This window comes from Streptomyces peucetius, assembly GCF_025854275.1.
In the GTDB taxonomy this organism is placed as follows: domain Bacteria; phylum Actinomycetota; class Actinomycetes; order Streptomycetales; family Streptomycetaceae; genus Streptomyces; species Streptomyces peucetius_A.
Map to the genome: position 1 here is coordinate 1,875,734 of NZ_CP107567.1, position 57,383 is coordinate 1,933,116.

46 protein-coding genes, 1 tRNA gene and 2 pseudogenes (2 of these 49 running past the window's edge) are annotated in these 57,383 nt (G+C 71.2%); 17 read left to right on the forward strand and 32 right to left on the reverse strand.

Annotation, left to right across the window (positions count from 1 at the left end):
• Window positions 1-1,789, forward strand: the 3' portion of a protein-coding gene (locus OGH68_RS08645) for an FdhF/YdeP family oxidoreductase (protein ID WP_264242750.1). It extends 491 nt beyond the left edge of the window; only the last 1,789 of its 2,280 coding nucleotides appear in the window; its start codon lies off the left edge, out of view; it ends in the stop codon at window positions 1,787-1,789.
• A gap of 71 nt (window positions 1,790-1,860) precedes the next feature.
• On the forward strand, window positions 1,861-2,322 hold the full coding sequence (locus tag OGH68_RS08650) for a PaaI family thioesterase (protein ID WP_264242751.1): 462 nt from the start codon (window positions 1,861-1,863) through the stop codon (window positions 2,320-2,322).
• Between the two features lie 69 nt (window positions 2,323-2,391).
• Here the strand turns inward: OGH68_RS08650 and OGH68_RS08655 are convergent, their stop codons facing one another.
• From OGH68_RS08655 to OGH68_RS08680, 6 genes are all read right to left on the reverse strand, one after another.
• Window positions 2,392-3,099, reverse strand: coding sequence for an ABC transporter ATP-binding protein (locus OGH68_RS08655; RefSeq protein ID WP_413471092.1), 708 nt, complete (start codon window positions 3,097-3,099; stop codon window positions 2,392-2,394).
• A 56-nt stretch (window positions 3,100-3,155) separates the two neighbouring features.
• Entirely contained in the window at window positions 3,156-4,202 is a 1,047-nt protein-coding gene (locus tag OGH68_RS08660; protein WP_264242753.1) for an ABC transporter ATP-binding protein, read from the reverse strand.
• Window positions 4,199-5,557, reverse strand: coding sequence for a branched-chain amino acid ABC transporter permease (locus tag OGH68_RS08665; protein ID WP_264242754.1), 1,359 nt, complete (start codon window positions 5,555-5,557; stop codon window positions 4,199-4,201). Before OGH68_RS08665 ends, OGH68_RS08660 begins: the two co-directional genes overlap by 4 nt.
• On the reverse strand, window positions 5,554-6,477 hold the full coding sequence (locus OGH68_RS08670; RefSeq protein ID WP_264242755.1) for a branched-chain amino acid ABC transporter permease: 924 nt from the start codon (window positions 6,475-6,477) through the stop codon (window positions 5,554-5,556). The genes OGH68_RS08665 and OGH68_RS08670 overlap by 4 nt, the downstream gene beginning before the upstream one ends.
• A 134-nt stretch (window positions 6,478-6,611) precedes the next feature.
• Window positions 6,612-7,769 carry a branched-chain amino acid ABC transporter substrate-binding protein gene (locus OGH68_RS08675; protein ID WP_264242756.1) on the reverse strand — a complete coding sequence of 386 codons (1,158 nt, stop codon included), beginning with the start codon at window positions 7,767-7,769 and terminating at the stop codon, window positions 6,612-6,614.
• Between the two features lie 528 nt (window positions 7,770-8,297).
• The gene (locus OGH68_RS08680; RefSeq protein ID WP_264242757.1) at window positions 8,298-8,963 is read right to left on the reverse strand and encodes an ANTAR domain-containing response regulator; all 666 of its coding nucleotides are present in this window, start codon (window positions 8,961-8,963) and stop codon (window positions 8,298-8,300) included.
• Between the two features lie 97 nt (window positions 8,964-9,060).
• On the opposite strand from OGH68_RS08680, the gene OGH68_RS08685 reads away from it, so the two are divergent.
• Both OGH68_RS08685 and OGH68_RS08690 read left to right on the forward strand, forming a co-directional pair.
• Window positions 9,061-9,135, forward strand: a tRNA-Leu gene (locus OGH68_RS08685).
• A gap of 99 nt (window positions 9,136-9,234) precedes the next feature.
• A pseudogene (locus OGH68_RS08690) lies at window positions 9,235-10,004 on the forward strand (transcriptional regulator).
• A gap of 10 nt (window positions 10,005-10,014) precedes the next feature.
• Here OGH68_RS08690 and pyk read toward each other — a convergent pair.
• On the reverse strand, window positions 10,015-11,442 hold the full coding sequence (gene pyk / locus OGH68_RS08695) for a pyruvate kinase (RefSeq protein ID WP_264242758.1): 1,428 nt from the start codon (window positions 11,440-11,442) through the stop codon (window positions 10,015-10,017).
• 134 nt (window positions 11,443-11,576) lie between these two features.
• On the reverse strand, window positions 11,577-12,299 hold the full coding sequence (locus OGH68_RS08700; RefSeq protein WP_264242759.1) for an SIMPL domain-containing protein: 723 nt from the start codon (window positions 12,297-12,299) through the stop codon (window positions 11,577-11,579).
• Window positions 12,300-12,453: 154 nt separating this feature from the next.
• Between OGH68_RS08700 and OGH68_RS08705 the strand changes: the two genes are divergently transcribed.
• Window positions 12,454-14,265, forward strand: a complete 1,812-nt coding sequence (locus OGH68_RS08705; protein ID WP_264249977.1) for a bifunctional metallophosphatase/5'-nucleotidase — start codon at window positions 12,454-12,456, stop codon at window positions 14,263-14,265.
• A gap of 81 nt (window positions 14,266-14,346) precedes the next feature.
• Here OGH68_RS08705 and OGH68_RS08710 read toward each other — a convergent pair whose 3' ends face one another.
• The 5 genes from OGH68_RS08710 to OGH68_RS08730 form a co-directional block, all read right to left on the reverse strand.
• A complete protein-coding gene (locus OGH68_RS08710) occupies window positions 14,347-15,762 on the reverse strand; it encodes a lysine N(6)-hydroxylase/L-ornithine N(5)-oxygenase family protein (RefSeq protein ID WP_264242760.1) in 1,416 nt (471 codons plus the stop codon).
• On the reverse strand, window positions 15,759-17,126 hold the full coding sequence (locus OGH68_RS08715; protein ID WP_264242761.1) for a pyridoxal phosphate-dependent decarboxylase family protein: 1,368 nt from the start codon (window positions 17,124-17,126) through the stop codon (window positions 15,759-15,761). The genes OGH68_RS08710 and OGH68_RS08715 overlap by 4 nt, the downstream gene beginning before the upstream one ends.
• A 717-nt stretch (window positions 17,127-17,843) precedes the next feature.
• Window positions 17,844-20,336 (reverse strand): aminopeptidase N, encoded by a 2,493-nt coding sequence (pepN, locus tag OGH68_RS08720; protein ID WP_264242762.1) that lies wholly within the window; start codon window positions 20,334-20,336, stop codon window positions 17,844-17,846.
• Between the two features lie 54 nt (window positions 20,337-20,390).
• Window positions 20,391-20,741 (reverse strand): chorismate mutase, encoded by a 351-nt coding sequence (locus OGH68_RS08725; RefSeq protein WP_264242763.1) that lies wholly within the window; start codon window positions 20,739-20,741, stop codon window positions 20,391-20,393.
• Window positions 20,742-20,752: 11 nt separating this feature from the next.
• Window positions 20,753-21,640: a helix-turn-helix domain-containing protein gene (locus tag OGH68_RS08730; RefSeq protein ID WP_264242764.1), complete on the reverse strand. Its 888-nt coding sequence runs from the start codon at window positions 21,638-21,640 to the stop codon at window positions 20,753-20,755.
• Between the two features lie 124 nt (window positions 21,641-21,764).
• On the opposite strand from OGH68_RS08730, the gene OGH68_RS08735 reads away from it, so the two are divergent.
• Window positions 21,765-23,513 (forward strand): glycoside hydrolase family 35 protein, encoded by a 1,749-nt coding sequence (locus OGH68_RS08735; RefSeq protein WP_264242765.1) that lies wholly within the window; start codon window positions 21,765-21,767, stop codon window positions 23,511-23,513.
• A gap of 113 nt (window positions 23,514-23,626) precedes the next feature.
• Here OGH68_RS08735 and OGH68_RS08740 read toward each other — a convergent pair whose 3' ends face one another.
• The gene (locus OGH68_RS08740; protein ID WP_264242766.1) at window positions 23,627-24,394 is read right to left on the reverse strand and encodes a S1 family peptidase; all 768 of its coding nucleotides are present in this window, start codon (window positions 24,392-24,394) and stop codon (window positions 23,627-23,629) included.
• Window positions 24,395-24,679: 285 nt separating this feature from the next.
• Here OGH68_RS08740 and OGH68_RS08745 point away from each other — a divergent pair, with 285 nt between their 5' ends.
• The 3 genes and pseudogenes from OGH68_RS08745 (at window position 24,680) to OGH68_RS08755 (ending at window position 27,121) form a co-directional block, all read left to right on the forward strand.
• Window positions 24,680-25,573: a hypothetical protein gene (locus OGH68_RS08745; RefSeq protein WP_264242767.1), complete on the forward strand. Its 894-nt coding sequence runs from the start codon at window positions 24,680-24,682 to the stop codon at window positions 25,571-25,573.
• Window positions 25,574-25,596: 23 nt separating this feature from the next.
• A pseudogene (locus OGH68_RS08750) lies at window positions 25,597-26,037 on the forward strand (ankyrin repeat domain-containing protein); the annotation flags it as partial.
• A gap of 109 nt (window positions 26,038-26,146) precedes the next feature.
• Window positions 26,147-27,121 carry a HEAT repeat domain-containing protein gene (locus OGH68_RS08755; RefSeq protein WP_264242768.1) on the forward strand — a complete coding sequence of 325 codons (975 nt, stop codon included), beginning with the start codon at window positions 26,147-26,149 and terminating at the stop codon, window positions 27,119-27,121.
• Window positions 27,122-27,313: 192 nt separating this feature from the next.
• Here OGH68_RS08755 and OGH68_RS08760 read toward each other — a convergent pair whose 3' ends face one another.
• The 3 genes from OGH68_RS08760 to OGH68_RS08770 all read right to left on the reverse strand — a co-directional run bounded on the left by OGH68_RS08760 (window position 27,314) and on the right by OGH68_RS08770 (window position 29,974).
• Window positions 27,314-28,933 carry a DEAD/DEAH box helicase gene (locus OGH68_RS08760; protein WP_264242769.1) on the reverse strand — a complete coding sequence of 540 codons (1,620 nt, stop codon included), beginning with the start codon at window positions 28,931-28,933 and terminating at the stop codon, window positions 27,314-27,316.
• Window positions 28,934-29,036: 103 nt separating this feature from the next.
• Window positions 29,037-29,240, reverse strand: a complete 204-nt coding sequence (locus tag OGH68_RS08765; RefSeq protein WP_005318814.1) for a cold-shock protein — start codon at window positions 29,238-29,240, stop codon at window positions 29,037-29,039.
• A gap of 260 nt (window positions 29,241-29,500) precedes the next feature.
• Entirely contained in the window at window positions 29,501-29,974 is a 474-nt protein-coding gene (locus tag OGH68_RS08770) for a pyridoxamine 5'-phosphate oxidase family protein (protein WP_264242770.1), read from the reverse strand.
• A 180-nt stretch (window positions 29,975-30,154) separates the two neighbouring features.
• Here OGH68_RS08770 and OGH68_RS08775 point away from each other — a divergent pair, with 180 nt between their 5' ends.
• Window positions 30,155-30,436 (forward strand): hypothetical protein, encoded by a 282-nt coding sequence (locus OGH68_RS08775; RefSeq protein ID WP_264242771.1) that lies wholly within the window; start codon window positions 30,155-30,157, stop codon window positions 30,434-30,436.
• Here OGH68_RS08775 and OGH68_RS08780 read toward each other — a convergent pair.
• The 4 genes from OGH68_RS08780 to OGH68_RS08795 all read right to left on the reverse strand — a co-directional run bounded on the left by OGH68_RS08780 (window position 30,429) and on the right by OGH68_RS08795 (window position 38,814).
• Window positions 30,429-31,145, reverse strand: a complete 717-nt coding sequence (locus tag OGH68_RS08780) for a vWA domain-containing protein (protein ID WP_264242772.1) — start codon at window positions 31,143-31,145, stop codon at window positions 30,429-30,431. The two genes, OGH68_RS08775 and OGH68_RS08780, sit on opposite strands and share 8 nt — an antisense overlap.
• A gap of 507 nt (window positions 31,146-31,652) precedes the next feature.
• A complete protein-coding gene (locus OGH68_RS08785; RefSeq protein ID WP_264242773.1) occupies window positions 31,653-33,113 on the reverse strand; it encodes a glutamate synthase subunit beta in 1,461 nt (486 codons plus the stop codon).
• Window positions 33,106-37,677, reverse strand: a complete 4,572-nt coding sequence (gltB, locus tag OGH68_RS08790) for a glutamate synthase large subunit (RefSeq protein WP_264242774.1) — start codon at window positions 37,675-37,677, stop codon at window positions 33,106-33,108. Before gltB ends, OGH68_RS08785 begins: the two co-directional genes overlap by 8 nt.
• A gap of 408 nt (window positions 37,678-38,085) precedes the next feature.
• Window positions 38,086-38,814: a VIT1/CCC1 transporter family protein gene (locus tag OGH68_RS08795; protein ID WP_264242775.1), complete on the reverse strand. Its 729-nt coding sequence runs from the start codon at window positions 38,812-38,814 to the stop codon at window positions 38,086-38,088.
• A 217-nt stretch (window positions 38,815-39,031) separates the two neighbouring features.
• Between OGH68_RS08795 and OGH68_RS08800 the strand changes: the two genes are divergently transcribed.
• The 7 genes from OGH68_RS08800 to OGH68_RS08830 all read left to right on the forward strand — a co-directional run bounded on the left by OGH68_RS08800 (window position 39,032) and on the right by OGH68_RS08830 (window position 47,629).
• A complete protein-coding gene (locus tag OGH68_RS08800) occupies window positions 39,032-40,057 on the forward strand; it encodes an ADP-ribosylglycohydrolase family protein (RefSeq protein ID WP_264242776.1) in 1,026 nt (341 codons plus the stop codon).
• Between the two features lie 668 nt (window positions 40,058-40,725).
• Window positions 40,726-42,006: an ADP-ribosylglycohydrolase family protein gene (locus tag OGH68_RS08805; RefSeq protein WP_413471093.1), complete on the forward strand. Its 1,281-nt coding sequence runs from the start codon at window positions 40,726-40,728 to the stop codon at window positions 42,004-42,006.
• Window positions 42,007-42,062: 56 nt separating this feature from the next.
• A complete protein-coding gene (locus OGH68_RS08810; RefSeq protein ID WP_264242778.1) occupies window positions 42,063-43,265 on the forward strand; it encodes an ADP-ribosylglycohydrolase family protein in 1,203 nt (400 codons plus the stop codon).
• Window positions 43,262-44,743 (forward strand): ADP-ribosylglycohydrolase family protein, encoded by a 1,482-nt coding sequence (locus OGH68_RS08815; RefSeq protein ID WP_264242779.1) that lies wholly within the window; start codon window positions 43,262-43,264, stop codon window positions 44,741-44,743. Before OGH68_RS08810 ends, OGH68_RS08815 begins: the two co-directional genes overlap by 4 nt.
• Entirely contained in the window at window positions 44,740-45,627 is an 888-nt protein-coding gene (gene rbsK, locus OGH68_RS08820) for a ribokinase (protein WP_264242780.1), read from the forward strand. The genes OGH68_RS08815 and rbsK overlap by 4 nt, the downstream gene beginning before the upstream one ends.
• The gene (locus OGH68_RS08825; protein ID WP_264242781.1) at window positions 45,624-46,829 is read left to right on the forward strand and encodes a CaiB/BaiF CoA transferase family protein; all 1,206 of its coding nucleotides are present in this window, start codon (window positions 45,624-45,626) and stop codon (window positions 46,827-46,829) included. Before rbsK ends, OGH68_RS08825 begins: the two co-directional genes overlap by 4 nt.
• Complete coding sequence (locus tag OGH68_RS08830; protein ID WP_264242782.1) at window positions 46,826-47,629, forward strand: HpcH/HpaI aldolase/citrate lyase family protein; 804 nt, start codon at window positions 46,826-46,828, stop codon at window positions 47,627-47,629. Before OGH68_RS08825 ends, OGH68_RS08830 begins: the two co-directional genes overlap by 4 nt.
• Window positions 47,630-47,771: 142 nt before the next feature.
• On the opposite strand, the gene lgt is transcribed toward OGH68_RS08830, so the two are convergent.
• From lgt to hisI, 11 genes are all read right to left on the reverse strand, one after another.
• Window positions 47,772-48,770, reverse strand: a complete 999-nt coding sequence (gene lgt / locus OGH68_RS08835) for a prolipoprotein diacylglyceryl transferase (protein ID WP_264242783.1) — start codon at window positions 48,768-48,770, stop codon at window positions 47,772-47,774.
• 119 nt (window positions 48,771-48,889) lie between these two features.
• On the reverse strand, window positions 48,890-49,747 hold the full coding sequence (locus tag OGH68_RS08840; RefSeq protein ID WP_264242784.1) for a DsbA family protein: 858 nt from the start codon (window positions 49,745-49,747) through the stop codon (window positions 48,890-48,892).
• Window positions 49,748-49,810: 63 nt separating this feature from the next.
• Window positions 49,811-50,626, reverse strand: coding sequence for a tryptophan synthase subunit alpha (gene trpA, locus OGH68_RS08845; RefSeq protein ID WP_264242785.1), 816 nt, complete (start codon window positions 50,624-50,626; stop codon window positions 49,811-49,813).
• Window positions 50,623-51,915: a tryptophan synthase subunit beta gene (gene trpB, locus OGH68_RS08850; protein WP_264242786.1), complete on the reverse strand. Its 1,293-nt coding sequence runs from the start codon at window positions 51,913-51,915 to the stop codon at window positions 50,623-50,625. Before trpB ends, trpA begins: the two co-directional genes overlap by 4 nt.
• A gap of 595 nt (window positions 51,916-52,510) precedes the next feature.
• Complete coding sequence (trpM, locus tag OGH68_RS36140; protein ID WP_413470953.1) at window positions 52,511-52,807, reverse strand: tryptophan biosynthesis modulator TrpM; 297 nt, start codon at window positions 52,805-52,807, stop codon at window positions 52,511-52,513.
• A gap of 7 nt (window positions 52,808-52,814) precedes the next feature.
• Complete coding sequence (gene trpC / locus OGH68_RS08855) at window positions 52,815-53,624, reverse strand: indole-3-glycerol phosphate synthase TrpC (RefSeq protein ID WP_264242788.1); 810 nt, start codon at window positions 53,622-53,624, stop codon at window positions 52,815-52,817.
• A gap of 115 nt (window positions 53,625-53,739) precedes the next feature.
• Window positions 53,740-54,420, reverse strand: a complete 681-nt coding sequence (locus OGH68_RS36380; RefSeq protein ID WP_413470954.1) for a DUF2752 domain-containing protein — start codon at window positions 54,418-54,420, stop codon at window positions 53,740-53,742.
• Window positions 54,421-54,503: 83 nt separating this feature from the next.
• The gene (locus tag OGH68_RS08865) at window positions 54,504-54,758 is read right to left on the reverse strand and encodes an HGxxPAAW family protein (protein WP_264242789.1); all 255 of its coding nucleotides are present in this window, start codon (window positions 54,756-54,758) and stop codon (window positions 54,504-54,506) included.
• A 149-nt stretch (window positions 54,759-54,907) separates the two neighbouring features.
• Entirely contained in the window at window positions 54,908-55,555 is a 648-nt protein-coding gene (locus tag OGH68_RS08870) for a TIGR02234 family membrane protein (protein ID WP_264242790.1), read from the reverse strand.
• Window positions 55,555-57,057 carry an anthranilate synthase component I gene (locus OGH68_RS08875; RefSeq protein WP_264242791.1) on the reverse strand — a complete coding sequence of 501 codons (1,503 nt, stop codon included), beginning with the start codon at window positions 57,055-57,057 and terminating at the stop codon, window positions 55,555-55,557. Before OGH68_RS08875 ends, OGH68_RS08870 begins: the two co-directional genes overlap by 1 nt.
• 11 nt (window positions 57,058-57,068) lie before the next feature.
• Window positions 57,069-57,383, reverse strand: the 3' portion of a protein-coding gene (gene hisI / locus OGH68_RS08880) for a phosphoribosyl-AMP cyclohydrolase (RefSeq protein ID WP_264242792.1). It continues 48 nt past the right edge of the window; the window shows 315 of its 363 coding nt (coding positions 49-363); its start codon lies beyond the right edge, outside the window; its stop codon occupies window positions 57,069-57,071.

The window sequence follows — 57,383 nt, forward strand, 5'->3', positions numbered from 1 at the left end:
CGGCCGCACCAGCAACGAAGCGGCGTTCCTGCTCCAGCTCTTCGCCCGCGAATTCGGTACGAACAATCTGCCCGATTGCTCCAACATGTGCCACGAGTCCTCCGGCTCCGCGCTCACCGAGACCATCGGCATCGGCAAGGGCAGCGTCTCGCTGGAGGACCTGCACCAGGCGGACCTGATCATCGTCGCCGGACAGAACCCGGGCACCAACCACCCCCGCATGCTCAACGCCCTGGAGAAGGCCAAGGCCGCCGGCGCACGGATCATCTCGGTGAACCCGCTGCCCGAGGCGGGCATGGAGCGGTTCAAGAACCCGCAGACCGCCCGCGGCATGCTCAAGGGCGCCGCGCTGAACGACCTGTTCCTCCAGATCCGCATCGGCGGCGACCAGGCACTCTTCCGGCTCCTGGGCAAGCTGATCCTCGAGACCGAAGGCGCCGTCGACGAGGAGTTCGTCCGCGAACACACCCACGGCTTCGAGGACTTCGCCGCAGCCGCACGGGCCGCCGACTGGGACACCACCCTCGCGGCGACCGGCCTCGGCCAGGACGAGATCGAGCAGGCCCTGCGGATGGTGCTGGCCTCGCGCCGCACCATCGTCTGCTGGGCAATGGGCCTCACCCAGCACAAGCACTCCGTCGCCACCATCTGCGAGGTGGTCAACTTCCTCCTGCTCCGCGGCGACATCGGCCGCCCCGGCTCCGGGGTCTGCCCCGTACGCGGCCACTCCAACGTCCAGGGCGACCGCACCATGGGCATCTTCGAGCGGCCCTCCCCCGCCTTCCTCGACGCCCTGGAGAAGGAGTTCGGCTTCGCCCCGCCCCGCCACCACGGCCTGGACGTCGTCCGGTCCATCGAGGCACTGCGTGACGGGAAGGCGAAGGTGTTCTTCGCGATGGGCGGCAACTTCGTGTCGGCGAGCCCCGACACCGCCGTCACCGAGGCCGCGATGCGCCGCGCCCGGCTGACCGTGCACGTGTCCACCAAACTGAACCGCTCGCACACCGTCACCGGCCGGCGGGCGCTCATCCTGCCCACCCTCGGCCGCACCGACAAGGACATCCAGGCCGGCGGCCGGCAGGTGGTGACCGTCGAGGACTCCATGGGCATGGTCCACGCCTCCCGTGGCAACCTCCCGCCCGCGAGCCCCCATCTGCTGTCGGAGCCCGCCATCGTCGCGCGGATGGCCCGCGCCGTGCTCGGCCCCGCCTCCACCACACCCTGGGAGGACTTCGAGCAGGACTACGGCACGATCCGCGACCGCATCGCGCGCGTGGTGCCCGGCTTCGAGGACTTCAACGCGAAGATCGCCCGCCCCGGCGGGTTCACCCTGCCGCACGCCCCGCGCGACGAGCGCCGCTTCCCCACCGCCACCGGCAAGGCCAACTTCACCGCCGCACCCGTCGAGTACCCCGAGATCCCCGAGGGCCGGCTGCTGCTGCAGACACTCCGCTCGCACGACCAGTACAACACCACGATCTACGGCCTCGACGACCGCTACCGCGGCATCAAGGGCGGCCGCAGGGTCGTCCTCGTCAACCCCGAGGACGCCCGTGCGCTCGGCCTCGCCGACGGCTCCTACGCCGACCTCGTCGGCGAGTGGAAGGACGGCGTCGAGCGCCGCGCCCCCGGCTTCCGCGTCGTCCACTACCCCACGGCCCGCGGCTGCGCCGCCGCCTACTACCCGGAGACCAATGTGCTGGTGCCGCTGGACTCCACGGCGGACACCAGCAACACCCCCGCCAGCAAGTCCGTGATCGTACGTCTGGAACAATCACCGACCGTCTAAGCGTTCGCTCAGGCAGTAGGACGAGCAGACCAACACCAGGACCAGACGGTACGACGATCGGAGCCGGCCCCATGGGCGAGCAGACCACCGTGAAGTTCCCGCAAGGAGTCATCGACGAGTACGCCGAGCTCGGCGTGGACCTTCCCGCACTGTTCTCCGCGGGCCACCTCGGCGCCCGCATGGGCGTACAGATCGTCGAGGCCTCCGCGGACCGCGTCGTCGGCACCATGCCCGTCGAGGGCAACACCCAGCCGTACGGCCTGCTGCACGGCGGCGCATCCGCCGTCCTCGCCGAGACCCTCGGCTCCATCGGCTCCATGCTGCACGGCGGCCCCTCCAAGATCGCCGTCGGAGTGGACCTCAACTGCACCCACCACCGCGGCGTCCGCTCCGGCCTCGTCACCGGCGTCGCCACACCCGTCCACCGCGGCCGCTCCACGGCGACCTACGAGATCGTGATCACCGACGAGCACGACAAGCGGGTCTGCTCGGCACGCCTCACCTGCCTGCTGCGCGACGTCCCCCAGGACTGAACCACCCGGTACAACGACACAGGGCCGGGAAGCCCGAAGGCTTCCCGGCCCCGCCCGGCTCATGGACCGTCAGGCCGCACCCTCACCGAGGTACGCCTCCCGGATCCTGGAGTCCGCCAGCAGCTCCGCCGACGGACCCGACATGGCGACCGCCCCCGTCTCCAGGACATAGCCGCGGTTCGCCAGCGCCAGAGCCTGAGTGGCGTTCTGCTCGACGAGCAGCACCGTCGTGCCCTGCTTGTTGATCTCCTCGACGATGTCGAAGATTTGCTGCACGATCAACGGCGCCAGACCCATCGACGGCTCGTCCAGCAGCAGCAGCTCCGGCTTGCCCATCAGGGCACGGCCGATCGCCAGCATCTGCTGTTCACCGCCCGACAAGGTGCCGGCGAGCTGGGAGCGCCGTTCGGCCAGACGCGGGAAGAGAGTGAACACCCGGTCCATCTCGGCCGCGTCGGGCGACCTGAAGCGGTAGGCGCCCATCTCCAGGTTCTCTCGCACCGTCATCCGCGAGAAGACCCGGCGACCCTCCGGCACATGGTTGATGCCGAACCGCACCAGCTCGTGCGACTTGATGCCGTCGATGCGCTCGTCGTGCAGCCGCACCTCGCCGTGGCGAGGCTGGAGCATGCCGGAGATCGTGCGCAGCGTCGTCGTCTTCCCGGCGCCGTTGCCGCCGAGCAGGGCGACGATCTCACCCTTGCGGACCGTCAGGTCGATGCCCTTGATCGCCTCGACGGCGCCGTAGAACACCCGGACGCCGCGGAGTTCGAGCAGCGTGTCCTGCGAAGCACCGGCACCGCCGGCGCCCTTCTCGAGTTCGGTCGTCGTGCTCACTTGCCGCTCTCCTCGTCCGGCGCGGAACCATCCGGCGCCGTCTCGTCCGACGACTCACCGTCCGACGACGCCTCGTCCGACGACTCACCGTCCGACGACGCCTCGTTCGCACCGGAATCGCCGTCATTCGCTCCGGACTCGTCCACCGGGCCAGGCTGCTCGGCGATCACGACCTGACCCGCTCCCGCCGCCACCTCCTCCTCCGGAGCCGACGCACCCAGGTACGCCTCGATCACCGCCGGATGCTGCTGCACCTCGCTCGGCGTCCCTTCGGCGATCTTCCGGCCGAAGTTGAGGACCATGACCCGGTCCGCCACCGACATCACCAGACGCATGTCGTGCTCGATCAGCAGCACACTGACGCCCAGCTCCGAGTTGATCCGACGGATCAGCTGCTCGAGCTCCAGCTTCTCCGTCGGGTTCGTGCCGGCCGCCGGTTCGTCGAGCAGCAGCACCTGCGGATCCGTCGCAAGCGCCCTCGCGATCTCCAGGCTGCGCTGGTCACCGTAGGAAAGGCTGCCCGCGATCTCGTTGAGCTTGCTCTCCAAGCCGACGAACTTCAGCAGCCGGTGCGCCCGCTCGTCGCTCTCCCGCTCCGCTCTGCGGGCATTCGGCAGACCCAGCATGATCGACACCGGTCCGGCCTTCAGCCGGGTCTCCGCCGCGATCTTCACGTTCTCCAGCGCCGTCAGCGCCGAGAACAACCGGATGTTCTGGAACGTACGCGCCAGCCCCAGCCGGTTCACGATGTGCGGCTTGGCGCCCAGCAGCTCCTTGTTGTCGCCGTCCTTGGGAAGGAACGTGATCCGTCCCTCCTGCGGCTTGTACACACCCGTCAACGAGTTGAACAGCGAGGTCTTACCCGCACCGTTCGGGCCGATCACGGCGAGCACCTCACCACGGCGCATCCCCAGATCGACACTGTCCAAGGAGGTCAGACCACCAAACCGCAGCGTCACACCGGACGCCTCGAGAACATTGTCCACACCGGCCCCCGAACCACCGGCCGGAGCGACCGCCCCCTTTGTGACATCCGTCGTCATCGGACCGCACCTCCCGCCGGCTCCGTCATCGCATCGGCATCACCGACACCTTCCTGCGCCAACTTGAACTCGCGTTGCCGCCGACGGGAAGGCCACACACCCTGCGGCCGGTAGATCATCATGATCACCAGCAGCGCACCCAGGTACATATAGCGGTCGGCCGGCTCCACCCACTCGCGGAGTACCTCCGGCAGCCACACCAGGATCGCCGCACCCAGCAGCACACCGGGGATCGACCCCATGCCACCGAAGATGACATAGGCCAGCACCAGGATGGAGTTGAGGATGATGAAGTTCTCCGGGTTGAAGTACCCGACCTTGCTCGCGTAGAAGACACCGGCGATGCCCGAGGTCGACGCACCGATCGCGAACGCCATCAGCTTGAAGCGCACCGTGTCGACACCGTTCGCCGCCGCGGCCACCTCGTCCTCACGGATCGCCGTCCAGGCACGGCCCACCCGGGAGTGCTCCAGCCGCGCGAACAAGATGATCAGAACCACGATGATGGCAACCAGCAGATACCAGTACGGCATCCGTTCCAGCGACCACTCATACCCGAAAGCGGAGAACTTCGGCACCTGCCGCGCACCGGCCGGACCGTTCGTGATCCCGTCGGCGTTCTTCGCGACCAGATACACGATCTCGTGGAAGCCCAGCGTCACGATCGCCAGATAGTCACCGCGCAGCCGCAGAGTCGGCGCCCCAAGCAGCACACCCGCGATCAGACAGGTGACCACCGCCACCGGAATGATCAGGAAGTTGTTCAGCACCACCGGCGGCTCCACCGGAAGACTGCCCGTCCAGAACGCCGCGCTGTACGCGCCGACCGCGAAGAAGGCCACAAACCCCAGGTCCAGCAGGCCGGCCCAGCCGATCACCACGTTCAGACCGATCGCCAGGAGCGCGTAAGTGGCGATCTGGTCGATCAGCACCGTCTGCCAGAAGCCGGTCAGCTGACCGGGAACGAACACCACCGCCAGCAGCAGCGCGGTCATCACCGCCCACTTGACCTTCGGCTGGACACGCATCGCGTCCCGCGCCTGAAGCAGCGGAGCCCACTTCGTCGTCGACCTGGCACCCTCCACTGCCTTCGACACGTGTTGGGAACCGAACTCCCGTACCAGCCAGACCACCACAGCGAGACCCAGGCAGACCCACAGTTTCACCCCAGTGAAACTGGTCCTCACGGAGTAGAACAGATCACGCGTATTGCCCTGCTCGCCGATCACTATCGTGACCAGCACGGCCAGCGCCACCAGGGCACCCAGCCGCTTGAAACGAGGCTGCTGATACCACGCGGTCCTGCGCAGCTTCGCCGCCGCGGACGGCGACTTCACCGACGTGTTCGCACTCATGCCGTCCTCCCCACACGCTCACCGAGGATGCCGGTCGGCCGGAACATCAGAACGGCGATCAGCACGACGAACGCACCGACATGGCGCCATTCACCGCCGAAGATCGGCACCGTCAGAGTCTCCACGACGCCCAGCATCAGACCACCGAGCATGGCACCGCGGATGTTGCCGATACCGCCGACAACCGCCGCCGCGAACGCGGTGATGCCGGGAATGAAGCCCATGTCGAACTTGACCTGCGTGAACGTGCCGTACAGGAAACCCGCCGCGCCACCGAGCAGACCGCCGATGACGAACGTACGCGAGACGACCTTGTCGATGTCCACACCCATCAGACCGGCGACCTCGGCATCCTGCGACACCGCCCGGATACCCGAACCGAGCTTGGTGCGGTTCACCACCATGTCGAGACCGACCATCATGACCACGGCCGACGCCAGCAGCAGCAGCTGCGTCACATTCAGATCGGCGCCGAAGACCGAGAGAACCTTCTTGTTCTCGTACGCCGAGGGCATCGGCAGCGGATCACGGCCGAACAGCTTGCCCGCGAGGTTGTAGAGGAAGAACGAGGCACCGATCGCGGTGATCAGGAAGATGAGCCGTGGAGCACCTCTGCGGCGCAACGGCCGATAGGCGACCTTCTCCAGGCCGTACGCCGTAAGAGCACCGAACGCCGCGCCGGCCACCAGACCGAGCACCACGAATCCGGCCGAGGCGAGACCCGAGGGAGAATCCCCCGGCGCCACCACGGTGAGAGCGATGAGACCGCCGTAGGCACCCAGCATGAACACCTCGCTGTGCGCGAAGTTGATCAGCTGGAGCACACCGTAGACGAGGGTGTAACCAATGGCGATGACGGCATAGATGGAGCCGAGCACCACCCCTAGGACCAGATAGTCCCAGAATTCAACAAGGGACATCGAACGTACTTCCTTGTGGGAGCTGTGCGGGCGGGCCGGCGGTGCGATCGGCACACGACTGGGACCCGCGCCATGTGTGCGGGGACGGCACCGGGCCGCGTCCTACGGAGACTGGACGCGGCCCGGCACCCGGATCAGCTACCGGCCAGCTCCTGGATCGACCCCTGGTACTCGATCTTGCCGCTCTTGACCTGGTACAGGTAGATGTTCGAGATCTTCAGCTCGCCCTTGTCGTCGAAGGAGAACTCCTTCGTCAGACCCTTGTACGAACCCTTCGACAGCGCGTCGTAGACACTCGCGCGGTCCGCCTTGTCACCCAGCTTCTTCAGCTCCTGGATGACGTAGTTCGTCAGGTCGTACGACTCGGCCGAGTACGTACCCGGGTCGACCTTGAACTTCTTCTTGTAGTCCGCGCTGAACTGCTTGGTGCTCGCCTCGACCGTGGCATCCGTGCACGGGCAGGTGAGGAACCAGTTGTTCGCCGCGTCGCCGGCCAGCTCGACGAACTTCATGTCGTTCGTACCGTCACCGGAGATCGCCGCGCCCTTGTAGCCGGCCTCGGCCAGCTTCACCGCGAACGGAGCAGCATCCTGGTAGTAGCCCGCGTAAATCAGCGCGTCGGCCTTGGAGTTGACGACATCCTTGGCCGCGGCACTGTAGTCCGGAGTCTTGGCCGGAACGGACTTCTTGACGACCTCGATACCGGCCGCCGTCAGCTTCTCGTTCGCCACCTTGGCCAGACCCACGCCGTAGTCCGACTTGTCATCGACCAGGTAGACCTTCTTGGCCTTCAGCTTCTTCGCGTAGTAGTCCGCCATGCCGGCGCCCTGAGCGCTGTCATTCGGCACACCGCGCAGGAACGTCTTGAAACCCTGCTCGGTCAGACCCGGGTTGGTCGCCGACGGGGAAATGGCGGTCAGACCCGCGTCACCCAGCAGCGGAGCCGCCGAGTTCGTGGGACCGGAGAACGCCGGACCCACCAGCGCGATGACATCCGGGTCGTCGATCGCCAGCTGCGCCGCACCCGTCGCCTTCTCCGGCAGACCCTGGTCGTCGACCGGGAAGTACTCCAGCTTGACCGGGAGGTCACCCTTGGCGTTGGCCTGGTCGATCGCGAGCTGGATGCCGCGCTCCATGTTCTGGCCCAGCGCGACGTTGTCACCGGAGAGCGGACCCTGGAACGCAATCTTCAGCGTGTCGCCGCTACTGCCGGAGTCACTGGCGCACCCCGTGAGCGCCAGAGCACCCACTGCCAGCGGTATGGCCAGCCTGACGATGTTCTTGTTCAGCACTACGAACCCCTTGGAGCCGCCCGAACGATCTTGTCTGCGGAGGAAGTTGACGTCCTCGCGCAGGACACCGCCAATCGGTGCGGTGTGCGGGGAATGTAATCGCGCGTTCGGGCACACGGATAGGTGACCGAACGATGTGTGATCGCCCTGTGACCTGAGTCATGCGCCGGAAACAGAACACTCCTTACCGGCGACCGGACATCTCAGCAATGATCCAGAACTTCCCGACATACCCCGGCGTGATCTTCCCGACCACATACCTCCACCCGCCACCAAGCCCCTGAACAGGCACTCTCCCATCCCCACCGCCCGCACGAACCGGCCGGAGCATGCCCACGCCCACCCCGCCCCACACATCCGGAACAGCACCACCGTCTCACCGGACAAGCCTTCCCCTGCCGGGACGCGACACCGTAGCGCGCACCCCCCGCCGCGCGGCCGAATCGAAAACGACCTTCACAACATCCCCCGGAACATCACAAGGCCCCCGGTCACCATGTGACCGAGGGCCCCCACACCACGCGCCGCCTACTGCCCCGACTGTCCCTTGGCCGCCTTCTTCTCCTCGGCGTCCTCGATGACCGCCTCCGCGACCTGCTGCATCGACAGCCGCCGGTCCATCGACGTCTTCTGGATCCACCGGAACGCCGCCGGCTCCGTCAGCCCGTACTGCGTCTGCAGAATGCTCTTCGCCCGGTCCACCAGCTTGCGCGTCTCCAGCCGCTGCGAAAGATCAGCGACCTCCTTCTCCAGCGCCTTCAGCTCCGTGAACCGCGACACGGCCATCTCGATCGCCGGCACGACATCGCTCTTGCTGAACGGCTTCACCAGATACGCCATCGCCCCGGCGTCCCGCGCCCGCTCCACGAGATCGCGCTGCGAGAAGGCGGTGAGCATCAGGACCGGCGCGATCGACTCCTCGGCGATCTTCTCCGCCGCGGAGATGCCGTCGAGCACGGGCATCTTCACATCCAGAATGACGAGGTCCGGCCGGTGCTCCCGCGCCAGCTCGACCGCCCGCTGCCCGTCGCCCGCCTCACCGACGACGGAGTAGCCCTCCTCCTCGAGCATCTCTTTGAGATCGAGCCTGATCAGGGCCTCGTCCTCGGCGATGACGACACGCGTCGTCAGCGGCGGAACATGCGACTGGTCGTCGTCATCGGCGATGGGCTGGGGCGACTCGGGGGCGGTCACGGTGCTCCTTGTTCCAGACAGGTACTGCTCCCCACGAGCCTACCTAGCTGCGGTAAGGTGATGGCCAGCGGGATTCGCCATCCCCAACCTTTCCAAGGCCCCAGTACTCCAACTGGTTAGAGAGGCCGCTCTCAAACAGCGGACAGTGTGGGTTCGAATCCCACCTGGGGCACATTTCCTTAGATTGCAAGGTCGCCTGTTTCTTCACTCGATCGCGGGATCTACCATAGAAACCGCCCCTGGTGACCCATCCCAAGGCATTGTCGGCCGCGTGTACGACATCCACACGCGCAAGCGTGTCCTGGCACTCGTCGGCCAAGGTCGCAGCCTGAACTCAGTGAGCCGGGAGACCGGCGTCTCTCGAGCAGCAATACGCTCCTGGCAATCACGACTGGAGCCCCTGAGCAGAAGCACTCCTTGCCCACGCTGCGAGGCCGCCCCACGTCTACCGGACGGCCCCGCTGCGTACAGCTACCTCCTCAGCCTCTACCTGGGCGACGGCTGCATCAGCCCCTCGCGCCGCGGCGTCTACGTCCTGCGCGTCGCCTGCGCCGACAACTGGCCGGGGCTTATCGAGGCCTGCGCCGAGGCGATGCGAATCGTCAGACCCCACAACAAGGTGTTCCGCGTCCGCAGCGGAGGCTGCCAGTACGTGACAGCAGCCAGCAAGCACTGGCCCTGTCTGTTCCCTCAACACGGGACGGGCAGAAAGCACGAACGCAAGATCGCTCTGGAGCCCTGGCAACAGGCAATCGTGGACTCCCAGCCATGGGACTTTGTCCGCGGGCTGATCCACTCCGACGGCTGCCGGATCACCAACTGGACAACACGGCTGGTCGGCGGTGTCCAGAAGCGTTACGAGTACCCCCGGTACTTCTTCACCAATGTGTCCCTCGACATCACTGGTCTGTTCACCAGTGCGCTCGACCTCGTGGGCGTGAGTGGAAAACCACCAGCCGCCCAGGCGGCGGCGCCAACATCTCCGTCGCCCGCCGCGCGTCCGTCGCGTTGATGGACGCGCACGTCGGGCCGAAGTACTGAAGGGCGTCCGCTACTTCAGGCTTTCGCCGATGTGGTGGACGCGGACCAGGTTGGTCGAGCCGGGGACGCCCGGGGGTGAGCCGGCGGTGATGATCACGATGTCGCCGCGGCGGCAGCGGCCGATCCGGAGGAGTTCCTCGTCGACCTGGGCGACCATCGCGTCCGTCGACTCGACGTGCGGGCCGAGGAAGGTCTCGACGCCCCAGGTGAGGTTGAGCTGGGAGCGGGTGGCGGGGTCGGGGGTGAAGGCGAGGAGGGGGATCGGGGAGCGGTAGCGCGAGAGGCGTTTGACGGTGTCGCCGGACTGGGTGAAGGCGACGAGGAACTTCGCGCCGAGGAAGTCGCCGATCTCGGCGGCGGCGCGGGCGACGGCGCCGCCCTGGGTGCGGGGCTTGTTGCGTTCGGTGAGCGGGGGGAGGCCCTTGGCCAGGACGTCTTCTTCGGCGGCGGTGACGATGCGGGCCATGGTGCGGACGGTTTCGACCGGGTATTTGCCGACGCTGGTCTCGCCGGAGAGCATGACGGCGTCGGTGCCGTCGATGACGGCGTTGGCGACGTCGGATGCCTCTGCGCGGGTGGGGCGGGAGTTGTCGATCATCGAGTCGAGCATCTGGGTGGCGACGATGACCGGTTTGGCGTTGCGCTTGGCGAGTTTGATGGCGCGCTTCTGGACAATGGGGACCTGTTCGAGGGGCATTTCGACGCCGAGGTCGCCGCGGGCGACCATGATTCCGTCGAATGCGGCGACGATGTCGTCGATGTTGTCGACGGCCTGGGGTTTTTCGACTTTGGCGATCACGGGCAGGCGGCGGCCTTCTTCGTCCATGACGCGGTGGACGTCGTCAATGTCGCGGCCGCTTCGGACGAAGGAGAGGGCGATGATGTCGGCGCCGAGGCCGAGGGCCCAGCGGAGGTCTTCGATGTCCTTGTCGGAGAGGGCGGGGACGGAGACGGAGACGCCGGGGAGGTTGAGTCCCTTGTGGTCGGAGATCATGCCGCCTTCGACGACGGTGGTGTGGACGCGGGGTCCGTCGACGGCGTTGACTTCGAGGGCGACTTTGCCGTCGTCGACGAGGATGCGCTCTCCTCGTGTGACGTCGGCGGCGAGGCCCTGGTAGGTGGTGCCGCAAGTGTGGCGGTCGCCCTGGGTGTTCTCGGTGGTGATGGTGAAGGTGTCGCCGCGTTCAAGGAGTACGGGCCCTTCGCGGAAGCGGCCGAGGCGGATCTTCGGGCCCTGAAGGTCGGCGAGGATGCCGACGCTGCGGCCTGTTTCGTCCGAGGCTTTGCGGACGTGCCGGTAGCGCTCCTCGTGGTCGGCGTAGGTGCCGTGGCTGAGGTTGAAGCGGGCGATGTCCATTCCGGCTTCGACGAGTGCCTTGATCTGGTCGTATGTGTCGGTGGCGGGGCCCAGGGTGCAGACGATTTTCGCTCGGCGCATGTTTCGAGCCTATGTCTTACCGGCCGGTAGAGAATTAGTCGGGCGTGACTACTCAACAACCTTTGCGTGAAGGGCTATTGACAAGTGTTGAATTGTGCGCGGGGGTGCTCCGATGAGCATGTGACGGGTCGGGGTCAGAGTTTCGGTGGGGTCATGGTGAAGCGGGCGTTGACCTGGGCGTAGACGGTCTGGCGTTGTGGTTCGAGGTCGAGGGCGGGGGCCGTTTCGGTGGCGGCGGCGCCGAAGCCGCGCATGGCGCCGGGTTGGGCCGGCATCGGGTAGGCGGGGGTGGGTGCTTCTGCTCCGATGTCGGCGAGTTCGATGAGGGCGGAGAGTCGTCCGCCGATGGCGTCGGCGTATTCGCGGGCGCGTTGGACGGCTTCGCGTACGGCTTGGCGGCGGGCTTCGCCGTGGGCGGGTGAGTCGGGGCGCAGTGACCACCAGGGGCCGGTGACGTGGGTGAGTTCGAGGTCGGCGAGGCGGGTGGTGAGTTCGCCGAGGGCGGTGAAGTCGCCGAGTACGGCGGTGATGTGGACGCGGCCGTGGTAGGCGTGGATGCGTTCGCCGCGGCCGTGCTGGGTCAGTTGGGGTGTGACGGAGAAGGCGCCGGTTTCGAGTTTTTCGACTGCCTGGCCGTAGGACTTGACGAGGTCGAGGGCGGCGGAGTTGCGGCGGGTGAGGTCTTCGAGGGCGGTGCGGCGGTCTTTGCCGCGGGCGCTGATGGTGATGCCGATGCGGGCGATTTCGGGGTCGAATTCGATGCGTGCCTCGCCGCGTACGGCGACGCGTGGTTGTTCGGGGGTGGCGTACGGGGTGGTGGGGGTGGGTGGTGCGGCGTCGGTGTCGGTGTCGGGCATGGGTGGCTCCCTTGTGTGCCGGCTGGTCGGTCCACTCTTGCATCCGGGGGTGACAGTGGGGTCGGTCATCGGATCGAAACCTGCCCGGGGTGTTGCGGGGGTGGCGCGTGGGCCAGAATCTACGCGCGTTGTGCATGTGATCGAGGGAGACGAAATGGCGTTGAACCGTAGGACGTTCCTGGAGCGGACGGCCGCCGCCGGTGCCGGTGTCGCTGTCGCGGGTGCTGGTGCCGGGCCGGCGGTGGCCGGGGAGCGGGGCGAGGACCATGGGCCGGGGCGTTCGCGGAAGCGGTACTCGTTCACGGTTCTGGGGACGACCGATCTGCACGGGAATGTCTTCAACTGGGACTATTTCACCGACCGGGAGTTCGACGACAAGGCGCACAACGACGTGGGTCTGGCGAAGATATCGACGCTGGTGAACCAGGTGCGCCAGGAGAAGGGCCGGGGCAACACGCTGCTGATCGATGCCGGTGACACGATCCAGGGCACCCAGTTGTCGTACTACTACGCCAAGGTCGATCCGATCACGGCGGTGAGCGGGCCGGTGCATCCGATGGCGCAGGCGATGAACGCGATCGGCTATGACGCCGCGGCGCTGGGCAACCATGAGTTCAACTACGGCATTCCGGTGCTGCGGAAGTTCGAGGAGCAGTGCGACTTCCCGCTGCTGGGTGCGAACGCGCTGGACGCGAAGACGCTGCGTCCGGCGTTCGCGCCGTACAGCATGCACCGGCTGCGGACGCCGCACGGGCGGGATGTGCGGGTGGCGGTCCTGGGTCTGACGAATCCGGGGATCGCGATCTGGGACAAGCTGAATGTCAGCGGGAAGATGGTGTTCCCGGGGCTGGAGGAGCAGGCGGCGAAGTGGGTGCCGAAGCTGCGGTCGATGGGCGCAGATGTGGTGATCGTGTCGGCGCATTCGGGGTCCAGCGGTACGTCGTCGTACGGTGACCAGCTTCCGTACGTGGAGAACGCGGCGGGTCTGGTGGCGGAGCAGGTGCCGGGTATCGACGCGATTCTGGTGGGCCATGCACACACCGAGATCCCGGAGCACTTCGTCACGAACAAGGAGACCGGCAAGCAGGTGGTGCTGTCGGAGCCGCTGAAGTGGGGGCAGCGGTTGACGCTGTTCGACTTCTCTCTGGTGTGGGAGAAGGGCCGCTGGACGGTCGAGAGGGTCGGGGCGAAGGTCCTGAATTCGAACACGGTGGCGGAGGATCCGCGGATCACGGGTCTGCTGGGTGACGAGCACCGGAAGGTCGTCGCGTACGTCAATGAGGTCATCGGTACGTCGGCCGTGGCGATGTCGACGGCCGAGGCGCCGTGGAAGGACGAGCCGATCATCGACCTGATCAACCATGTGCAGGTGGAGACGGTGAGGGCGGCGCTGGCGGGCGGTGAGTACGCGGCGCTGCCGGTGCTGTCGCAGGCGTCGTGCTTCTCGCGTTCGGCGGTGATCCCGGCGGGTGAGGTGACGATCAAGGATGCTGCGGGGCTGTATCCGTTCGAGAACACTCTTGAGGCGCGGCTGATGACGGGTGCGCAGCTGAGGGAGTACCTGGAGTTCTCGGCACGGTATTACGTGCGGACTCCGGCCGGCGGCCCGGTCGACACGTCGAAGCTGACGAACGCGGACGGGACGCCGGACTACAACTACGACGCGGTGTCCGGGGTGACGTATGACATCGACATCGCGAAGCCGGTGGGTTCGCGGATCGTGAATCTGTCGTTCGAGGGTGCGCCGGTCGATCCGGCGGCGCGGTTCGTGCTGGCCGTCAACAACTACCGGGCAAGCGGGGGCGGGAACTTTCCGCATGTGGCCGCGGCCCAGCAGTTGTGGGCGAATTCGGAGGAGATCCGGAACACGATCATCGCCTGGGTGCAGGCGGAGGGGGCGGTGGATCCGGCGGAGTTCGCGTCGGCGGGGTGGAAGCTGACGCGGGACGGTGTGCCTGTTTTCTGAGGGCCGGCCGGGGTTCGGTGACCGGTCGGCGCTCCCTGACCGGTCGGCGCTCCCTGACCGGTCGGCGTTTGCTGGGACCGGTCAGCGTTCCGATTCGAGGGGGACGAGTGCGGGCGCCTGGCAGGGAATGCCGGGCGCCTCGCGCCGTTCGAGGCCGAAGCTGGTGAAGGCGGTGCGGCGCGGCAGCGGGTAGGGCTCTTTGCCGGTGAGCGAGTTGAGGATGCTCGCGCTGCGCCATGCGGCGAGTCCGAGGTCGGGGGTGCCGACGCCGTGGGTGTGTCGTTCGGCGTTCTGCACGTACACGGATCCGGTGACGGCCGGGTCGAGTTTCAGCCGGAACTCGGCGTCGATGAGGTGTCGTCCGCTGTTGTCGTGGCGCATGTACGGGTCGAGGCCGGCGAGGAGGGGGCCGAGCGGGCGTTCGCGGTAGCCGGTGGCGAGGACGACGGCGTCGGTGGTGAGCCGGGAGCGGGTGCCCTGCTGGGTGTGTTCGAGGTGGAGTTCGACCTTGGTGGTGGCGACCCGGCCGGCGGTGCGGACGGTGACGCAGGGGGTGAGGACGGCGTCGGGCCAGCCGCCGTGGAGGCTGCGGCGGTAGAGCTCGTCGTGGATGGCGGTGATGGTGTCGGTGTCGATGCCTTTGTGGAGCTGCCATTGTCGGGGGACGAGGTCGTCGCGGACCCGTTCGGGCAGGGCGTGGAAGTAGTGGGTGTAGTCGGGGGTGAAGTGCTCGAGGCCGAGCTTGGAGTACTCCATGGGGGCGAAGGCTTCGGTGCGGGCCAGCCAGTGGAGTTTCTCGGCTCCGGCGGGCCGGGTGCGCAGCAGGTCGAGGAAGACTTCGGCGCCGGACTGGCCCGAGCCGATGACGGTGACGTGTTCGGCGGCGAGGAGCCGGTCGCGGTGCTCGAGGTAGTCGGCGGAGTGGATGACGGGCACGGCGGGGGCGTCGGCGAGGGGGCGCAGCGGTTCGGGGACGTAGGGCTCTGTGCCGACGCCGAGGGCGATGTTGCGGGTGTAGGAGCGGCCGAGGGCTTCTGCTTCGCCGTCTGCGTCGAGCTGGGTGTAGTCGACTTCGAACAGGCCGCGTTCGGCGTTCCATCGGACGGCGTCGACCTGGTGGCCGAAGTGGAGGCCGGGGAGGTTGTCGGCGACCCAGCGGCAGTAGGTGTCGTAGTCGGCTCGCTGGATGTGGAACCGCTCGGCGAAGTAGAAGGGGAAGAGCCGGTCGCGGGAGCGCAGGTGGTTGAGGAACGTCCAGGGGCTGGCGGGGTCGGCGAGTGTGACGAGGTCGGCGAGGAAGGGAACCTGGAGGGTGGTGCCCTCGATGAGGAGGCCGGGGTGCCATCGGAAGGCGGGCCGCTGTTCGTAGAAGGTGGTGGCGAGGCCGCCGGGGACGCCGTGGGCGAGTGCGGCGAGGGAGAGGTTGAACGGGCCGATGCCGATGCCCACGAGGTCGTGGGGCCGGTCGAGTTGTTCGTTCGGGGGCGTGCCGGTCATCGGGGTGTGCTGCCTTCCACGAGTCGGGTCAGGGTTTCGAGGGCCTCGGTGGTGGTGTGGGGGTTGAGCAGGGTCGCCTTGAGCCAGAGCCGGCCGTCGGCGCGGGCGCGGCCGAGGACGGCGCGGCCCTGGGTGAGGAGGGTGCGGCGGATCCGGGTGGTCTCGTCGTCGGTGGCGCCGGCGGGGCGGAACAGGACGGTGGAGAGGGTGGGCCGCTCGTACAGTTCCAGCCGTGGGTGTTTCTCGACGAGGTCGGCGAGGTCGTGGGCGGCGGCGCAGGTGCGGTCGACGAGGGCGCCGAGTCCGGTGCGGCCGAGGGCTCTGAGGGTGACGGCGACCTTGAGGATGTCGGGGCGGCGGGTGGTGCGCAGGGAGCGGCCGAGGAGGTCGGGCAGGCCGGCGTGGGTGTCGTCCTCGGCGTTGAGGTACTCGGCGTTGTGGTCCAGCGGTGCGAGGCGGGCCGTGTCGGGTACGGCGAGCAGTCCGGCGGCGACCGGCTGCCAGCCGAGTTTGTGCAGGTCGAGGCTTACGGAGTGGGCGCGTTCCAGGCCGGCGAGGAGGTGGCGGCGGTCGGCGCTGAAGAGCAGTGGGCCGCCGTAGGAGGCGTCGACGTGGAGTTCGGCACGGTGCCGTGCCGCGGTGTCGGCGATCGCGGGGAGGGGGTCGATCCGGCCGGTGTCGGTGGTGCCGGCGGTGGCGACGACGAGGAGCGGGCGGCCGTGGTGGGCGGCGAGCGCGGCGTCGAGCGCGGCGGGGTCGTGAACGGGTGCGGTGACCGGTTCGGGGAGGCCGAGAAGCCAGGCGGCGCGGCGTACCGAGTGGTGGGCGGTGTCGCCGCAGACGGTCTGGACGGGTCCGTGGTGTTCTCTGGCGAGCAGCAGGGCGAGCTGGTTGGACTCGGTGCCGCCGGTGGTGACGAGGGCGTCGGGGGCGGTGCCGCCCGGGTACACCTCGCGGGCGAGGGCCCGGGTGACCTGTGCCTCGAGTTCGGAGGCGGCGGGAGCCTGGTCCCAGGAGTCCATGGACGGGTTGAGCGCGGAGGCGGCGAGGTCGGCGGCGACGGCGAGCGCGAGCGGCGGGGTGTGGAGGTGCGCCGCGCAGAGGGGGTCGGCGGGGTCGGCGGCGCCGTGGGCGACGGCGCGGACGAGGGTGCGCAGGGCGTGGGTGGCGCCGTCGCCGTGCTCGGGCAGTACGTCGCCGGCGGCGTGCCGTACCCGCGCGGCGACGGCGTCCGGCCCGCCGGCCGGCACCGGGCCGCCGCGTGCGACGGCGCCCTCGCCGAGGGCGTCGAGGACGAGGGCGAGGAGGGGGCGCAGGGCGTCGGGGCCGGTGATTCCTCCCGCGAGGGGCGGGGTGTGCGGCATGAGGCGGGTCCTTGGGCGAGGCGCGGGTGTCACACGGGATGTCGGTCAACGGTGACGAGGGGCCCGGTGGGGCGCCCGCAGATCTCAACGATCGGGACCCGAAAGTGGTATTGGCTTGCGGGGTGGGGTGGTTGTGGGGGGTGGGTGCGGTAAAGGGGCGGCGGCGGGTGGGTGCTGCGGGGGCGGGGTCCGCGCGGTACGGGCCGCCGGGCCGGGGCCGGGCCGGTGCGCAAGCGGGTCCGCTGACCGGGCCGCTGCGCGGGGCCACTCCCCCACCCCGCCCCTTCCGGAAACCGGAGCTCCGCCCCGGACCCCGCTTTACGGGGGCTCCTCCGCCTAGGCCTGGCGGCCTGGGGGGACCCCCACCGGGCCCCCGCGCCTCGAACTCCCCCTACGGCCTGGCGGCCGGGTGGGGGTACCTCCCACGCCGCCAGTAGTAGGGGGAGTACCCCCAGCGGGGCTGGGCGTATCCCGGCGGGCTGGGTGCGCCCCTGACAGGACCGGGTGTACCCGACAGGACGGGGTGTGCCCCCGGGGGTGGAGAGGCGGGCTGGGTTTCGCGGAGCGAAATCCAGCCCGGCCGGCGTTTGAGGCCACCGCGCGCAGCGCGGTACCGGGGCCGGGGCGGAGCCCCGGCCCCGGCGCGGAGGGCGGACCGGACGTCGGGGCCCGTGGCTTGCCCCGCTTCGGGAAGGGGTGGGGTGGGGTGGGGGAAGGTCAGGGCCGGCGGACGCGGAGCGCCCTGCGGAGGTCGTCGATCTGGTCGGTGAGTTTGCGGCGCAGGGCCGGGAGGATGTCCGGCTGGGTGAGGGACGCCTCGCCCAGGCGCAGCGCCTCCGCGTCGACCGCGTGGACGGGGAAGGCGTAGCGGCCGCAGGCTTCGGCGATGGCCGTGCCGCGGCGGGCGGCGAGGGCGACCGCGTCGGGGTAGAAGCGGGGCACGTACTCGCCTACGAGGTCGGCCTGTTCGGGCTGCCAGAAGCCTTGCGCGGTCGCGGCGAACAGGTAGTTGGACAGGTCGTCGCCGGTGAAGAGCCGGGCCCAGGCCGCGGCCTTGGCCTCGGGGGTGGGGAGGGCGGCGCGACAGCGGGCGGCGCCTTCCTGGCCGGTGGCGCTCGGGTCGCGTTCCAGTTCGGCGGCGATGGTGGCCTCGTCGGTGGCACCGAGGACGGCGAGGCGCGTCAGGATGCGCCAGCGCAGTTCGGGGTCGAGTTCGGGGCCGCCGGGCACGCTGCCTTCGGTGAGCCATTCCTGGATCGGTTCGGGCTGGCAGGCGGCGTCGATGTAGTGGCGTACGGCGGTCAGGCGCAGTCCGGGGTCGCTGCCGTCCTCGGTGCGGCGCAGCAGGTCGCGGCAGATGCGGGTGAGGGTGGCGAGCGCGGCGGGGCGCTGCTGCGCAGGCAGGTAGCAGTCGGCGATCTGGCCTGCTGCGAAGGCGAGGACGCCTTGGACGACGGCGAGGTCGTTCTCGTGCGGCAGGTGGTCGCGGGCGGCGTCGAGGTAGGCGGTGGGGCCGAGTTCGCCGTCGCGGACCATGTCGCGTGCGGCGTTCCAGACGACGGCGCGGGTGAGGGCGTCGGGGATGCCGGCGAGGCTGGTGAGGGCGGTGCGCCAGGAGGTGTCGTCGAGGCGGACCTTTGCGTAGGTGGTGTCGCCGTCGTTGAGGACGACGAGCGCGGGGCGGCGCCCGGGGTGAGGCGTCGTCTCGTCGTCGTTCGGTACGTCGGTCTCGAAGCGGTTGCGCAGTACGAGCGTGCCGGGGTCGATGGGGTCGGTGTCGTACACGCCGACGGCGATGCGGTGGGGGCGGCTGCCGTCGCGTGCGATGTCGAGTGTCCAGCCGCCGGGTGTGTCGGTGACGGTGGGGGTGAGGGTGTCGACGCCGGTGGTGCGCAGCCATGATTCGGCCCAGGCGTGGACGTCCCGGTCGGTGGCGCCGGCGAGGGAGTCGATGAAGTCGGCGAGGGTGGCGTTGGAGAACTTGTGCCGGGCGAAGTGGGTGTTGATGCCGGCGAGGAAGTCCTTCTCGCCGAGCCAGGTGACGAGCTGGCGCAGGGCGGAGGCGCCCTTGGCGTAGGAGATGCCGTCGAAGTTGAGCATCGCGGAGGCGGTGTCGGGGACGGCGTCGGGGTCGGGGGCGACGGGGTGGGTGGAGGGCCGCTGGTCGGCGTCGTAGCCCCAGGCCTTGCGGGCGATGGCGAAGTCGGTCCAGGTGTCGGTGAAGCGGGTGGCTTCGGTGAGGGTCTGGTAGCCCATGTACTCGGCGAACGATTCGTTCAGCCAGATGTCGTCCCACCATTTGAGGGTGACGAGGTCGCCGAACCACATGTGGGCCATTTCGTGGGCGATGACCATGGCGCGGGTCTGGCGCTGGGTGTCGGTGACGGCGGAGCGGTAGACGAATTCGTCGCGGAAGGTGACGAGGCCGGGGTTCTCCATGGCGCCGGCGTTGAACTCGGGGACGAAGGCCTGGTCGTAGGAGTCGAAGGGGTAGGGCTCCTCGAACTTCTCGTGGTACCGGTCGTAGCACTGCCGGGTGATGTCGAGGAGTTCGTCGGCGTCGGCGTCGAGGTGGGGCGCCAGCGAACGGCGGCAGTGGATGCCGAAGGGCAGTCCGGCGTGTTCGGTGCGTACGGAGTGCCAGGGGCCGGCGGCGACGGCGACGAGGTAGGTGGAGAGCAGCGGGGTGGGTGCGCAGGTCCAGCGGCCTTCGCCGTGGTGGGTGGCGATGCCGTTGCCGAGGACGGTCCAGTTGCCGGGTGCGGTGACGGTGAGGTCGAAGACGGCCTTGAGGTCGGGCTGGTCGAAGGCGGCGAAGACGCGTTGGACGTCTTCCATGAAGAGCTGGGTGTAGACGTATGTCTCGCCGTCGCTGGGGTCGGTGAAGCGGTGCATGCCTTCGCCGGTGCGGGAGTAGCTCATCCGGGCGTCGACGCGCAGTTCGTGTTCGCCGGCGGTCAGTGCGGTGAGCGGGAGGCGGTTCTCGTGGAGGCCGGCGGGGTCGAGGGGCTGTCCGTCGAGCGTGACGAAGCGCAGTTCGGCGGGCTTGATCTCGACGAAGGTGTCACCGGCCGCTTTCGCGGTGAAGTGGATGACGGTTCGTGAGTCGAAGTTCTCGTCGCCGGTGGTGAGATCGAGGTCGATCGTGTACCGGTGTACGTCGAGTTGCCGGGCTCGGGTCTGCGCTTCGTCGCGCGTCAGTACGGACATGGGCCCATGCTGCCTGATGGGCCCGGTCCGGCACACGGGGTGGTGATTGCGCTGTCAGCGCACAGCGGGATCGCCGGGGCGGCGCGGATCACCGGGGGTGGGCTGGTCGGCGATCTGCTCGTGGTGGCGGATCACCTCGGCGATGATGAAGTTCAGCAGTTTCTCCGCGAACGCCGGGTCGAGTTTCGCGCTCTCCGCGAGGTGCCGCAGCCGTGCGATCTGGCGGGCTTCGCGGGCGGGGTCGGCGGGCGGCAGCTGGTGTTCCGCCTTGAGGTGGCCGACCTGCTGGGTGCACTTGAAACGCTCGGCGAGCATGTGGACGACGGCCGCGTCGATGTTGTCGATGCTCTCGCGCAGGCGGTCGAGCTCGGCGCGGACGTTGTCGTCGATGTCCCTCGTGGTCATGGTCAGGGAGCTTACGTCGAGGTGGGGCGGAGGGTCGGGGGGTGTTCAGGGTCCGGGACGCGGGTGCTCCAGCCGCCGGGGACGGTCCTGCTCTGCTGTTCTCTGAAGCGGATGGGGGCGAGGCCGACGCGGCGGGTGAACAGGCGGGAGAAGTACGCGGGGTCCTCGTATCCGACGCGGCGTGCGACGGCGGCGACGGGCAGGTCGCTGCCGGCGAGCAGTTCCTTGGCCCGGCCCAGGCGGATGCCGAGGAGGTAGTCCTTGGGGCTGCAGGCGGCGGCGCGGCGTACGGCGGTGCGCAGTTCCGCGGGTGTCATGCCGTGCCGGGCGGCGTGTTCGGCGACGGACAGCGGCTGGAAGGCGTCGCGGGCCAGTGCGGTGAGGACGGGGTCTCCGTCGGGTCCGAGGTCGGCGCGGGCGCGGCGCAGTGCGACGAGGAGTTCGTGGACGGCGGCGCCGGTCTCGACCTCGAGGAGGGGGTTGTCGCGGCGGGCTGCGCGGGCGATGCGGCTGATGGCGGCGCGGGCGCCGGTGGCGTCGGAGAGGGGGACGACGGGCCGGTCGGGTTCGAGGTAGCCGAGTTCGGTGTAGGTGGTGGTGGCGGGGCCGGTGAAGTCGACGAAGCTTTCGTCCCAGCCCGTGGCGGGGTCGGGTCCGTAGTGGTGGGGGACGCCGGGGGTGAGCCGGATCAGGGCGGGTGCGGTGACGGTGGTGCGCCGCCCGTCGGCGGCGCGGTACCAGCCGCTGCCGGCGCTGATGACGACGGCGACGTGGTGGTCGAGGGTGCGGGGTCCGACGGTGGGGAGGGTGCCGTGCTGGAGGCCGACGCCGAGGCACACCAGGCCGAGCCGGTGGTGCACGGGGCTCGGGGTGAAATAGCGCATCCAGGTGTGGTACATGCCGTTCTGTCGCTCCCTTCCGGGTTCCCCGGTCAGTCCAAGGAGAGCTGATCTTTGTCCATGGACCGGCGGCGCGCCAGGGGGTGAGGTGGTGGTGGCGGGTGAGCGAGAGAGGGACGGGCCGGTGGCTGACTTCACCGTGGGTGAGAACGATTTTCTGCTGGACGGGCGTCCGGTGCGACTCCTGTCGGGTGCTTTGCACTATTTCCGGGTGCACGAGGGGCAGTGGGGGCACCGGCTGGCGATGCTGCGGGCGATGGGGCTCAACTGTGTGGAGACGTACGTCCCGTGGAATCTCCACGAGCCGGAGCCGGGCCGGTATGTGGACGACGCGGCGCTGGGGCGGTTCCTGGACGCGGTGCACGCGGCGGGGATGTGGGCCCTCGTGCGGCCGGGTCCGTACATCTGCGCCGAGTGGGAGAACGGCGGGCTTCCGTACTGGCTGACCCACCGGGCCGGGCGGCGGGTCCGGACGGAGGATCCGGAGTATCTGGGGCATGTGGAGCGCTGGTTCACCAGGTTGCTGCCGCAGGTCGTGGAGCGTGAGATCACCCGCGGCGGTCCGGTGGTGATGGTGCAGGTGGAGAACGAGTACGGCAGCTACGGCTGTGACGGCGAGTATCTGCGGCAGTTGGTGGAGCTGCTGAGGGGCTGCGGTGTGGGTGTGCCGCTGTTCACCTCCGACGGGCCGGAGGACCACATGCTGACCGGTGGTTCGGTGCCGGATGTGCTGGCCACGGTGAACTTCGGCTCGGGCGCGCGGGAGGCGTTCGACGTGCTGCGCCGTCACCGGCCGTCGGGGCCGCTGATGTGTATGGAGTTCTGGTGCGGCTGGTTCGAGCACTGGGGTGCGGAGCCGACGCGGCGCGACGCCGGGGAGGCGGCGGAGGCGCTGCGGGAGATCCTCGAGGCGGGGGCGTCGGTGAATGTGTACATGGCGCACGGGGGGACGAGTTTCGGCGGCTGGGCCGGCGCGAACCGTGGGGGCGTGCTGCACGACGGTGTGCTGGAGCCGACGGTGACGTCGTACGACTACGACGCGCCGGTGGACGAGTGGGGCCGGCCGACGGAGAAGTTCTGGCGGTTCCGTGAGGTGCTGGCCGAGTATCAGGAGGGGCCGCTGCCGGAGCCGCCGCCGGAGCCGGCGGTGCTGTCGGCGCCGGTGGAGGTGGAGCTCGGCGAGTGGGCGCCGCCGCAGGCGGTGCTGGAGCTGCTCGGCGGCAAGGAGTGCGAGGCTCCGATGCCGTCGACGTTCGAGGAGCTGGGTGTCGAGCGGGGTCTGGTCCGCTACCGGGTGGAGGTTCCCGGGCCCCGCGTGCCCTATCCGCTGACGGTGACCGGGCTGCACGACCGGGCGGTGGTGGCGGTCGACGGGGTGCGGGCGGGGGTGCTGGAGGGCGGTACGTCGGCGCTGGACGTGCCGGTCGCGGGGCCGGCGTCGGTGGAGCTGTGGGTGGAGTCGCTGGGGCGGGTCAACTACGGGCCGCGGACGGGTGAGCGGAAGGGCATCACGGGCGGGGTGCTGCATGAGCGGCAGTTCCTGCACCGGGTGCGGGCGCGGGGCCTGCGGCTGGAGGCGTTCGAGGAGCCGGGGGCGCTGGCGGGGATGGAGTGGCGCGCTCCGCTGCCGGGGGCGGCGGGTCTGTACCGGGGGGCGTTCGAGGTGGCGGCCCCGGCCGACGCGGGGCTGGAGCTGCCGGGCTGGACGCGGGGGTTCGTGTGGGTGAACGGCTTCAATCTGGGCCGCTACTGGTCGGCCGGGCCGGTCCGGCCGCTGTATGTGCCGGGGCCGGTGCTGCGGGCGGGCGGCAACGAGGTGTGGGTGCTGGAGCTGGAGGGTGCCGCTGCGGGGTGCGCGGTGCGGTTGCGGTGACGGGGCCGCAGTGACCGTGGGGAGGGGCAGGCCGCCGGGCCTGCCCCTCCCCTGTGTCCGTGGCGCTGCGGGCTGGCGGCACCGCGGGTTCGCGGCGCTACAGCTGCGTGGCGCTACAGGTTCGCGGCGGCGGACCTGATCGCGGAGGCGAAGGTGGACACCTCGGTGTAGACGCCGGGGTAGCCGGCCCGGGCGCAGCCGTAGCCCCAGCTGACGATGCCGACCTGGATCCAGGCGCCGGCGTTGTCCCTGCGGAACATGGGGCCGCCGGAGTCGCCCTGGCAGGTGTCGACGCCGCCCTCGTTGTAGCCGGCGCAGATCTCCTCGCCGGCGACGAGATCGTCGTACGCCTGCCCGCAGGTGGCGTCGGAGACGAACGGGACCTGGGCCTTGAGGAGGTAGCGCTGCTGTGCGCCGCCCTCGCGGGCCGCGCCCCAGCCGGCGACGGTGAAGGTGCCGTTGTTGTAGGCCGTGGTGTCGGCGATGTTCAGGGTGGGCAGGTCGATGGGCCGTTCGAGCTTGATCAGGGCCCAGTCCTTGCCGGTGCCGTTGTAGCCGGGCGCCTGCAGGACCTTGGTGGAGCGGACCTTGATGGCGCTGGAGCTGCGGAGGTCGACGACGCCGGCGGTGGCGGTGATGCCGGTGTTGTTGCCGGAGCCGCTGACGCAGTGGGCGGCGGTGAGCACGATGTCCTTGGCGTAGAGGGAGCCGCCGCAGCCCATGGAGAGCCGGACCATGAACGGGAACTCGCCCTGCGCGGCTCGGGTGCCGCCGACGACGGGCGGGGTGGCGGCGGAGGCGGTGGTGGGCTGGAGGCTGACGGCGGCGAGGATGACGACGCCGGCGGCGAGACATCGTTTGAGCGTGCTCAGAAGCTTCAACGGAGTGCCTCTCGTGGGGGGTTGAGGGGGACGCCCGGCAGACACCGGCCGGCATGGCACGCACGCATGACATGTGCCCGACAAGGCGCTGTCCGGAGTATGGGACCCGATTAGCGGACACCACAAGAAGCACCTTTCGGCCAATCCCCCGGTGCCGCGGACGCCTCCCCGCCCCGTCCCGGCCGTAGAGTTGCCGAGCCGTGGAGTTCACGTCCGTTCGGGCCGAGAGGGCCGTTCGGGCCGAGCAGGCGCAGCAACCGCCGGGCGTGCATGGGGGTACGGGACATGGCGAACCGCAGCGAGGTCGTGCACGGCTTCCCGCATCTGGACACCGTGCGGTCGGCGATCACCGCGCTGTACCGGCGGCTCTCCCCCGAGGGCGTGCTCTCGTACGCGCCGAGCGTGCTCCCCGCCGACGTCGCCTTCGGGGACGACGACGATCTTCATCTGGGCGCGCAGCGGGTGGCCCACGCCCTCGTGCACCATCTGCGGCTGCCGGAGGCGCGGGTGATCGTCAGTTTCCGCGAGATGGAGCACGCGGCGAGCGTCGAACTCACCGCGGGGCCCGAGTACTTCATCGAACTGAACGACCGGTTCCGCGCCCATCGGCGGGACATCGGCGCCGCGCTCGCGCACGAGATCACGCATGTGCTGCTGCACCGGCTCGGTCTGTCGTTCCCCGGCACCCGCGACAACGAGATCCTCACCGACACCGTGACCACGTACCTGGGCGCGGGCTGGCTGCTGCTGGACGCCTTCCGGGAGGACGCCGTCTCCAGCCAGAAGCTCGGCTATCTGACCCCGGAGGAGTTCGGCTACGTCCTCGCCGGGCGGGCACTGGCCTTCGACGAGGACCCGCGGACCTGGTTCACCAGCCCGCAGGCGTACCAGGCGTACACCAGGGGCCGCGCCCGGGCGCTGTTCGACGCGCAGCAGCCCCCGCTGACCACCGCCGGCCGGCTGGGCCGCCTCCGGTACGCCAAGGACCGCCGCCGCGCCCGGGAGCACCAGGACGACCGGAGTGCGGGACCGTTCGCGTACGCCTTCGAGCAGGGGCCCGGCGGGCTGCGGGTCTCCTTCCCCTGCACCACCTGCCACCAGCGCATCCGGGTGCCCGTGCGGGGACGGGTACGGGTCCGCTGCGGTCTGTGCCGCACCATTCTCGAATGCGACACCTGACCCCGTTTCCGTAGGGTCGGACCATGACGAACCGACCGGCGGCGGACGAACCGGCAGCACGGACGCAGGAGCTGTTCGAGGCCGTGCACGACGGTGACGACGACGCCGTCGTACGGCTGCTGCGCGCGGGCGTCCGCGCGGAGGGCACCGACGAGGAGGGGCGGACCGCTCTGTACGTGGCCGCCGTCGGCGACGAGGCGGGAATCGTACGGCTCCTGCTCGCTGCCGGCGCCGACCCCGACCGGGCCTGCGGCCCCGGGAGCGACGACCTGCCGCTGTGCGGCGCCGCGGTCTGGGGCCACACACGGACCGTGCGGGCGCTGCTCGCGGCGGGCGCCACGCCCGACCGGCGCGAGCTGCTCGGCTTCACCGCGATGACCTGGGCGGTGGGTCAGGGGCGTACGGAGACGGTCGAGGCGCTGCTGGAGTACGGCGCCGACCCCGACCTGCCCGGCCCGGGCGGTGAGCCGCCGCTGGTGCTCGCCACTCGCCGCGGCTCGCCGTCGACGGTACGGGCCCTGCGGTTCACGGGCCGAGACGCTGGAACAGGCGCTGGAGGAGGCCCGCAGATGGATGACGCTCGACCTGGAGGAGGAGCTGCGTGCGGGGCTGATCGCCTTCGACCCGGGGGCCGAGACGGTGTCGCGGCACGTCGAGGAGGACGGCGGGACGACCATCGTCGTCGAGGTCCTGCGCGACGGCGTCCCGGCGGCCGGCAACGAACGGCAGACCGGCCACGGCGCCGTCGCCACGATCCTCGAGGAGCGGCTCGGTATCCGCACGCCCTACCGGAGCCTCGAGGAGCGCGCCCTGAGCCACGGCAGACCGGAACGTGACGAGTGGATCGAGGCGGTGACCGCGCTGTGGCGGCGGGGTGACGAGGAGACCTTCCAGGCGGCGGCCGCCGGATGCGCGAGCGGCGAGCCCCTGCGCCAGGCCTTCGCCGTGGACGTCCTGGGCCGCCTCGGCTTCACGGCCAAGACCCGTGGGCAGGTCGTCCAGCCGTTCGCCGCGCGGGCACTGCCGCTGCTGCGGGAGCTGTCCCGGGAGGCCACGGACCCCGAACTGCTCCAGGCGGCCGTCCTCGGCCTCGGACACCACGGCGATCCGGCCGCGCTCCCCGAGATCCTGCGGCACGCCGGTCATCCGGACGCCGGAGTGCGCCACCGGGTGGCGCTGGCCCTGTGCGGGCTGGTGCCCGGCGACCACACGGAAGGGGTCCGGACCCTGATCGCGCTGACCCGGGACAGCGAACCCGCGGTCCGGGACTGGGCGACCACGGCACTGGCCGGGGTGGACGCCGACACCCCCGAGATCCGGGAGGCGCTCGCGGCGCGTGTGAGCGACCACGATGCGGAGACGGTGGCGGAGGCCGCCAGGGGCCTGGCGATGCGGCAGGACCCGCGCGCGGAACAGGTCCTCGCGCGGCTGCTCGCCGACGAGGACCCGGAGGGCTACGCGCACGACACGGCGGCGAACGCGGTACGGCACCTCAGGGACGAACGGCTGCGGAGGCGGCTCGACGGCACGCTTCCGCGGCGGCCCTGACAGGGGCGGCGGGGCCGGGTGGTCCGCTGCGCGGGGCCTTTTCCCTCCCCGCCCCTTCCCGAACCGGGTGCTCCTCCCCCAAGGCCTGGCGGCCTGGGGGGACCCCCACCGGACCGCGCGCCTCAATCGCCGGCGAGGATTGAAATGCCGCTGCGCGGCATTTCAGCCCGGCCGGCGTTTGAGGCCACCGCGTCAGTTCGACGCGCCCCGCCCGGCCCCGCGGCTCCGGCCGCCGCCGCGGCCACGGCGCACACCACCACCCGCCGTCTCGCCCTGCGCGGCGGTTCGGCGCGAGGGCCGGGACTGAGCGTCCCCCGACGCGCCTCGCGCCGAGGAGCGGGACGGCGCCTCCGCCGTGCCCTCGGTCCGCCGGCGGGCCGGCCTGCGGCGCCGTGACGGCGACGCGCCGCTCTTCGCGGCGGGCGCGACGGCCGGCTGCGGGACCTCTATCGTCACCGCCACGCCCGACGGCTCACGCGCGCCGGTCAGCCGGCTGAGTTCCTCGTCGCCGGACTTGACGCGCGCCGTGCGCGGGCTGATGCCGGCGTTCGACATGAGACGCGTCATCTCGCGGCGCTGCTCGGGCAGGACCAGCGTCACGACGCTGCCGGACTCGCCCGCGCGCGCGGTGCGGCCGCCGCGGTGCAGGTAGTCCTTGTGGTCGACGGGCGGGTCGACGTTGACGACCAGGTCCAGGTCGTCGACGTGGATGCCGCGCGCCGCGACGTTCGTCGCGACCAGCGCGGTGACCTGCCCGTTCTTGAACTGGTCCAGAGTCCGGTTCCGCTGCGGCTGCGACCGGCCGCCGTGCAGGGCGGCCGCCCGTACACCGCTTGCCAGCAGCCGCTTCGCGAACCGGTCGGCGGTGCGCTTGGTGTCCACGAAGAGGATCACCCGGCCGTCACGGGCGGCGATGCGCGTGGCGACGGCCTTCTTGTCGGTCTCGTCCAGCACGTGCAGCACGTGGTGCTCCATCGTGGTGACGGCGCCCGCGGACGGGTCGACCGAGTGCACGACCGGGTCCGTGAGGAACATCCGCACCAGCCGGTCGATGTTCGCGTCGAGGGTGGCGGAGAAGAGCATCCGCTGCCCGTCCGGCTCGACCTGCTTCAGCAGCGCGGTGACCTGCGGCATGAAGCCCATGTCGGCCATCTGGTCGGCCTCGTCCAGCACCGTGATCGCGACGGCGTCGAGGGCGCAGTCGCCGCGCTCTATGAGGTCCTTGAGCCGTCCGGGCGTGGCCACGAGCACCTCGGCCCCGCGCCGCAGCGTACCGGCCTGCTTGGTGATCGACATGCCGCCGACGACGGTCGCGAGCCGCAGCTGCAGCGACGTCGCGTAGGGGGCGAGGGCGTCGGTGACCTGCTGCGCGAGTTCCCGGGTCGGTACGAGCACGAGCGCCAGGGGCGTCCGCGCGGCGGCCCGGCGTCCGGCGGTACGGGCGAGGAGCGCGAGCCCGAAGGCGAGCGTCTTGCCCGAGCCGGTGCGGCCGCGGCCGAGGATGTCCCGGCCGGCGAGGGAGTTGGGGAGGGTGGCGGCCTGGATGGGGAAGGGCTCGGTGACGCCCTGGGCCGCGAGGGTCTTCAGCAGGGCGGCGGGCATGTCCAGCTCGTCGAACGCCGCGACGGCGGGCAGCGCGGGGGTGACGGTCTCCGGCAGGGTGAATTCCTGCGGGGCCGCCACGCTGCGGGTGCCCGCCTTTCCGGAGCCGGATTTCCTGCCCGAGCCGTGTCGGTTTCCGGCACCGGGCCGATTACCACCGCTGTTGCGGCTTCTGGCGGCGGATCGGTCCGGTCGTTCGGAGCGGTTCATGCTCAATGTGCCTTCCTGGGGCCTGTGGACAGCAAGAGCCGGGGCCCGCACCGACGAAGGTGCGGGCCCCGGCTGCAGGAGCTGCGAGATACGCGCCCGGCAATCAGGCCGGGAGGATGTTCTCCGCCTGCGGGCCCTTCTGGCCCTGCGTGACGTCGAACGTCACCTTCTGGCCTTCCTGGAGCTCGCGGAAGCCCGAGGTGGCAATGTTGGAGTAGTGGGCGAAGACGTCGGCGCCGCCGCCGTCCTGCTCGATGAAGCCGAAGCCCTTTTCCGAGTTGAACCACTTCACGGTTCCAGTAGCCATGTCATTCTCCTAAAACAGGGGCAAGCCGGAAATCCACACCTCGTGAATTCCCCGTCGCGCCTTGACCCCCATCCGGAGAAGCCGGAAACAATAATGTGCGCCTGAGGAAGCATTCCCGTCAGGCGCACACAAAGTTCATGGGTACCAAAACTGCAACGACATCACCGTAGCACGCCGGGGCCCGAGAAGCGCGATTCTGACACGCCGGATGATCGACGCATTCTCCTGGCGGGCCGCACCGGAGCCGGGCGGGCGGCAGCTCACCGGCGCCGCCGGGTACGGACCGGGCCTTCCGGGTTCCAGGACCGTACGACCAACTCGTCGCCCTCGACCGATGTCCTGACGACCTCGTCGAGCTCGACGCGGAACAGATGGAACGGCTCCGGCGGCTGCGCATCCTCGACGAAGCGGGCCTTCTCCGCCGGCTCGGCGACCTCGTACGCCCGGCCGGAGATCCGTACGTCCCCGCCGTCCATCGAGTCGTCGGCGCCCGGGTTCGTGTGCAGGGCGAACCGCGGGTCGCGCACGAGGTCCCTGGCCTTGAACGACCCCGGCATCATGCCGAGCCACAGCTCACCGGCGCTGAAGTTCACCTCCAGTCCGGTCAGACGCGGAGAACCGTCCTTGCGGAGGGTGGCCAGGACGTGATGCCGGTACCGCTCGAAGCGGCTCTGGACGGATTCGGCGAACGCGGGCTCGGCCGCCCGGAAGGCGGCCCATGTGGAAGTCGTCATGGCTCCATGGAACCGCGGAATCCGGACACCTTCTGTCGAGTCCTGGTGCGGCGTGCCGGTGGGGTCGGGACGTGATGTGCTGGAGGGGTACAGGCCGCCGGCCGGGCGACGGGGAGGCACGGGGACCCTCGCACCGAGGAGAACGACGATGGCCGTCTTCATGTGGCCACACTTCCCGACGTGACGATCGAGCAGTACGAGGAACTCAACGCGAAGCTGCGCGCGGAACCGGGCGACACGTTCGCCGGGTGTCCGGTCCATGTGTGCGTCCCGAAGGACTCGGGTCTGGAGATCTGCGACCTGTGGGAGTCCGAGGAGGCGATGAACAAGTTCGCCACGGTGATGATGCCCGTCGCGGAACGCATGGGACTCACGGCGACGTCCGCACCCCGAGATCATGCCGGTGCACCGGTACGGCTTCCCGTCGCGGTAGCCCGCTGCGGCGGCCCCGGTCTCAGGTGACGATGCCCTGGGCGCGGGCCGCCGCCAGCCACTGCGGGAACTCGCCGACCAGCCGGTCGTACAGTTCCGCGTCCGGGACCTGCCGCGGGTCGAGGCCGGCGTGGAAGTAGCCCGTGTTGTCGACGGGGCGCTTGGCGGGGACGGGGAGGTCGTCGAGTCTGCGCAGGAAGTCGAACTGCGAGCTGCGCTTGTTGCCGAAGCCGACGAACTGCCAGAAGAGCGGGAGCCTGGCCGCCTTGCAGAGGTAACGCTCCGCGGCAAGCTTGTTGATCGGCCCGCCGTCGGTCTGGAAGACGACGAGCGCGGGCGCGGTGGCGCCGCTGTCCAGGTAGTGGTCGATGACGGCGTCCATCGCGAGGTGGTAGCTGGTCTTCCCCATGTGCCCGAGGCCGGAGACGATCTCGTCGATCCGGCCGTGGTGGTTCTCCAGCGCGATGTCGGTGACGGCGTCGACGTCGGTCGAGAAGAACACGACGGGCACGGTGCCGTCGTCGTCGAGGTTGGCCGAGAGTCCGAGGACACGGTCGGCGAGGGCCTGGACGTTGCCGTCCTTGTAGTACTCCTTCATCGACCCGGAGTAGTCGACCACGAGATAGACAGCGGCGCGTTGCCCGTGCAGTCCGTGCTTCTGGAGCGAGATGCCGGCGGTCTTGTAGAGGCTGACGAGCGCGGGGGCGCTCTGCTCGAGCTTCTCGAGGCTGACGGGCATGCGGGGCTCCGTTCGTCGGACCGTGCGACAGGTCCGACGATATCCCGCCGTGCCGCCCCAACGCCCCGCCACCCGGCGCCCGTTCCCCGTCCCGCCCCTTCCGGACCCCGTCGGGGCTCCGCCCCGAACCCAGCGCCTCAAACGCCGGCGAGGCTGGCTTTCCCCGGAGCGAAATCAGCCCGGCTGGAAATACTCCCCCTACGGCCTGGCGGCGTGGGAGGCACCCCCACCCACGGCCGCCAAGCCGTAGGGGGAGATTGAGGCCACCCGCGCGAAGCGCGGTACGGGTCGTACGGGTCCCCCCACGCCGCAGGCGTAGGGGGAGGGGCCCGGTTCGGGAAGGGGCGGCGGGGAGCAGAACAAGCCCGCCGCAGGCGCCACGCGCCCGCCGGCCGCCCGCACCCCCGCGCACGCCACGGCGCCTGCCGGTCCGGTCGGGGACATGGCAGGCGCCGTGTTCAGTTCCGCACGCCGTTGTACGGGACGTTCAATAGGGGCGGTGAACGGTCAGACCGTCAGCGCCCGGTCCGTCGGCCGGATCGGTGCCGGCAGGGCGCTCGCGCCCGTCAGGTAGCGGTCGACGCCCCGCGCCGCCGAGCGGCCCTCGGCGATCGCCCACACGATCAGCGACTGGCCGCGGCCCGCGTCACCGGCGACGAAGACGCCGTCGACGTTCGTCGCGAAGTCCGCGTCACGCGCGACGTTGCCCCGCTCGTCGAGGTCGAGGCCGAACTGCTCGACCAGGCCGTTGGAGCGGTCGATACCGGTGAAGCCCATCGCCAGGGTGACCAGCTGCGCCGGAATACGCCGCTCCGTGCCCGGCTTCTGGACCAGCTTGCCGTCCTCGAAGGCGACCTCGACCAGGTGCAGGGCCTGGACGTTGCCGTCCTCGTCGCCCTCGAAGTGGGTGGTGGAGACGGAGTAGACCCGCTCGCCACCCTCCTCGTGCGCGGAGGTGACCTTGTACAGCATGGGGAACGTCGGCCACGGCTGGTTGGCGTTCCGCTCCTCACCCGGCCGCGGCATGATCTCGAGCTGGGTGACGGACGCCGCGCCCTGCCGGTGCGCGGTGCCGACGCAGTCCGCGCCGGTGTCGCCGCCGCCGATGACGACGACGTGCTTGCCCGCGGCGGTGATCGGCGGGGCGACGAAGTCGCCTTCCTGCACCTTGTTGGCGAGCGGCAGGTACTCCATGGCGAAGTGGATGCCGTTCAGCTCGCGGCCCGGGACGGGCAGGTCGCGGGAGACCGTGGCGCCGGCGGCGACGACGACCGCGTCGTAACGGCGACGCAGTGCGTCGGCCGGCATGTCGCGGCCGATCTCGACCTCGGTGCGGAACTTGGTGCCTTCCGCGCGCATCTGCTCGATGCGCCGGTTGATGTGCACCTTCTCCATCTTGAACTCGGGGATGCCGTACCGGAGCAGTCCGCCGATGCGGTCGGCGCGCTCGTACACGACGACGGTGTGACCGGCCCGGGTGAGCTGCTGGGCGGCGGCGAGACCGGCCGGGCCGGAGCCGATGACGGCGACGGTCTTGCCGGAGAGGCGCTCCGGCGGCTGCGGGGTGACGTCGCCGGTGTCCCACGCCTTGTCGATGATGGAGACTTCGACGTTCTTGATGGTGACGGCCGGCTGGTTGATGCCGAGCACGCACGCGGCCTCGCACGGAGCGGGGCACAGACGGCCGGTGAACTCCGGGAAGTTGTTCGTGGCGTGCAGCCGCTCGGAGGCGGCGGCCCAGTCCTCACGGTAGGCGTAGTCGTTCCACTCGGGGATCAGGTTCCCGAGCGGGCAGCCGTCGTGGCAGAACGGGATGCCGCAGTCCATGCAGCGGCCGGCCTGCTTGCTGATGATCGGCAGCAGGGAGCCGGGAACGTAGACCTCGTTCCAGTCCTTGACGCGCTCTTCGACGGGGCGGGTCTCGGCGACCTCGCGCCCGGTGGTCAGGAAGCCCTTGGGGTCAGCCATTGGTCGCCGCCTCCATCATCTTCTCGGTGGTCTCCTGCTCTGAGAGACCGGCGAGCTCAGCGGCGTCCTTGGCGGCGAGCACTGCCTTGTACGTGGTCGGGATGATCTTGCTGAACCGGTCCGCGTTCGCGTCCCAGTCGGCCAGCAGCTTCTCTGCGACGGTCGAGCCGGTCTCCTCGAAGTGGCGGCGCACGACGTCGTGCAGCCACTGCTTGTCGGTGTCCGACAGGGCCTCGACGGCTTCCAGGTTGCCGGGGTTGACGTTGTCCTTGTCGAGGTCGATCACATAGGCGATGCCGCCGGACATGCCTGCCGCGAAGTTGCGGCCGGTCTCGCCGAGGACGACCGCGTGACCGCCGGTCATGTACTCGCAGCCGTGGTCGCCGACGCCCTCGGAGACGACGAGCGCACCGGAGTTGCGGACGCAGAAGCGTTCGCCGGTGCGGCCGCGCAGGAACAGTTCGCCGCCGGTGGCGCCGTAGGCGATGGTGTTGCCCGCGATGGTCGAGTACTCGGCCAGGTGGTCGGCGCCCCGGTCGGGGCGGACGACGACCCGGCCGCCGGAGAGGCCCTTGCCGACGTAGTCGTTGGCGTCGCCCTCGAGGCGCAGCGTGATGCCGCGCGGCACGAACGCGCCGAAGGACTGGCCGGCGGAGCCGGTGAAGGTGATGTCGATGGTGTCGTCGGGCAGGCCCGCGCCGCCGAACTTCTTCGTCACCTCGTGCCCGAGCATGGTGCCGACGGTCCGGTTGATGTTCCGGATGGCGACCTGGCCGCGCACGGGCTGGGCGTCCTCGGCGGTGGCGGCGTTCAGCGCCTCCGCGGCGAGCTCGATCAGCTCGTTGTCGAGGGCCTTCTCCAGGCCGTGGTCCTGCTCGGCGACCTGGTGGCGCACCGCGCCGTCGGGCAGCTCGGGCACGTGGAAGAGGGGCTCGAGGTCGAGGCCCTGGGCCTTCCAGTGGTCGACGGCCCGCCCGGTGTCGAGGAGTTCGGCGTGGCCGACGGCCTCCTCGACGCTGCGGAAGCCCAGTTCGGCGAGGATCTCGCGGACCTCTTCGGCGACGAACCGGAAGAAGTTGACGACGAACTCGGCCTGGCCGGAGAACCGCTCACGCAGCACCGGGTTCTGGGTGGCGATGCCGACCGGGCAGGTGTCCAGGTGGCAGACGCGCATCATGACGCAGCCGGAGACGACGAGCGGCGCGGTCGCGAAACCGAACTCCTCGGCGCCGAGCAGCGCGGCGATGACGACGTCGCGGCCGGTCTTCAGCTGGCCGTCGGTCTGGACGACGATCCGGTCGCGCAGGCCGTTGAGCAGCAGGGTCTGCTGGGTCTCGGCGAGACCGAGCTCCCAGGGTCCGCCCGCGTGCTTGAGCGACGTGAGCGGAGAGGCGCCCGTACCGCCGTCGTGGCCTGAGATGAGGACGACGTCCGCGTGGGCCTTCGAGACGCCGGCGGCGACCGTGCCGACGCCGACCTCGGACACCAGCTTCACGTGGATGCGGGCGGCCGGGTTGGCGTTCTTGAGGTCGTGGATCAGCTGGGCCAGATCCTCGATGGAGTAGATGTCGTGGTGCGGCGGCGGGGAGATCAGGCCGACACCCGGGGTGGAGTGCCGGGTCTTGGCGACCCACGGGTACACCTTGTGGCCGGGCAGCTGGCCGCCCTCGCCGGGCTTGGCGCCCTGGGCCATCTTGATCTGGATGTCGTCCGCGTTGACCAGGTACTCGCTGGTGACGCCGAAGCGGCCGGAGGCGACCTGCTTGATGGACGAACGCCGCGCCGGGTCGTACAGGCGCTCCGGGTCCTCGCCGCCTTCACCGGTGTTGGACTTGCCGCCCAGCTGGTTCATGGCGATGGCGAGCGTCTCGTGCGCCTCCTTGGAGATGGAGCCGTACGACATGGCGCCGGTGGAGAAGCGCTTGACGATCTCGGAGACGGGCTCGACCTCGTCGATGGAGATCGGCTCGCGGTCCGACTTGAAGCCGAACAGGCCGCGCAGCGTCATCAGCCGCTCGGACTGCTCGTTCACCCGGTCCGTGTACTTCTTGAAGATGTCGTACCGCTTGTTGCGCGTGGCGTGCTGCAGACGGAAGACGGTCTCCGGGTCGAACAGGTGCGGCTCGCCCTCGCGGCGCCACTGGTACTCGCCGCCGATCTCCAGCGCGCGGTGCGTGGCGGCGATGCCGGAGGCCGGGTACGCCTTGGCGTGGCGGGCGGCGACCTCCTTGGCGACGACGTCGAGACCCGCGCCGCCGATCTTGGTGGCGGTGCCGTTGAAGTACTTGTCGACGAACGCGTCGTCGAGGCCGACGGCTTCGAAGACCTGCGCGCCGCGGTAGGAGGCGACCGTGGAGATGCCCATCTTGGACATGACCTTCAGGACGCCCTTGCCGAGGGCGTAGATCAGGTTGCGGATGGCCTTTTCGGGCTCGAGGCCCTCGATGAAGGTGCCGGCGCGGACCAGGTCCTCGACCGACTCCATCGCCAGGTACGGGTTGACCGCGGCCGCGCCGTAGCCGATGAGCAGCGCGACGTGGTGGACCTCGCGGACGTCGCCGGCCTCGACCAGCAGGCCCACCTGGGTGCGCTGCTTGGTGCGGATGAGGTGGTGGTGCACGGCGGAGGTGAGCAGCAGCGACGGGATCGGCGCGTGCTCGGCGTCCGAGTGGCGGTCGGAGAGGACGATCAGCCGGGCGCCGCCCTCGATGGCGGTGTCGACCTCGCCGCAGATCGCCTCGATACGGGCGGCCAGGGCGTCGCCGCCGCCGGAGACCCGGTAGAGGCCGGACAGGGTGGCGGCCTTCATGCCGGGCATGTCGCCGTCGGCGTTGATGTGGATGAGCTTGGCCAGCTCGTCGTTGTCGATCACCGGGAAGGGCAGCGTGACACTGCGGCAGGACGCGGCGGTCGGCTCCAACAGGTTGCCCTGGGGGCCGAGCGAGGAGTGCAGCGAGGTGACGAGCTCCTCGCGGATGGCGTCCAGCGGCGGGTTGGTGACCTGCGCGAACAGCTGGGTGAAGTAGTCGAACAGCAGCCGGGGGCGCTCGGAGAGGGCCGCGATCGGCGAGTCGGTGCCCATGGAGCCGAGCGGCTCGCCGCCGGTGCGGGCCATCGGAGCGAGGATGACGCGCAGCTCTTCCTCGGTGTAGCCGAAGGTCTGCTGGCGGCGGGTGACGGAGGCGTGGGTGTGGACGATGTGCTCGCGCTCGGGGAGGTCCTCGAGTTCGATCTCACCGGCCTCCAGCCACTCCTGGTAGGGGTGCTCGGCGGCGAGGGCGGACTTGATCTCGTCGTCCTCGATGATGCGGTGCTCGGCGGTGTCGACGAGGAACATCCTGCCGGGCTGCAGCCGGCCCTTGCGGACGACCTTGGCGGGGTCGATGTCGAGGACGCCGACCTCGGAGGAGAGGACGACCAGGCCGTCGTCGGTGACCCAGTAGCGGCCGGGGCGCAGGCCGTTGCGGTCGAGGACCGCGCCGACCTGGACGCCGTCGGTGAAGGTGACACAGGCCGGGCCGTCCCAGGGCTCCATCATCGTGGAGTGGTACTGGTAGAACGCTCGCCGGGCGGGGTCCATCGAGTCGTGGTTCTCCCACGCCTCGGGAACCATCATCAGCACGGAGTGCGGCAGCGAACGGCCGCCGAGGTGCAGCAGCTCCAGGACCTCGTCGAAGGAGGCGGAGTCGGAGGCGTCGGGCGTGCAGACCGGGAAGATCCGGTCGATCTTGCCGGCGCCGGAGTTGAACAGCTTGGAGGCGAGCTGCGACTCACGGGCCCGCATCCAGTTGCGGTTGCCCTTGACCGTGTTGATCTCACCGTTGTGCGCGACGAAGCGGTACGGATGGGCCAGCGGCCAGCTCGGGAAGGTGTTCGTGGAGAACCGCGAGTGGACGAGCGCCACGGCGGTGGCGAAGCGCCGGTCCGAGAGGTCGGGGAAGAAGGGCTCGAGCTGGCCGGTGGTCAGCATGCCCTTGTAGACGATGGTGCGCGCGGAGAGCGACGGGAAGTAGACACCGGCCTCGCGCTCGGCGCGCTTGCGCAGGACGAACGCCTTGCGGTCCAGCGCGATGCCCTCGCTGGCGCCGTCGGCGACGAACAGCTGGCGGAAGGCGGGCATGGTGGCGCGGGCGCCGTTGCCGAGCAGGTCGGGGGTGACGGGAACGTCGCGCCAGCCGAGGACGGTCAGGCCCTCTTCGTCGGCGATCGACCCGATCTTCGAGACGGCGGTCTCGTTGTCCTCGGCGCCGGACGGGAGGAAGGCGATACCGACGGCGTAGGAGCCGGCCTCGGGCAGCTCGAAGTCGGTGACCTCGCGCAGGAAGGCGTCCGGGACCTGGAGCAGGATGCCCGCGCCGTCGCCGGAGTCGGGCTCGGAGCCGGTGGCGCCGCGGTGCTCGAGGTTCCGCAGTACGGTCAGCGCCTGCTCGACCAGCTCATGGCCGGCAACACCGGTGAGGGTGGCCACGAACCCGACACCGCAGGCGTCGTGTTCGTTACGGGGGTCGTACATCCCCTGGGGGGCGGGGCGACCGTCCATGGGCGACCAGGCGTCGGAACGCATCGGCTCTCCCGTCGTCGTCGTGGCATGTTCAGTGCCGAGGGACGACGTTGGCCCTCCGCGAAATTTCGTGCAGGTTACATGATGGAGTGCTTCTCGGAAAGCGGATAGCTCATTCCAGCATGCGGACACCGCTCCAGGCGGTGAAGGTGGGCCGCAACGGACAGATCGACGTCCGGAGGACCTTTGCAGAGCAGGCCTCATTGCCCGCAGCGCTTACGGCTGATGCCCCGGGATTGCGGAATCGAAACCACCGAGTAACGGCTAATTATGTTGCGCCTTGCATAGGGTCTCACTCTGGGGCACCTTCGCGGCAGGACGTACATCACAGCGTCCGCGACGGAGCCCGAAAACGCGAGCGCACCGGCTCACGGCGAGCCGGTGCGGGGCGGTACCGCAGAACGCGGTGGCTCACACGGCGGCGCCGATGAGCGTACCCAGGCCGTAGGTGACCGCGGCGGCCGTACCACCGAGGGCCAGCTGACGCAGACCACTGAACCACCAGCTGCGGGCCGTGACCTTCGCCACCAGGGCGCCGCAGCCGAACAGCCCGGCCAGCGCCAGCAGCACCGCGGGCCACAGCGCGCTCGCGCCGAGCAGGTACGGCAGCACCGGCAGCAGCGCGCCGAGCGCGAACGCCCCGAAGGAGGAGAAGGCGGCGACGAGCGGCGACGGCAGGTCGTCGGGGTCGATCCCGAGCTCCTCGCGGGCGTGGATCTCCAGCGCCTGCTCCGGATCCCTCGACAGCTGCATCGCCACCTCACGGGCGAGTGCGGGCTCCACGCCCCGGGCGGTGTACAGCGCCGCCAGCTCCTCCATCTCGTCGACCGGATGCTTACGCAACTCGCGGCGTTCCACCGCCAGTTCGGCCTCGACCAGCTCGCGCTGGGAGGCGACCGAGGTGTATTCGCCGGCCGCCATCGAGAACGCGCCCGCCGCGAGACCGGCGAGACCCGTGATGACGATCGTCTGCTGGGAGACGGCACCGCCCGCGACACCGGTCATCAGAGCGAGGTTGGAGACCAGCCCGTCCATCGCCCCGAACACCGCCGGCCGCAGCCAGCCGCCGTTGACGTCACGGTGCGTGTGGTTGTCACGGTGCGCCTCGTGAAGTGCGGCTTCGGTTTCGATGATGGACACAATTCTCCCCTTCTCCGGCGGCTGCCCGGTCGGCCCCGCTCCCCCTCGACGCTCCCGAAGATACGCCGGACGTAAGGGGCGTACCAGCAAGGCAGGCTTTACTTACTTGGGTGCGGAGCATGGGCGAAGCGGGTGACAGAAACGTTTCTGCGACTCATGGCGGGCAGCTCGTGGCAAAGATCCCGGAACAAGGCTCGCGCGCGCGAAGGGGACCTTCATGGAAGTGCTGACAGCGTCCGGCTCCGGTCCCGTCGCCACCCTGCTCGACCGGGCCCGCGGCGCGCTCCTCGGCCTCGCCGTCGGCGACGCGCTCGGCGCGCCCGCGGAGAACATGCGGCCCTCGGAGATCCGCCGCCGCTGGGGCCGCATCGAGGACTTCGTGAGCGACGACCCCGCAGGCACCGACGACACCGAGTACGCGATCTTCTCCGGCCTGCTGCTCGCCAGACACGGCTCCGCGCTCACCGTGGCCCACGTCGAGGCGGCGTGGCACCAATGGATCGCGGACCTGGACGAAGGGCCGTTCCGAGGCGCGGGCTTCAGCGAGCGCGGCACCCTCGAGAACCTCAGAAGGGGCCTCGCCGCCCCGATCTCCGCCCAGCACCGGCACGCCTGGAGCGACGGTCTCGCGATGCGGGCGGCCCCGTTCGGCGTGTTCGCGGCGGGCCGGCCCTCGGAAGCGGCACGGCTCGTGACGATCGACGGCAGCGTCAGCCACGACGGCGAGGGCATCTACGGCGGCCGCGCCGTGGCGGCGGGCGTGGCGGCCGCGATGGGCGGGGCGGGACCGGCGGGGATGATCGGGGCGGCACTGTCCGTCGTCCCGATGGACTCCTGGACCGCCCGTTCGATGCGCCGCGCGATCGTCGCCGCCGGGCGGACGTACCCCGACACCCTCTCCATGGAACGGGCCGTCCGCTCCGCGGTCGTCGTCGGCGGCTACCCGTGGACGGACCTGGCGCCGGAGGCGGTCGGCCTCGCGTTCGGCGCGTTCGCGGCGGCGCGGGGCGACTTCCGTACGTCGGTGCTGACGGCGGTCAACATGGGCCGTGACGCCGACACCACCGCGGCGGTCGCCGGCGCGCTGGCCGGCTCGGCCGCCGGCGCGGCGGCTATCCCCGAGGCATGGGCATCGGCGATCACCCCGGTCCGCGGCAGCTGCCTTCCGTCGATGCGCGGCTACCACGTCCTGGACATCGCGGACCTTCTGACCCCTGACGAGGACCTCGGCGGCGCACCGTGACCTCGGCCGACCCGGCCCCGGGACGCACCCCGACGCCGTCGGCCGCCCACCCGGCCCCGCCCCGCGACCCCGGGGCCCGCGGCGACGCGGGGGCCGGGGCGGGGCGAGGGCCGGGTGCGGGGGCGGGGGCGGGGGCTGGGCAGGGAGCGGGGCCAGGGCGAGACCCGGGTGCCGCGCCGCAACCGGGGGCCGAGCCAGGGCAGGGAGCGCGGACGGACGGGGGCCCGCCACCGGCGCCCGGAGCCGCGCCCGGAACGGGACCAGCGCCGGAACCGGGAACCGAGCCAGGGCCGGGAGCGGGAGCGGGAGCGGGGGCGGGGCGGGAGCCGGGGGCGGCACCGGAACGGGAACCGGGAGCGGCGCCGGGACCGGGTGCGGGAGTGGGAGTGGGGACGGATACAGGGCCGGCACCGGCGTCCGGACCTGGGCCGGGAGGGGGATCAGTGTCGGGGACAGGTGTGGGGCCGGCGGCGGGGAGGGCCTCGGCCGGGGTGGTGGTCGCGGCCGGCCTGATCGGCGGAGTCGAGGCGGCGCAGGCAGCGGCCCCCGACCGTGCCGCGCCGGGCGGGACGGGAGCGGCACCGGCCGGTCACGCGAGCGCGCCCAGGGGCACCGCCCGGGGCATGGTGGTGGCCGGTGGGCCCGGCAGCACGGCCCCGGCCCGGCGCATGCTGGTGGACGGCGCACCATCGCCGGGCGCCGGCCGACTCGGGCTGCGGCACGCGGCTCCCGCTCCCGCTCCGGCTCCGGCTCCGGCTCCGGCTCCGGCCCACGCCGTACCCGCAGAAACGACCGCGCCCGGAGACGGGGCGCGCCGTATCGAGGGGCTTCTCCTCGGGCTGGCCGCCGGTGACGCCGCCGGGTGGCCGGCCGCCCGGCACCGTGCCGCGCGCATGCCCGAGTGGACCCGGCGCCTCACCCGTGAGCTGGACACCTTCGCCGAGCAGAACGCCACGACGACGCTGCCGGTCCCCATCGCGCTCAACCAGCCGCCGGAGCCCCTGCGGCTCGGTCCCTCCGACGACGCCGAATGGGCGGCGTTCGCGGCCGGGACCGTGCTCACCGCCGCCGGGGAGCCGTTCCACCACCTGGAGCCGGCCCGCCGCTTGCGGGCCGCGATCGACCTCGCGTGGAACTCCCTCGCCGGGCAGGTCGCCGCCGCGGCCGAACGGGCTCCCGAGGTCGAGTCCGCCGTGCTGCCGCTGCGTGCCCGGATCTCCGTGCACGCCGGGCTCGGCAATCTGGCGACCGGGCTGCGACCCCCGGCGACCGGCCACGACAACCCGCACTATTTCGACGACGCCGCCTGTGTGCGGGCCGTCGTGCTCGCCGCCGCCCACCCGGGCGACCCGCTCGCCGCCGCCGTGCTCGCCGAGTTCGACGCGCGGTACACGCAGGACGGCGACGGGGTGCACGGCGCCCGTGCCATGGCCGCCGCCGTCGCCGCCGCGCTCGGCGGGGCGGACGTGGACCACGCCGTCGACGCCGCGCTCGCCGAACTCCCGGAGGACACCGAGATCGGCCGCAACGCTCACCACGCGGTCAAGCTGGCCCGCCATGCGTCGGGCGCCTTCGAACTCGTACCGCTGCTCGAGCACCAGATCGTCGACCACGTCTACAGCTACGGCATCGCCGCCGCGGAAACCGTGCCGGTCGCGCTCGCCGTCGCCACCGCCGCGCGCGGCCGGGTCGCGGAGGCGGTGCCGGCGGCCGTGTGCCTCTCGCGTGTCGCGGACTCAGCCCCCGCCCTCGCGGGCGCCCTGACCGGGGCGCTCGGCGGCGGCGCGTCGCTGCCCGCGACCTGGCGGGACGCCTGCCGGACGCTCGCGGGCTGCGCACTGCCCCGCCTCGCCGGGACGGATCTCGTCGAACTCGCGGCACGGCTCGAGTCCGCGCTGCGGTGTCCCGCGACAGGGTGGCCGACCGGTCCGCCGCCCGGCACCGGTTAGCCGAAACCCGGCGCGCGGTCCGCCGAACACGGCCGCCCCAGGTGGACAATTCGGGCATGACGACGACTACGGCGGCGACCGACACGGCACCGGAAGCGGCGGCCTCCCCGACTCTCCCCCTCGACGACCGGATCACCGGCAGCCTGGTCGGCGCGGCTGTCGGCGACGCCCTCGGCGGCCCCGTCGAGGGCTACACGCCCGAGCAGATCATGGAGCGCCACGGCGGGCGGATCACCGGCATCGTCGGCCCCTGGCACGGCGACGACTGGCGCACCGCCCGCCCCATCGCCCCGTACCACAAGGGCGACGGGCACATCACCGACGACACCTTGATGACGCACGCGCTGATCGGGGTGTACACCACGGTCCGCGACCACCTCGACGCGTACGCCGTGGCCGATCATCTCGTCCCCGATCTCATCACCAACCCGCGCTGGATCCCGGAGCTCGAGGCCGAGGCCATCCCGCTGCAGCGGCTGTTCCTCGCCGAGAAGTGGCTCGTCGCGCGGCTGCACTACGGGCACCACGACCCGCGCGAGGCGGGCACGGGCAACATCGTCAACTGTGGCGCGGCGATGTACATGGCGCCGGTGGGCCTGGTGAACGCGGCCAACCCGGCGGCCGCGTACGCCGAGGCCGTCGACATCGCGGGTGCGCACCAGTCGTCGTACGGGCGGGAGGCGGCCGGGGTCTTCGCGGCGGCCGTCGCCGCGGCGTGCCTGCCGGGCGCCACGCCTCTGTCGGTCGTCGAGGCGGCGGTGGCGCTGGCGAAGGACGGCACCCAGGCGGCGATCGAAGCGGTCGCGGAAGCGGCCGCCCGGTACAGCGACTTCGAGTCGGCGCTGATGCCGCTGCGGGCGGCGGTCGCGCCCTTCGACACCGTCGGCCCGGACTACCGCGCACCGTCGCTGGGCGCCCGCCGCCCCTCCCGCCTGCACTCCATCGAAGAACTCCCCATCGCGCTGGGCATGCTGCTCGTGGGCGACGGCGACTACCGGCGTACGGTCCTGTCGTCCGTCAACTACGGCCGGGACTGCGACTCCATCGCCACGATGGCGGGGGCGATCGCGGGTGCCCTGAACGGCACGGCGGCCGTACCGGCCGAGTGGGCGGAGCGGGTCGCCGGGGCGAGCCGCGTCGACCTGCACGCTCCGGCGGCCGAACTGGCGGCGGTGACAAGGGAGATCTACGCCCGCGACACCGAACGCCGCCGGGCCCACGAGCAGGCGTTCGCGTCCCTGACGGTCACCGCGCGATGACGAGGACGCTGCGTCTGACCTGGGTGCAGCCGGAGGACCTGATCGGCCACGAACTGCGTCAGGCACAGGAGGACGGCAGGGACGCGACTGCCGTCCGTGACCGGTGGCTTGCGTCGGGCGGCGCACCCGCTCCCGAACGGGCGGGCGCGTCCTCTGGGAAGGTCTCGCCCGCTCTGCGGGCGCTGGCCGAGGAGCTGCTGGACGAACTGGCGGGCCTGCCCTCCCCGCTGACCGCGGACGAGCCGACTCCCCTCCCTCTGATCCAGGCGGCACACCCCATCACGGCACCGGCCGGCGGCCCCCGGCACAACGCGGCGCAGGCCAAAGCGGCGGCCGACCGACCGCGGGACGACGGGCCCCACGCCGGGGCGACCCCGGCCGGCGGACCGCGGGACGACAGGCCGGGCCCGGCGCACGCCGGGACGCTCGGCGACGCGCTGCACGCCGCCTGGCTCGGACGTGCCGTCGGTTGCCTGCTGGGCAGACCCGTCGAGAAACTGCCGCTGCACGCGATCCGTGACATCGCCCGCGCCACCGGGAACTGGCCGCTCACCACCTGGTTCACCGCCAGGGGTCTGCCCGAGGACCTGGCCGCCGCGCACCCCTGGAACCGGCGCAGCGCCCCGAACTCGCTCGCCGAGAACATCGCCGGCATGCCGGAGGACGACGACCTCAACTACCCCCTCCTCAATCTTCTGCTGCTCCGGCGCCACGGCCGGGACTTCACCACTGCCGATGTCGCACGGCTCTGGCTGGACGAGCTGCCCGCCGGGCGGACGTTCACCGCGGAGCGCGTCGCCTACCGCAACCTCCTCAGCGGCATCGAGCCTCCGCTCACCGCCGGTCACCGCAATCCGTTCCGTGAGTGGATCGGCGCCGCCATCCGTGCCGACGTCCACGGCTGGACCAACCCCGGCGCCCCCGCGGCAGCCGCCGCCCAGGCGTACCGGGACGCGGCGCTCACCCACACCGCGAACGGTGTGTACGGCGCCATGTTCACCGCGGCGGCCCTCGCCGCCGCGGCCTCCGGCACCGTCGACGTCCACGGGGCGATCGCCACGGGCCTGACCGTCGTCCCGCCCCGCTCTCGCTTCACCGCGGCCGTGCGCTTCGGCGTCGAAGCGGCCCGCGCGCACGCCGACTTCGCCGACGCCGTCGACAGCGTGCACCGCGCGTACGGCGCCTACCACTGGGTGCACGTCCTGCCCAACGCCGCGCTGCTCGCCGCCGCCCTCACCCACGCCGACGGAGACTTCACCGGCTCCGTCTGCCGCGCCGTCTCCGGCGGGCTCGACACCGACTCCAACGGCGCGACGGCAGGTTCGCTCACGGGACTGCTGGCCGGACACCCCGAGGCCCTGCCCGACCGCTGGACCGCCCCGCTGAAGAACCGGCTCGCGACCTCCGTCACCGGTTTCGACGGCGTCGGTTTCGACACCCTCGCCCACCTCACGCTCAAGGAGGCTCTCCGCCCATGACCGGCATCGTGGTGCTCGGCAGCACCAACATGGACCTCGTCGCCTTCGTCGCGCACGCGCCGAAACGCGGGGAGACCGTCACCGGACGCGAGTTCCGTACGATCCCCGGCGGCAAGGGCGCCAACCAGGCCGTCGCCGCCGCCCGTGCCGGGGGTGAGGTCGCCATGATCGGGGCGGTCGGCTCCGACGCCTTCGGCGCGCAGCTGCGGCACACGCTCGAGTCCAGCGGCGTCGACACCGACCTGCTCAGGACCGCGGAGGGCCCGTCGGGCACGGCGCACATCGTCGTCGACGACGAAGGCGGCAACGCGATCGTCGTCGTCCCCGGTGCCAACGGCACCATCACCTCCCTCGCCCCGGGGGAGGAGGCCCTCATCGCCGGCGGCGACACACTGCTCCTCCAGCTCGAACTTCCGCTCAGCGCCGTGCTCGACGGCGCCGAGGCGGCCCGCCGCCACGGGGTACGGACCGTCCTGACCCCCTCCCCCGCGCAGCCGCTGCCTCCCGAACTCCTGGCCGCCACCGATCTGCTCGTCCCCAACGAGCACGAGGCGGCCACCCTCACCGGCATCGCCGACCCGCGCTCCGCGGCACAGGAACTGCTGCGGCAGGTCCCCGAGGTGGTGATCACCCTCGGCCCGGCGGGCTGCCTGTACGCCGCCCGCGACACCGAGCCGGTCACCGTCCCCGCTCCTTCCGTGACCGCCGTGGACACCACCGCGGCCGGTGACACCTTCGTCGGTGCCCTGGCCGTGGCGCTCGGCGACAAGAAACCGGTGGCGCAATGCCTGGCCTGGGCATGCGCGGCCGCTGCCCTGTCCGTCCAGCGTCCGGGAGCGTCCACCTCCATGCCGTACCGCTCCGAGATCGACGCCGCCTCATGAGCGCTTCCGCCTCCGCTCCGCTGCCGCTGCGGGGACTGCGCGTCCTCGACCTCGCCACCCTCTTCGCCGGTCCGCTGTGCGCCACGATGCTCGGTGACTTCGGCGCCGAGGTCATCAAGGTGGAGCACCCCACCCGGCCCGATCCCTCACGCGGGCACGGCCCCGCCAAGGACGGGGTCGGCCTGTGGTGGAAGGTCCTCGGCCGCAACAAGCGGAACGTCACCCTTGATCTGTCGGCCCCCGCCGGGCGCGACACCTTGCTGCGTCTCGCGGCGACGGCGGACGTGGTCGTCGAGAACTTCCGCCCCGGCACCCTGGAGAGATGGGGGCTCGGCTGGGACGAACTGAGCGAGGCCAACCCGCGGCTGGTCCTCACCCGGATCACGGGCTTCGGGCAGTTCGGCCCGTACTCCCACCGCCCCGGCTTCGGCACGCTCGCGGAGGCGATGAGCGGCTTCGCCGCCGCCACCGGCGAACCCGACGGCCCGCCGACACTGCCGCCGTTCGGGCTCGCCGACTCCGTCGCCGCCCTCGCCTCCGCCTACGCCGTCATGACCGCGCTCGCCGCCCGCGCCACCACCGGCCGCGGCCAGGTCGTCGACATGGCGATCATCGAACCGATTCTGGCGATGCTCGGGCCGCAGGCGCTCTGGTACGACCAGCTCGGCTACGTACAGCCGCGCACCGGGAACCGCTCACGCAACAACGCCCCGCGCAACATCTACCGCACCGCCGACGGCAGTTGGCTCGCCGTCTCGACCTCCGCGCAGTCCGTCGCCGAACGTGTCATGCATCTGGTCGGGCGGCCCGAGCTCGTCGACGAACCCTGGTTCGCCACCGGCACCGGCCGCGCCGACCACGCCGACGAACTCGACGAGGCCGTCGGCGGCTGGATCGCCCGCCGCACCCGCGACGAGGTGGCCTCCGCCTTCGAGAAGGCGGAGGCCGCGATCGCTCCCGTCTACGACATCCGCGACGTCATGGACGATCCCCAGTACCAGGCGCTCGGCACCATCACCGAAGTCCCCGACCCGGAGCTCGGCCCGCTGCGTATGCAGAACGTGCTCTTCCGGCTGTCGGAGACGCCCGGTGGTATCCGCTGGGCGGGCCGGCCGCACGGCGCCGACACCGAAGAGGTCCTGGCCGAACTCGGTCTGACCCCGGCGGACATCGCCGCACTACGCACCCAGGGAGCGCTGTGACCATCCCTCTCACCTGGCTCTACGCCCCCGGTGACCGCCCGGAGGTGGTCCGCAAGGCGATCGCCTCCGACGCCGACATCGTCATCGTCGACCTGGAGGACGCCGTGGCCCAGGGGCGCAAGCCCTACGCCCTGGACGCCACGGCCGAACTGCTGTCGGACCCGCAGCCTCTCCCCGTCCATGTCCGCATCAACTCCCCCCATGACGTCGAGGCCCTCGCGGAGCTGCCGGGCCTCGGTGCACTGCGTATCCCCAAGGTCGCATACGCCGCTGACATCCAGCGGATCGCGGCCGGCGCACCGGGCGTCCCGCTGTACGCGCTCATCGAGTCGGCGCTCGCGGTGGAACACGCCTACGCAATCGCCACCGCGCACGACGCCATCGCCGGCATCGCGCTGGGCGAGTCCGACCTCCGCGCGGACCTCGGACTGCGCGGCGACGCCGGTCTCGACTGGGCGCGCACCCGTACGGTGATGGCCGCCAGGGCCGCCGGTCTCGGGCCGCCGTCCCAGTCCGTCTTCCCCGACATCCTCGACCTCGACGGCCTCTACGCCTCCTGCTCGCACGGCAGGTCCCTCGGCTTCCTGGGCCGCGCGGCCATCCACCCGCGTCAGCTGCCCGTCATCGAACGGGCCTTCCGGCCGACTCAGGAGGAGATCGAGGCGGCGGAGGACATCGTGAAGGCGGCCGCGATCGATGCGGGGGCACTGGCATTGCCGGACGGGCGCTTCGTGGACGCCGCGGTGGTGGCGGCGGCGCGGAGGACACTGGCGCTGGCGGAGCGGGAACCGACAGGCTGACGGCACTGCGCGCAGAGAAACCAGGGCCGCGTAGCCCGTGTGCGCACCCGTGCCGTTCCTGTCCACGGTGGGCGGCAGACGGAGCACCCCCACGGCCGCCGGGCCGTGGGGGTGAGGTGGGGGAAGGCCTGCGCTGCGGTTGTTACGCCTTGCGCGGGGACTCCGCCGCGTCCGCGGGCGCATCGGCGGAGGAATCCGCCGTGCGGCCCTCGTCCTCCGAGGCCGTTTCCTGCGCGTCGTCCTCGGCGGCCGACTCCTGCGCATCGTCCTGAGCAGCCTCGGCTTCGGTCTCCGCCTCGCCGTCACCCTTCGGCTTGGACAGGTCCACCGCCGCCGGTTCCACCACGTCCTCGCGTCCCGGCCGCAGCCGCGACGAGATCACGATGTACGTGACCGCCAGGAGGAAGACAAGGATCGACGTCCAGACGTTGAGCCGCAGGCCGAGGATGTGGTGGGCGTCGTCGACGCGCATGTACTCGATCCAGCCGCGGCCGGCGCAGTAAGAGGCGACATACAGCGCGAACGCCCTGCCGTGGCCGAGCTTGAAGCGCCGGTCGGCCCAGATGACCAGCAGTGCGACGCCGATGCACCACAGGGACTCGTACAGGAACGTCGGGTGGTAGAGGCCGGCCTCGCGGTTCGGGCCCTCGCTGATCTTCAGCGCCCACGGCACATCGGTCTCGCGGCCGTACAGCTCCTGGTTGAACCAGTTGCCCCAGCGGCCGATCGCCTGCGCGAAGGCGATACCGGGTGCGAGGGCGTCGGCCCACGCGGGCAGCGGGATGCCGCGACGGCGGCAGCCGATCCAGGCACCGACCGCGCCCAGCGCGATCGCGCCCCAGATACCGAGGCCGCCCTCCCAGATCTTGAAGGCGTCGACCCAGTTCTCACCCTCGCTGAAGTACAGCTGGTAGTCGGTGATCACGTGGTAGAGCCGCCCGCCGACCAGGCCGAAGGGCACGGCCCAGACAGCGATGTCGGCGACCGTCCCGGCCTTGCCGCCCCGGGCGACCCAGCGCCGGTTGCCGTACCAGACGGCTACGAAGACGCCGATGATGATGCAGAACGCGTAGCCGCGCAGCGGAAGCGGTCCGAGATGGATCACTCCGGTCGACGGACTGGGAATGTAGGCGATGTCCATGGCAGGTCCGACGCTACCTTGCCGGGCGGGACCGACGGCAACCCGCCCGGCAACTTCTGGGTAACGAGCCCGCTCCCGGCCGCGGGGCGACGGGGCAGGTCCCGCCGCCCCGCCGTACGTCAGGAGGCCGGGGTCTGAGGACTCGCGCTCCCCTCCGCTCCCGGCTCCGCCGGACGCCGGCTGCCCGGCGGCTTGTTCTTGTTGGCCTCCTTGACCCACTTCTTGAAGTTGGCGACGGAGATCTGCTCATTGCCCTTCGTCGGGAAGACCGACTCGCCGTTGAGCAGCACGGTCGGCGTGCCGCGGAAGCCGCCCGCCTGGAAGGCCGCGTTCGACTTGTTGACCCAGGCGTCGTGCTTGCCCTCCTCCACACAGCTGCGGAACCCGGGGGTGTCGAGCCCTTCGACCTTGCCCGCGAGCTCGATCAGCCTGCCGTTGTCCGCGAAGGCGTCGTCCGGCTCGGGCGGCTGGTTCATGTACAGCACGTCGTGGTACTCGACGAACTTCCCGGCGTCCTGCGCGCACGCCGCCGCGTTCGCCGCGCGCAGGGACCCGCTGCCGCCCATGTTCCCGTCGATGATGGTGGCGAGGTGGTACTCGATCTTGATCTGGCCGGCCTCCTCCAGTTCGTGGATCGTGTCCCGCAGAGCGTTCTCGAACTGGGCGCAGGCCGGGCAGCGGAAGTCCTCCCAGATCGTGAGGGTGGACGGGGCGTCGGTCGCGCCGACCGGGATCGCGAGCTGCTCCTCGCCCTGCGCCCCGCTCGGCGCGAGCAGCGGCCCGGCCTCGGTGGCGCCGTCGTCCTCCTTGCCGGCATTGGCGGCGACCAGACCGACCACCGCGGCCAGGCCGAGCACGGCCACGACGGCCGACGCCACGATCACGGTCCTGCGGCGCTTCTCACGTGCCTTCTCCCGCGCCTGTTCCTGCTGGAGTCGCTCGCGGGCGACCCGCTTTCGCTCTTGGTTCTCGCTCACACCCGGCCAACGAACCGGGGAGGCGCATGCGCGCCTCCCCGGTCGCTGATCCACTCGTACGAGCTACGAGCCGCCGCGCACACCCCGTGCGAGTTCGCCCGCCAGTTCCCGTACGGCGGCGACGGCCGCACCGTCTCCGGACGCGTCGAGCATCCGCTTGACGAACGCCGAGCCGACGATCACACCGTCGGCGAAGGCCGCGACCTCGGCGGCCTGCGCCGGGTTCGACACGCCGAGGCCCACGCAGACCGGCAGGTCGGTCGTGGCTCGGGTGCGGCGCACCAGGTCCTGGGCCTGCTCGCCGACCGACTCCCGGGTACCGGTGACGCCCATGAGCGACGCCGCGTAGACGAAGCCGGATCCCGCCGCCGTGATCCTGGCGAGGCGGGCGTCCTTGCTGCTGGGCGCGACGACGAAGACGGTGGCGAGGCCGTGCTTCTCGGCGTGCTCCCTCCACAGGCCCGCCTCCTCGACCGGCAGGTCGGGCAGGATGCACCCGGCGCCGCCCGCCTCCGCGAGCTCGGCGGTGAACCGCTCGACGCCGTAGCGGTCGATCGGGTTCCAGTACGTCATCACGAGGACCGGCTTGCCGGTGGCCGCATGGGCCTCGCGGACCGTGCGCATCACGTCGGCGATCCGGACTCCGCCGCGCAGGGCGATGTCGTCGGCGGTCTGGATGACCGGCCCGTCGAGGACCGGGTCGCTGTGCGGCAGCCCTACCTCGACGACGTCGGCGCCGCCGTCGAACGCGGCCTTGACCGCCTCGATGCCGACGTCGACGGTTGGGAAGCCGGCGGGCAGGTAGGCGATGAGCGCCGCCCGGTTCTCGTTCTTCGCCGCCGCGAGCGTGTCGCTCAGCAGCCGGATGTTGCCGCTCATTCCGCGTCCCCCTGGATCTCGGCGGCGCCGTTGTCGGCCGAGGCGTCGGCCTCGACCCGGGCGTCGGTGTCGTACAGCCCGAAGTAGCGGGCGGCGGTGTCCATGTCCTTGTCGCCCCGGCCGGAGAGGTTGACCAGGATCAGCCCGTCCTTGCCGAGCTCGCGGCCGAGGTCGAGCGCGCCGGCCAGCGCGTGTGCCGACTCGATGGCCGGGATGATGCCCTCGGTGCGGGACAGCAGCCGCAGGGCCTGCATGGCGGCGTCGTCCGTGACCGCGCGGTACTCGCCGCGGCCCGAGTCCTTCAGGTACGAGTGCTCGGGGCCGATGCCCGGGTAGTCCAGACCGGCCGAGATCGAGTACGGCTCGGTGATCTGGCCCTCGTCGTCCTGGAGAACGTAGGAGCGGGAGCCGTGCAGGATGCCCGGCTCGCCGGCCGTCAGGGTCGCGGCGTGCTCCCCGGTCTCGACGCCGTGACCGGCGGGCTCACAGCCGACCAGCCGGACGGCAGTGTCGGGGATGAACGCGTGGAACAGGCCGATGGCGTTCGAGCCGCCGCCGACGCAGGCTACGGCCGCGTCGGGAAGGCGGCCCGCCCTCTCCAGGATCTGGCGCCTGGCCTCCACACCGATGACGCGGTGGAAGTCGCGGACCATGGCCGGGAAGGGGTGCGGGCCCGCGACCGTGCCGAAGAGGTAGTGGGTACGGTCCACGTTGGCGACCCAGTCGCGGAAGGCCTCGTTGATGGCGTCCTTGAGGGTGCGGCTGCCGGACTTGACGGCGACGACCTCGGCGCCGAGCATCCGCATCCGCGCGACGTTCAGTGCCTGTCGCTGCGTGTCGATCTCGCCCATGTAGATGGTGCACTCGAGACCGAAGAGGGCGCAGGCGGTGGCGGTCGCGACGCCGTGCTGGCCGGCACCGGTCTCCGCGATGACGCGGGTCTTGCCCATCCGCTTGGTGAGCAGAGCCTGACCCAGCACGTTGTTGATCTTGTGCGAGCCGGTGTGGTTCAGGTCCTCGCGCTTGAGGAAGACCCGCGCCCCGCCGGCGTGCTCCGCGAAGCGGGGCACCTCGGTGAGGGCGCTCGGCCGACCGGTGTAGTCGACCATGAGCGCGTCGAGCTCGGCGGCGAAGGCCGGGTCGGACTTGGCCTTGTCGTACTCGACGGCGACCTCGTCGACGGCGGCGACGAGGGCCTCGGGGATGAACTTTCCGCCGAAGGCGCCGAAGTAGCCCTGGGGGTCGGGAACCTGACCCTCCGGGTCGGGGATGAAGTAGTCGCTGGACATGGCGACGCAGCTCCTTGTCGGGCCCGGGGGCCCGGGACGTGTCGGGTGTGCGGAAGCGAAGCGTGTGCGGGGTGGGTGGGGCCGCTGCGCGTGGCCGGTCCCCTCCCCGCCCCTTTCCCGAAACCGGGGCAAGCCCCGGGCCCCGTGACCGCCGGACGGCGGGCCGGGCTCCGCCCGGGCCGCCACCGCGCTTGCGCGGTGGCCTCGATCGCCGGCCGGGCTCCTTCGGAGCCCTCGCCGGCGTTCGAGGCGCGGCGCGGGCTTCGGGGCGGAACCCCGACCCACCGGCCCTTGAGCCGCCGGGAACCGGACGGAACCCGGCAGAACCGGAAAGCTCGAGCACCGCCGGCCCTGGGGCGCCGGAGTCCAGACGGAACCCCGGCAGAACCGGCAAACCCGAGCCCCACCAGCCCTTGAGCCGCCGGAGTCCGGACAGAGCCCCGGCAGAACCGGCAAGCCCAAGCACCGCCGACGCTTTTGGCGCGGGGGGCCGGGAGCGGGGTCCGGGCGGAGCCCGGTTCGGGAAGGGGGAACCTCCCACGGCCGCCAGGCCGTAGGGGGAGGGCGGGAGGAAAACGCAGACCCGCCTGAAGGCCTAGCGGCCCGTGCGCGCAGGCGCGCCGCGCCATCGCATCCCGTTGACCTGGCCGGGCTCGTCCCCGATGACGTACCGCACGCGCCGCCCGTGCACCCGCCGCGCCGGCGCACGGCAGCCGCGTGGGCGGCAGCCGCGGGCGAGGCGCGCGTACGGGTCGCGGGGTGCTCCGGAGGCCGCTCCGGCGTACGCCGGCGTACCGGCGACGGCGGTGCCGTCGCCCGCCGGGCACGGCACCGCCGGCCGCCCCGGGCGGGAGCCCGGGTTCGGACCGGAACGGCGACGAGCGATGATCATGTCCGGTTCAGCTCCGGCCGTGCCGCAGCGCCGGGTGCGCCCCCGCGGCCACCAGGTCCGCGACCGCCGACTTGGGGTCGCGGCCGGTCACCAGGGACTCGCCGACGAGCACGGCGTCGGCGCCGGCGTTGGCGTAGGCGATCAGGTCGTGCGGGCCACGCACACCCGACTCGGCGATCTTGACGATGTGGGCCGGGATCTCGGGGGCGACCCGCTCGAAGGTGGAGCGGTCGACCTTGAGGGTCTTGAGGTCACGCGCGTTGACGCCGATGATCTTCGCCCCGGCCTCGACGGCCCGCTCGGCCTCGTCCTCGTCGTGCACCTCGACCAGCGGGGTCAGACCGATCGACTCGGCGCGCTCGATCAGCGAGACCAGGGCCTCCTGGTCGAGCGCGGCGACGATCAGCAGGACGACGTCGGCGCCGTAGGCCCGCGCTTCCCACAGCTGGTACGCGGTGACGATGAAGTCCTTGCGCAGCACCGGGATGTCGACCTTGGCGCGCACGGCCTCGAGGTCGGCCAGCGATCCGCCGAAGCGGCGTTCCTCGGTCAGTACGGAGATGACGGCCGCGCCGCCCGCCTCGTAGTCGGCGGCGAGTCCGGCCGGGTCGGCGATCGCGGCGAGTGCGCCCTTGGACGGGCTGGAACGCTTGACCTCGCAGATCACCTTGACGCCCTCGCCGCGCAGCGCGGCCAGGCCGTCCCTGGCCGCCGGGGCCTTGGCGGCGCGCTCCTTGAGCTCGTCGAGGCTGACACGCGCCTGCCGCTCTGCCAGGTCGGCGCGCACACCTTCGATGATCTCGTCGAGCACACTCACGCGAGCGGCCCCCTTCCGGGACGGTGTTGATGGATCAGGATCAGCCATGTCGATGGTATCCGCAGCGGGGCCCAGGGCCCGCATCCGGTCGCGGCCTGTCCCACTACCTGGGACTTCATGGCACGAGCGCGGAGCCGAACGGCAGGTTCCGCACCACGCTGAAGATCACCAGCGCACCGCCCAGGACCCACCACCATCCGTTCGGGATGCCGATCCTCACGCGGCGGTTCTGTGCGGCGCGAATCAGCCACACCACCCAGACGACGGCGAAGACGGCGTAGCCGAGAGTGGCGACGGCGTTGGCGCCGAACGCGGTGGCCAGGTCGCCGTTGACGAACGCGTGGGCACTGCGCAGTCCGCCGCACCCGGGGCAGTAGATGCCGGTGAAGCGCAGCAGCGGACAGGCGGGGTAGTGGCCGGGTTCGTTCGGGTCGACGGTCCCGACGTAGGCGAAGGCGGCGGCGACGCCCGCGATCGCGGCCAGCGGTGCGGCGAGGCGTCGGGCGAGCGACGCGTGGGGCGGGTGCGGCGGAGGCTCCGGGAGCGACGCGTGGAGGGCGGAGGGACCGGTGCCCGGGCCCCATCCGGCCCAGGGTGCCGCCGGGCCGGACGGGGGCACGGACGGGGGCAAGGACTGGGGCACTGCAGCCGCGGGTTCGTCCTGCCGGGGTGGGTCCACGGCGCGGCCGGCCGCCGGGTCCCGGGCGTCGGCCGGCGCCGTGGTCTCCGCCGGGTGGGCCGGGGCCGGCGCGGCGGCGGGGCGCGGAGGGGCTGGGGAAGAAGGCGTGGCATCCACGCGGTGATTGTCCACGTTCAACGGCAGCGGCGCAGCCCGGCCGTGCCGGGCTGCGCCGTCGTGCGACATCCGCTCCGCGGTGCTCAGGCCGTCGCCTTCTCGCGGGCAGCCGCGCGGTTGCGGGCCTCCACCACCTCGTCCGGCTCCTTCGGGGTGCCGAGGCCGGCCATCTTCATGGCGCCGCCGACGACCGCGCCGAGCAGGATGAGCGCACAGCCTGCCCAGAAGCCGGCCGGGCTGTTCGCCACCATGAAGACGCCTGCGACGCAGAAGCCGATGAAGGCGATGATGCTGCCGGTCCAGGCGGCCGGGGTGTGTCCGTGGCTGCTGCCCGCCATGAGTTGCTCCTCGTTTCCAGTGCGATGTCGTGAGCCGGTGCTCGTGCTGCGCCGGACCCGCTCGTTCTCATTGTTCCGTACGCCGGGACGTGAGCCGATCTGGGGTCGGCTCGGGCCGGGCTCCGGTCCGGGACGGGTCCGAGCCGGTGTCATCCGTCGTGTGTCGGGTCCTCGCCGCGGTCCAGGGCCTTCCACAGGTCCTCGGGACGGTCGGGGTCGACCGGGCGCTCCTTGCGGGCGCGGGGGCTGCCGTCGCGTTCGTAGCGACCCGACATGGACGGCCAGTCGCGGCCGTACCGGAGGGCGAGGAGCCCGGCGAGCAGGATCAGCACACCGCCTGCCGCCGTGACGTAGGGCCAGACGGTGTGGGAGAGGGCGTCGACGCCGGCGGCCACGTCACCGGTGATGCGGGCGGCCTCCTCGTCGAGCGCGCCGGAGCCGGTCGCGCCGAGGAGCGCGGCCGTGGCGGCACCGGCGCCGCTCAGGGACAGCAGCACGGCCACGAGGAGACGGCCCGCGCGGCGCACCGCGAAGACGGCGACCAGGGCGGCGAGGCCGACGATCGCGAGCGCCGTGGGAACGCCGGTGACGTCGGAGCCGCTGGCCTCGAGGGAGACGGTTCCGCCGCCGACCGACGCGGTGCCCTCCGCCCAGATCCGGCCGGCGGCGAGCAGGACGACGGTCGAACCGGCGGCGCCGAGGAACAGGGCGGCGGCCAGGCTGCGGCGGCTGCTCGTGGCGGCCGTCGCGGCTGCGGCTCGGGGCTGGGGTACGGGTACAGCACTCACGACCCCCACTATCCCTTACCGGCGGCTCGATCACTCAGGCGGTTGGCGGTGTGGACGGCGCGCAGGACCGCGGCTGCCTTGTTCCGGCACTCCGTGTCCTCGGCGACCGGGTCCGAGTCGGCCACGACACCGGCTCCGGCCTGCACGTACGCGGTGCCGTCGCGCAGCAGGGCGGTGCGGATGGCGATGGCGGTGTCCGAGTCGCCCGCGAAGTCCAGGTAGCCGACGCAGCCGCCGTAGAGCCCGCGGCGCGACGGTTCGAGCTCGTCGATGATCTGCATGGCGCGCGGCTTGGGCGCACCGGAGAGGGTGCCGGCGGGAAAGCAGGCGGTGAGCACGTCGAAGGCGCTGCGGCCGTCCGCCACCTTGCCGGTGACGGTGGAGACGATGTGCATCACGTGGGAGTACCGCTCGATCGACATGAAGTCGACGACCTCGACGCTGCCGGGTTCGCAGACCCGGCCCAGGTCGTTGCGGCCGAGGTCGACGAGCATCAGGTGCTCGGCACGCTCCTTGGGGTCCGCGAGCAGCTCGTCGGCCAGGTCGTTGTCCTCCTGCGGTGTGGCGCCGCGCGGCCGGGTGCCGGCGATGGGGTGGACCATGGCGTGCCCGTCCTCGACCTTGACCAGCGCCTCCGGGCTGGAGCCGACGACGTCGAAGCCGTCGAAGCGGAAGAGGTACATGTACGGCGACGGGTTGGTGGCCCGCAGCACCCGGTAGACGTCCAGCGGGCTCGCCGTGCACGGGGTCTCGAACCGCTGCGAGGGCACGACCTGGAAGGCCTCGCCGGCCCGGATGCGCTCCTTGATGTCGTCGACGGCCGCCTGGTAGTCGGTGCCGCCCCACAGCGCGGAGAACTCCGGCAGCTCGGAGGCGGGCAGCGCGGCGGGCGGGGAGGCGACCGGCCGGGCGAGGTCGGCCTCCATGGCGTCGAGACGGGCGACCGCGTCGGCGTACGCCTCGTCGACACCGGTGTCGAGGTCGTTGTGGTTGATCGCGTTCGCGATCAGGAGGACCGTGCCGTCCCAGTGGTCGAGGACCGCGAGGTCGGAGGTGAGCAGCATGGTCAGCTCGGGGAGCCGCAGGTCGTCGCGCTCGCCCGGGCCGATCTTCTCCAGCCGCCGCACGATGTCGTAGCCGAGGTAGCCGACCATGCCGCCGGTGAAGGGCGGCATCCCGGAGGCGAGGTCGCGCGGGGTGTGCAGGGTCTCGACGGTCTCGCGCAGCGCGTGCAGCGGATCGCCGTCCGTGGGGACGCCGACCGGGGGGGTGCCCAGCCAGTGCGCCTGCTCGTCGCGGACGGTCAGCGTGGCGTCGGAGCGTACGCCGATGAAGGAGTAGCGCGACCATGAGCGGCCGTTCTCCGCCGATTCGAGGAGGAACGTGCCGGTGCGCTCCGCGGCGAGCTTGCGGTACAACCCGACGGGGGTGTCGCCGTCCGCGAGCAGCCGGCGGCTGACGGGGATGACGCGGCGGTCGGCGGCGAGCTTGCGGAACGTCTCGAGATCCATGGCGCCAGACCCTACTTGTCGAGCAGTACGTCGGTGTCGAAGCAGGTACGGGCCCCTGTGTGGCAGGCGGCGCCGACCTGGTCGACCTTGACGAGCACGGTGTCGGCGTCGCAGTCGAGCGCCACGGATTTGACGTGCTGGACGTGCCCGGACGTGTCGCCCTTCACCCAGTACTCCTGGCGGCTGCGGGACCAGTACGTACAGCGGCCGGTGGTCAGGGTGCGATGCAGCGCCTCGTCGTCCATCCAGCCGAGCATCAGCACCTCTCCGGTGTCGTACTGCTGGGCGATGGCGGGGATCAGCCCGTCGGCACTCCGCTTGAGGCG

Bases quoted from the DNA above. Each gene is read 5' to 3' on its own strand.
- OGH68_RS08650 (WP_264242751.1), top strand. From the start codon at position 1,861: ATGGGCGAGCAGACCACCGTGAAGTTCCCGCAAGGAGTCATCGACGAG.
- OGH68_RS08660 (WP_264242753.1), bottom strand. From the start codon at position 4,202: ATGACGACGGATGTCACAAAGGGGGCGGTCGCTCCGGCCGGTGGTTCG.
- OGH68_RS08665 (WP_264242754.1), bottom strand. From the start codon at position 5,557: ATGAGTGCGAACACGTCGGTGAAGTCGCCGTCCGCGGCGGCGAAGCTG.
- OGH68_RS08670 (WP_264242755.1), bottom strand. From the start codon at position 6,477: ATGTCCCTTGTTGAATTCTGGGACTATCTGGTCCTAGGGGTGGTGCTC.
- pyk (WP_264242758.1), bottom strand. From the start codon at position 11,442: ATGCGCCGAGCGAAAATCGTCTGCACCCTGGGCCCCGCCACCGACACA.
- OGH68_RS08700 (WP_264242759.1), bottom strand. From the start codon at position 12,299: ATGCCCGACACCGACACCGACGCCGCACCACCCACCCCCACCACCCCG.
- OGH68_RS08705 (WP_264249977.1), top strand. From the start codon at position 12,454: ATGGCGTTGAACCGTAGGACGTTCCTGGAGCGGACGGCCGCCGCCGGT.
- OGH68_RS08710 (WP_264242760.1), bottom strand. From the start codon at position 15,762: ATGACCGGCACGCCCCCGAACGAACAACTCGACCGGCCCCACGACCTC.
- OGH68_RS08715 (WP_264242761.1), bottom strand. From the start codon at position 17,126: ATGCCGCACACCCCGCCCCTCGCGGGAGGAATCACCGGCCCCGACGCC.
- pepN (WP_264242762.1), bottom strand. From the start codon at position 20,336: ATGTCCGTACTGACGCGCGACGAAGCGCAGACCCGAGCCCGGCAACTC.
- OGH68_RS08725 (WP_264242763.1), bottom strand. From the start codon at position 20,741: ATGACCACGAGGGACATCGACGACAACGTCCGCGCCGAGCTCGACCGC.
- OGH68_RS08730 (WP_264242764.1), bottom strand. From the start codon at position 21,640: ATGTACCACACCTGGATGCGCTATTTCACCCCGAGCCCCGTGCACCAC.
- OGH68_RS08745 (WP_264242767.1), top strand. From the start codon at position 24,680: ATGGCGAACCGCAGCGAGGTCGTGCACGGCTTCCCGCATCTGGACACC.
- OGH68_RS08755 (WP_264242768.1), top strand. From the start codon at position 26,147: ATGACGCTCGACCTGGAGGAGGAGCTGCGTGCGGGGCTGATCGCCTTC.
- OGH68_RS08760 (WP_264242769.1), bottom strand. From the start codon at position 28,933: ATGAACCGCTCCGAACGACCGGACCGATCCGCCGCCAGAAGCCGCAAC.
- OGH68_RS08765 (WP_005318814.1), bottom strand. From the start codon at position 29,240: ATGGCTACTGGAACCGTGAAGTGGTTCAACTCGGAAAAGGGCTTCGGC.
- OGH68_RS08770 (WP_264242770.1), bottom strand. From the start codon at position 29,974: ATGACGACTTCCACATGGGCCGCCTTCCGGGCGGCCGAGCCCGCGTTC.
- OGH68_RS08780 (WP_264242772.1), bottom strand. From the start codon at position 31,145: ATGCCCGTCAGCCTCGAGAAGCTCGAGCAGAGCGCCCCCGCGCTCGTC.
- OGH68_RS08785 (WP_264242773.1), bottom strand. From the start codon at position 33,113: ATGGCTGACCCCAAGGGCTTCCTGACCACCGGGCGCGAGGTCGCCGAG.
- gltB (WP_264242774.1), bottom strand. From the start codon at position 37,677: ATGCGTTCCGACGCCTGGTCGCCCATGGACGGTCGCCCCGCCCCCCAG.
- OGH68_RS08800 (WP_264242776.1), top strand. From the start codon at position 39,032: ATGGAAGTGCTGACAGCGTCCGGCTCCGGTCCCGTCGCCACCCTGCTC.
- OGH68_RS08805 (WP_413471093.1), top strand. From the start codon at position 40,726: ATGCTGGTGGACGGCGCACCATCGCCGGGCGCCGGCCGACTCGGGCTG.
- OGH68_RS08810 (WP_264242778.1), top strand. From the start codon at position 42,063: ATGACGACGACTACGGCGGCGACCGACACGGCACCGGAAGCGGCGGCC.
- OGH68_RS08815 (WP_264242779.1), top strand. From the start codon at position 43,262: ATGACGAGGACGCTGCGTCTGACCTGGGTGCAGCCGGAGGACCTGATC.
- rbsK (WP_264242780.1), top strand. From the start codon at position 44,740: ATGACCGGCATCGTGGTGCTCGGCAGCACCAACATGGACCTCGTCGCC.
- OGH68_RS08825 (WP_264242781.1), top strand. From the start codon at position 45,624: ATGAGCGCTTCCGCCTCCGCTCCGCTGCCGCTGCGGGGACTGCGCGTC.
- lgt (WP_264242783.1), bottom strand. From the start codon at position 48,770: ATGGACATCGCCTACATTCCCAGTCCGTCGACCGGAGTGATCCATCTC.
- trpA (WP_264242785.1), bottom strand. From the start codon at position 50,626: ATGAGCGGCAACATCCGGCTGCTGAGCGACACGCTCGCGGCGGCGAAG.
- trpB (WP_264242786.1), bottom strand. From the start codon at position 51,915: ATGTCCAGCGACTACTTCATCCCCGACCCGGAGGGTCAGGTTCCCGAC.
- trpM (WP_413470953.1), bottom strand. From the start codon at position 52,807: ATGATCATCGCTCGTCGCCGTTCCGGTCCGAACCCGGGCTCCCGCCCG.
- OGH68_RS08865 (WP_264242789.1), bottom strand. From the start codon at position 54,758: ATGGCGGGCAGCAGCCACGGACACACCCCGGCCGCCTGGACCGGCAGC.
- OGH68_RS08875 (WP_264242791.1), bottom strand. From the start codon at position 57,057: ATGGATCTCGAGACGTTCCGCAAGCTCGCCGCCGACCGCCGCGTCATC.